Origin of the sequence: Pseudomonas sp. 13B_3.2_Bac1 (assembly GCF_025466205.1) — a bacterium.
GTDB lineage: Bacteria > Pseudomonadota > Gammaproteobacteria > Pseudomonadales > Pseudomonadaceae > Aquipseudomonas > Aquipseudomonas fluorescens_H.
In genome coordinates this window covers 57,672-112,466 of record NZ_JANLOG010000107.1, presented here as the reverse complement: position 1 = coordinate 112,466, position 54,795 = coordinate 57,672, and the positions used below count along the sequence as shown (strand labels likewise).

The 54,795-nt window shown below is 59.8% G+C and carries 61 protein-coding genes and 2 tRNA genes (2 of these 63 running past the window's edge); 18 read left to right on the top strand and 45 right to left on the bottom strand.

From position 1 onward, the window contains the following. Window positions 1–146 carry the 5' portion of a hypothetical protein gene (locus tag NTD85_RS17250; RefSeq protein WP_003222309.1) on the bottom strand. Its footprint begins 61 nt before the window's first position, so the window shows 146 of its 207 coding nt (coding positions 1–146); the start codon lies at window positions 144–146; the stop codon falls past the left edge of the window. A 103-nt stretch (window positions 147–249) separates the two neighbouring features. After that, window positions 250–816: a dCTP deaminase gene (dcd, locus tag NTD85_RS17245; RefSeq protein ID WP_003222308.1), complete on the bottom strand. Its 567-nt coding sequence runs from the start codon at window positions 814–816 to the stop codon at window positions 250–252. Window positions 817–1,169: 353 nt separating this feature from the next. On the opposite strand from dcd, the gene NTD85_RS17240 reads away from it, so the two are divergent. Beyond that, the gene (locus NTD85_RS17240; protein WP_002554837.1) at window positions 1,170–1,379 is read left to right on the top strand and encodes a cold-shock protein; all 210 of its coding nucleotides are present in this window, start codon (window positions 1,170–1,172) and stop codon (window positions 1,377–1,379) included. 164 nt (window positions 1,380–1,543) lie between these two features. Here NTD85_RS17240 and NTD85_RS17235 read toward each other — a convergent pair whose 3' ends face one another. Continuing rightward, window positions 1,544–2,551 carry a DUF481 domain-containing protein gene (locus tag NTD85_RS17235; protein WP_003222306.1) on the bottom strand — a complete coding sequence of 336 codons (1,008 nt, stop codon included), beginning with the start codon at window positions 2,549–2,551 and terminating at the stop codon, window positions 1,544–1,546. A 165-nt stretch (window positions 2,552–2,716) separates the two neighbouring features. On the opposite strand from NTD85_RS17235, the gene NTD85_RS17230 reads away from it, so the two are divergent. From NTD85_RS17230 to NTD85_RS17215, 4 genes are all read left to right on the top strand, one after another. Further along, window positions 2,717–3,070, top strand: a complete 354-nt coding sequence (locus NTD85_RS17230) for an MGMT family protein (RefSeq protein ID WP_262142763.1) — start codon at window positions 2,717–2,719, stop codon at window positions 3,068–3,070. Between the two features lie 43 nt (window positions 3,071–3,113). Next, entirely contained in the window at window positions 3,114–4,673 is a 1,560-nt protein-coding gene (locus tag NTD85_RS17225; RefSeq protein ID WP_003222302.1) for an AmpG family muropeptide MFS transporter, read from the top strand. 129 nt (window positions 4,674–4,802) lie between these two features. Beyond that, window positions 4,803–6,518: a proline--tRNA ligase gene (locus NTD85_RS17220; protein WP_262142762.1), complete on the top strand. Its 1,716-nt coding sequence runs from the start codon at window positions 4,803–4,805 to the stop codon at window positions 6,516–6,518. A 17-nt stretch (window positions 6,519–6,535) separates the two neighbouring features. After that, complete coding sequence (locus NTD85_RS17215) at window positions 6,536–7,489, top strand: hypothetical protein (protein WP_003222297.1); 954 nt, start codon at window positions 6,536–6,538, stop codon at window positions 7,487–7,489. 118 nt (window positions 7,490–7,607) lie between these two features. Here NTD85_RS17215 and dinB read toward each other — a convergent pair whose 3' ends face one another. Then, window positions 7,608–8,669, bottom strand: coding sequence for a DNA polymerase IV (gene dinB / locus NTD85_RS17210; RefSeq protein WP_003222295.1), 1,062 nt, complete (start codon window positions 8,667–8,669; stop codon window positions 7,608–7,610). Between the two features lie 281 nt (window positions 8,670–8,950). Between dinB and NTD85_RS17205 the strand changes: the two genes are divergently transcribed. From NTD85_RS17205 to NTD85_RS17190, 4 genes are all read left to right on the top strand, one after another. Further along, window positions 8,951–9,027 (top strand) — tRNA-Met (locus NTD85_RS17205). Window positions 9,028–9,247: 220 nt separating this feature from the next. After that, window positions 9,248–9,324: transfer RNA gene (locus tag NTD85_RS17200), tRNA-Met, on the top strand. Window positions 9,325–9,603: 279 nt separating this feature from the next. Then, the gene (gene mprF / locus NTD85_RS17195) at window positions 9,604–12,243 is read left to right on the top strand and encodes a bifunctional lysylphosphatidylglycerol flippase/synthetase MprF (protein ID WP_003222293.1); all 2,640 of its coding nucleotides are present in this window, start codon (window positions 9,604–9,606) and stop codon (window positions 12,241–12,243) included. After that, window positions 12,243–13,535 (top strand): virulence factor family protein, encoded by a 1,293-nt coding sequence (locus NTD85_RS17190; protein ID WP_262142761.1) that lies wholly within the window; start codon window positions 12,243–12,245, stop codon window positions 13,533–13,535. The genes mprF and NTD85_RS17190 overlap by 1 nt, the downstream gene beginning before the upstream one ends. Before the next feature lie 106 nt (window positions 13,536–13,641). Here NTD85_RS17190 and NTD85_RS17185 read toward each other — a convergent pair whose 3' ends face one another. Genes NTD85_RS17185 through NTD85_RS17175 form a run of 3 tightly spaced genes read right to left on the bottom strand, consistent with a single transcriptional unit; the run spans window position 13,642 to window position 15,777 of the window. Continuing rightward, window positions 13,642–14,313 carry a PP2C family protein-serine/threonine phosphatase gene (locus NTD85_RS17185; RefSeq protein WP_080593226.1) on the bottom strand — a complete coding sequence of 224 codons (672 nt, stop codon included), beginning with the start codon at window positions 14,311–14,313 and terminating at the stop codon, window positions 13,642–13,644. Beyond that, entirely contained in the window at window positions 14,310–15,008 is a 699-nt protein-coding gene (locus tag NTD85_RS17180; RefSeq protein ID WP_003222287.1) for a hypothetical protein, read from the bottom strand. The genes NTD85_RS17185 and NTD85_RS17180 overlap by 4 nt, the downstream gene beginning before the upstream one ends. Before the next feature lies 1 nt (window position 15,009). Next, complete coding sequence (locus NTD85_RS17175; protein WP_003222286.1) at window positions 15,010–15,777, bottom strand: hypothetical protein; 768 nt, start codon at window positions 15,775–15,777, stop codon at window positions 15,010–15,012. 501 nt (window positions 15,778–16,278) lie between these two features. Between NTD85_RS17175 and NTD85_RS17170 the strand changes: the two genes are divergently transcribed. Beyond that, window positions 16,279–16,605 (top strand): DUF3077 domain-containing protein, encoded by a 327-nt coding sequence (locus NTD85_RS17170; protein WP_201135646.1) that lies wholly within the window; start codon window positions 16,279–16,281, stop codon window positions 16,603–16,605. A gap of 196 nt (window positions 16,606–16,801) precedes the next feature. On the opposite strand, the gene NTD85_RS17160 is transcribed toward NTD85_RS17170, so the two are convergent. Continuing rightward, window positions 16,802–18,643 (bottom strand): potassium transporter Kup, encoded by a 1,842-nt coding sequence (locus tag NTD85_RS17160; RefSeq protein ID WP_400497827.1) that lies wholly within the window; start codon window positions 18,641–18,643, stop codon window positions 16,802–16,804. 350 nt (window positions 18,644–18,993) lie between these two features. On the opposite strand from NTD85_RS17160, the gene rimO reads away from it, so the two are divergent. The 5 genes from rimO (at window position 18,994) to tsaA (ending at window position 23,348) form a co-directional block, all read left to right on the top strand. After that, window positions 18,994–20,331 carry a 30S ribosomal protein S12 methylthiotransferase RimO gene (gene rimO / locus NTD85_RS17155; protein WP_003222282.1) on the top strand — a complete coding sequence of 446 codons (1,338 nt, stop codon included), beginning with the start codon at window positions 18,994–18,996 and terminating at the stop codon, window positions 20,329–20,331. 219 nt (window positions 20,332–20,550) lie between these two features. Beyond that, window positions 20,551–21,024 carry a GNAT family N-acetyltransferase gene (locus NTD85_RS17150; protein WP_262142760.1) on the top strand — a complete coding sequence of 158 codons (474 nt, stop codon included), beginning with the start codon at window positions 20,551–20,553 and terminating at the stop codon, window positions 21,022–21,024. Window positions 21,025–21,212: 188 nt separating this feature from the next. Continuing rightward, window positions 21,213–21,923, top strand: a complete 711-nt coding sequence (locus NTD85_RS17145) for an rRNA pseudouridine synthase (RefSeq protein WP_003222280.1) — start codon at window positions 21,213–21,215, stop codon at window positions 21,921–21,923. Window positions 21,924–21,995: 72 nt separating this feature from the next. Further along, a complete protein-coding gene (locus tag NTD85_RS17140; protein WP_003222279.1) occupies window positions 21,996–22,463 on the top strand; it encodes a DUF1456 family protein in 468 nt (155 codons plus the stop codon). 186 nt (window positions 22,464–22,649) lie between these two features. Further along, window positions 22,650–23,348 carry a tRNA (N6-threonylcarbamoyladenosine(37)-N6)-methyltransferase TrmO gene (gene tsaA / locus NTD85_RS17135; RefSeq protein WP_262142759.1) on the top strand — a complete coding sequence of 233 codons (699 nt, stop codon included), beginning with the start codon at window positions 22,650–22,652 and terminating at the stop codon, window positions 23,346–23,348. A 178-nt stretch (window positions 23,349–23,526) separates the two neighbouring features. Here tsaA and fpr read toward each other — a convergent pair whose 3' ends face one another. Continuing rightward, window positions 23,527–24,306 carry a ferredoxin-NADP reductase gene (fpr, locus tag NTD85_RS17130; protein WP_003222277.1) on the bottom strand — a complete coding sequence of 260 codons (780 nt, stop codon included), beginning with the start codon at window positions 24,304–24,306 and terminating at the stop codon, window positions 23,527–23,529. Window positions 24,307–24,439: 133 nt separating this feature from the next. Here fpr and NTD85_RS17125 point away from each other — a divergent pair, with 133 nt between their 5' ends. Further along, on the top strand, window positions 24,440–25,366 hold the full coding sequence (locus NTD85_RS17125) for a LysR family transcriptional regulator (RefSeq protein ID WP_045122319.1): 927 nt from the start codon (window positions 24,440–24,442) through the stop codon (window positions 25,364–25,366). Here the strand turns inward: NTD85_RS17125 and NTD85_RS17120 are convergent. From NTD85_RS17120 to NTD85_RS17110, 3 genes are all read right to left on the bottom strand, one after another. Beyond that, entirely contained in the window at window positions 25,363–25,725 is a 363-nt protein-coding gene (locus NTD85_RS17120) for a diacylglycerol kinase (protein WP_003222276.1), read from the bottom strand. The genes NTD85_RS17125 and NTD85_RS17120 overlap by 4 nt on opposite strands. A 74-nt stretch (window positions 25,726–25,799) precedes the next feature. Next, entirely contained in the window at window positions 25,800–26,450 is a 651-nt protein-coding gene (erdR, locus tag NTD85_RS17115) for a response regulator transcription factor ErdR (RefSeq protein WP_003222275.1), read from the bottom strand. A 225-nt stretch (window positions 26,451–26,675) separates the two neighbouring features. Continuing rightward, entirely contained in the window at window positions 26,676–27,422 is a 747-nt protein-coding gene (locus NTD85_RS17110) for a tRNA-uridine aminocarboxypropyltransferase (protein ID WP_003222274.1), read from the bottom strand. Between the two features lie 189 nt (window positions 27,423–27,611). Here NTD85_RS17110 and NTD85_RS17105 point away from each other — a divergent pair, with 189 nt between their 5' ends. Beyond that, entirely contained in the window at window positions 27,612–28,034 is a 423-nt protein-coding gene (locus tag NTD85_RS17105) for a PA3611 family quorum-sensing-regulated virulence factor (RefSeq protein WP_226500499.1), read from the top strand. On the opposite strand, the gene NTD85_RS17100 is transcribed toward NTD85_RS17105, so the two are convergent. Beyond that, a complete protein-coding gene (locus tag NTD85_RS17100) occupies window positions 28,035–28,229 on the bottom strand; it encodes a hypothetical protein (RefSeq protein WP_003222272.1) in 195 nt (64 codons plus the stop codon). Between the two features lie 352 nt (window positions 28,230–28,581). Between NTD85_RS17100 and NTD85_RS17095 the strand changes: the two genes are divergently transcribed. Further along, on the top strand, window positions 28,582–29,700 hold the full coding sequence (locus NTD85_RS17095) for a TIGR00730 family Rossman fold protein (RefSeq protein ID WP_262142758.1): 1,119 nt from the start codon (window positions 28,582–28,584) through the stop codon (window positions 29,698–29,700). A gap of 55 nt (window positions 29,701–29,755) precedes the next feature. Here NTD85_RS17095 and recX read toward each other — a convergent pair whose 3' ends face one another. From recX to NTD85_RS16930, 32 genes are all read right to left on the bottom strand, one after another. Next, a complete protein-coding gene (gene recX / locus NTD85_RS17090; RefSeq protein WP_003222270.1) occupies window positions 29,756–30,226 on the bottom strand; it encodes a recombination regulator RecX in 471 nt (156 codons plus the stop codon). 8 nt (window positions 30,227–30,234) lie between these two features. After that, entirely contained in the window at window positions 30,235–31,293 is a 1,059-nt protein-coding gene (gene recA / locus NTD85_RS17085; protein WP_003222269.1) for a recombinase RecA, read from the bottom strand. An 83-nt stretch (window positions 31,294–31,376) separates the two neighbouring features. Next, window positions 31,377–31,877 carry a CinA family protein gene (locus NTD85_RS17080; protein ID WP_103484542.1) on the bottom strand — a complete coding sequence of 167 codons (501 nt, stop codon included), beginning with the start codon at window positions 31,875–31,877 and terminating at the stop codon, window positions 31,377–31,379. A gap of 68 nt (window positions 31,878–31,945) precedes the next feature. Further along, a complete protein-coding gene (locus tag NTD85_RS17075; RefSeq protein ID WP_262142757.1) occupies window positions 31,946–32,464 on the bottom strand; it encodes a lysis protein in 519 nt (172 codons plus the stop codon). Next, window positions 32,443–33,009 (bottom strand): glycoside hydrolase family 19 protein, encoded by a 567-nt coding sequence (locus NTD85_RS17070; protein ID WP_262142756.1) that lies wholly within the window; start codon window positions 33,007–33,009, stop codon window positions 32,443–32,445. The genes NTD85_RS17075 and NTD85_RS17070 overlap by 22 nt, the downstream gene beginning before the upstream one ends. 112 nt (window positions 33,010–33,121) lie before the next feature. Next, on the bottom strand, window positions 33,122–33,568 hold the full coding sequence (locus NTD85_RS17065) for a phage tail assembly chaperone (RefSeq protein ID WP_262142755.1): 447 nt from the start codon (window positions 33,566–33,568) through the stop codon (window positions 33,122–33,124). Further along, window positions 33,569–34,462: a phage tail protein gene (locus NTD85_RS17060; protein ID WP_262142754.1), complete on the bottom strand. Its 894-nt coding sequence runs from the start codon at window positions 34,460–34,462 to the stop codon at window positions 33,569–33,571. It abuts the gene before it with no gap. Between the two features lie 37 nt (window positions 34,463–34,499). Continuing rightward, window positions 34,500–34,967 carry a phage tail assembly chaperone gene (locus tag NTD85_RS17055; RefSeq protein WP_262142753.1) on the bottom strand — a complete coding sequence of 156 codons (468 nt, stop codon included), beginning with the start codon at window positions 34,965–34,967 and terminating at the stop codon, window positions 34,500–34,502. Continuing rightward, window positions 34,967–35,893, bottom strand: a complete 927-nt coding sequence (locus NTD85_RS17050; protein WP_262142752.1) for a hypothetical protein — start codon at window positions 35,891–35,893, stop codon at window positions 34,967–34,969. Before NTD85_RS17050 ends, NTD85_RS17055 begins: the two co-directional genes overlap by 1 nt. Window positions 35,894–35,915: 22 nt before the next feature. Then, window positions 35,916–36,482: a tail fiber assembly protein gene (locus tag NTD85_RS17045; RefSeq protein WP_262142751.1), complete on the bottom strand. Its 567-nt coding sequence runs from the start codon at window positions 36,480–36,482 to the stop codon at window positions 35,916–35,918. An 8-nt stretch (window positions 36,483–36,490) separates the two neighbouring features. After that, window positions 36,491–37,585, bottom strand: coding sequence for a phage tail protein (locus NTD85_RS17040; RefSeq protein WP_262142750.1), 1,095 nt, complete (start codon window positions 37,583–37,585; stop codon window positions 36,491–36,493). Between the two features lie 57 nt (window positions 37,586–37,642). Then, window positions 37,643–38,068, bottom strand: coding sequence for a phage tail assembly chaperone (locus tag NTD85_RS17035; protein WP_041072247.1), 426 nt, complete (start codon window positions 38,066–38,068; stop codon window positions 37,643–37,645). A 1-nt stretch (window position 38,069) separates the two neighbouring features. Next, the gene (locus NTD85_RS17030) at window positions 38,070–38,801 is read right to left on the bottom strand and encodes a hypothetical protein (protein ID WP_262142749.1); all 732 of its coding nucleotides are present in this window, start codon (window positions 38,799–38,801) and stop codon (window positions 38,070–38,072) included. Window positions 38,802–38,815: 14 nt separating this feature from the next. Next, entirely contained in the window at window positions 38,816–39,415 is a 600-nt protein-coding gene (locus NTD85_RS17025; protein ID WP_262142748.1) for a YmfQ family protein, read from the bottom strand. Continuing rightward, entirely contained in the window at window positions 39,403–40,449 is a 1,047-nt protein-coding gene (locus tag NTD85_RS17020; protein WP_262142747.1) for a baseplate J/gp47 family protein, read from the bottom strand. The genes NTD85_RS17025 and NTD85_RS17020 overlap by 13 nt, the downstream gene beginning before the upstream one ends. After that, window positions 40,439–40,837 (bottom strand): phage GP46 family protein, encoded by a 399-nt coding sequence (locus tag NTD85_RS17015; RefSeq protein ID WP_047601236.1) that lies wholly within the window; start codon window positions 40,835–40,837, stop codon window positions 40,439–40,441. The genes NTD85_RS17020 and NTD85_RS17015 overlap by 11 nt, the downstream gene beginning before the upstream one ends. After that, complete coding sequence (locus NTD85_RS17010) at window positions 40,837–41,346, bottom strand: phage baseplate assembly protein V (protein WP_262142746.1); 510 nt, start codon at window positions 41,344–41,346, stop codon at window positions 40,837–40,839. The genes NTD85_RS17015 and NTD85_RS17010 overlap by 1 nt, the downstream gene beginning before the upstream one ends. A gap of 143 nt (window positions 41,347–41,489) precedes the next feature. After that, on the bottom strand, window positions 41,490–42,533 hold the full coding sequence (locus tag NTD85_RS17005) for a phage baseplate assembly protein (protein ID WP_262142745.1): 1,044 nt from the start codon (window positions 42,531–42,533) through the stop codon (window positions 41,490–41,492). 3 nt (window positions 42,534–42,536) lie between these two features. Beyond that, the gene (locus NTD85_RS17000; RefSeq protein WP_226500515.1) at window positions 42,537–43,772 is read right to left on the bottom strand and encodes a DNA circularization protein; all 1,236 of its coding nucleotides are present in this window, start codon (window positions 43,770–43,772) and stop codon (window positions 42,537–42,539) included. Further along, complete coding sequence (locus NTD85_RS16995) at window positions 43,759–45,657, bottom strand: phage tail protein (RefSeq protein ID WP_262142744.1); 1,899 nt, start codon at window positions 45,655–45,657, stop codon at window positions 43,759–43,761. Before NTD85_RS16995 ends, NTD85_RS17000 begins: the two co-directional genes overlap by 14 nt. 130 nt (window positions 45,658–45,787) lie before the next feature. Next, window positions 45,788–46,084, bottom strand: a complete 297-nt coding sequence (locus tag NTD85_RS16990; protein WP_003222226.1) for a phage tail assembly protein — start codon at window positions 46,082–46,084, stop codon at window positions 45,788–45,790. Further along, window positions 46,081–46,428, bottom strand: a complete 348-nt coding sequence (locus tag NTD85_RS16985) for a phage tail tube protein (RefSeq protein ID WP_007964335.1) — start codon at window positions 46,426–46,428, stop codon at window positions 46,081–46,083. The genes NTD85_RS16990 and NTD85_RS16985 overlap by 4 nt, the downstream gene beginning before the upstream one ends. 67 nt (window positions 46,429–46,495) lie before the next feature. Further along, window positions 46,496–47,992 (bottom strand): phage tail sheath subtilisin-like domain-containing protein, encoded by a 1,497-nt coding sequence (locus tag NTD85_RS16980; protein WP_262142742.1) that lies wholly within the window; start codon window positions 47,990–47,992, stop codon window positions 46,496–46,498. Next, window positions 47,992–48,171, bottom strand: a complete 180-nt coding sequence (locus NTD85_RS16975) for a DUF2635 domain-containing protein (protein ID WP_103484531.1) — start codon at window positions 48,169–48,171, stop codon at window positions 47,992–47,994. The genes NTD85_RS16980 and NTD85_RS16975 overlap by 1 nt, the downstream gene beginning before the upstream one ends. After that, window positions 48,168–48,752, bottom strand: a complete 585-nt coding sequence (locus NTD85_RS16970) for a hypothetical protein (RefSeq protein WP_262142741.1) — start codon at window positions 48,750–48,752, stop codon at window positions 48,168–48,170. Before NTD85_RS16970 ends, NTD85_RS16975 begins: the two co-directional genes overlap by 4 nt. Before the next feature lie 172 nt (window positions 48,753–48,924). Further along, window positions 48,925–49,953: a phage tail protein gene (locus NTD85_RS16965; protein WP_103484529.1), complete on the bottom strand. Its 1,029-nt coding sequence runs from the start codon at window positions 49,951–49,953 to the stop codon at window positions 48,925–48,927. Window positions 49,954–49,962: 9 nt separating this feature from the next. Continuing rightward, complete coding sequence (locus NTD85_RS16960; protein ID WP_201135671.1) at window positions 49,963–50,175, bottom strand: tail protein X; 213 nt, start codon at window positions 50,173–50,175, stop codon at window positions 49,963–49,965. Beyond that, window positions 50,168–50,551, bottom strand: a complete 384-nt coding sequence (locus tag NTD85_RS16955) for a phage tail protein (RefSeq protein ID WP_262142739.1) — start codon at window positions 50,549–50,551, stop codon at window positions 50,168–50,170. Before NTD85_RS16955 ends, NTD85_RS16960 begins: the two co-directional genes overlap by 8 nt. Further along, a complete protein-coding gene (locus tag NTD85_RS16950; RefSeq protein WP_262142738.1) occupies window positions 50,551–52,794 on the bottom strand; it encodes a phage tail tape measure protein in 2,244 nt (747 codons plus the stop codon). The genes NTD85_RS16955 and NTD85_RS16950 overlap by 1 nt, the downstream gene beginning before the upstream one ends. Before the next feature lie 128 nt (window positions 52,795–52,922). Beyond that, on the bottom strand, window positions 52,923–53,504 hold the full coding sequence (locus NTD85_RS16945; RefSeq protein WP_262142737.1) for a phage tail assembly protein: 582 nt from the start codon (window positions 53,502–53,504) through the stop codon (window positions 52,923–52,925). A gap of 152 nt (window positions 53,505–53,656) precedes the next feature. Then, complete coding sequence (locus tag NTD85_RS16935; protein ID WP_027611059.1) at window positions 53,657–54,163, bottom strand: phage major tail tube protein; 507 nt, start codon at window positions 54,161–54,163, stop codon at window positions 53,657–53,659. After that, on the bottom strand, window positions 54,163–54,795 hold the 3' portion of the coding sequence (locus tag NTD85_RS16930; RefSeq protein ID WP_103484524.1) for a phage tail protein. 534 nt of this gene lie beyond the right edge of the window; only the last 633 of its 1,167 coding nucleotides appear in the window; its start codon lies beyond the right edge, outside the window; it ends in the stop codon at window positions 54,163–54,165. The genes NTD85_RS16935 and NTD85_RS16930 overlap by 1 nt, the downstream gene beginning before the upstream one ends.

Genomic DNA, 54,795 nt, shown 5'->3' with positions numbered 1-54,795 from the left:
TGTTCGTTGGGGGTGTCGGGATCAGGCTGGCCGGGAATCCCGCCGGCCATGTTCAGCGGGTGTGCCAGCAGAGACCAGGCCAGTACGCCAACCTGATTGGGCTCAAGCCTTGCCAGTTCGGCGGTGATATGCGGATCGATCTTCATGGAACCCTCCTCGGCGAAGGCCCGCTTTGCCAGAAGCAAAAACGGGCAGTACACCCCATAGAGTGTCTGCCCGCCAAAGAATTCCCGCGAACTGCCGGATGGATCAGGTACGCGGTAGAGTCACGCCGCGCTGGCCCTGATATTTACCGCCGCGATCCTTGTACGAAACTTCGCACTGCTCGTCGGATTCGAGGAACAGCATCTGCGCCACGCCTTCGTTGGCGTAGATTTTCGCCGGCAGGTTGGTGGTGTTGGAGAATTCCAGCGTCACGTGACCTTCCCACTCAGGCTCGAGCGGAGTGACGTTGACGATGATGCCGCAGCGCGCATAGGTGCTTTTACCCAGGCAGATGGTCAATACGTTGCGCGGAATGCGGAAGTATTCGACGGTGCTGGCCAGGGCGAAGGAGTTCGGCGGAATGATGCAGACGTCGCTGTGAATGTCGACGAAGCTGCCGGCATCGAAGTTCTTCGGATCGACGATCGCCGAATTGATGTTGGTGAACACCTTGAAATGGTTGGTGCAGCGCACATCGTAGCCGTAGCTCGACACACCGTAGGAAATCACACGGCTGTCGTCGCTGCCGCGCACCTGACGCTCGACGAAAGGCTCGATCATGCCGTGTTCCTGCGCCATGCGGCGAATCCACTTGTCCGATTTGATGCTCATGGCGGGTGTCCTGAATAGCGAGGTGGAAAAAATCTGTCCGGCATCTTACCGGGCGCGCCGCCGTGTTCAAAGTCCACACTGAAATTCTCGCCGAACACGCTGGAAATACGGGTTCTGGCGACGAACTGTCACACCGCCGATCCCTAAAACAGAGAAACCTTCGCAAGAAACATTGGCACGTTCCGGAAAAAGGGTTAAGGTGGCGCCACTGTGTTGCTTGTGTCACTGAGAATCTCTACACGATATGTTGAATTTCGATCCAACCATCTACAAGAATTTTTCCTGCTCTTTGCACTCAGTCTCGGCCAGGGTTCTTCCTGAGTCGCAGTTATCTTTGTTCAAGGAGTTACACCATGTCTAATCGCCAAACCGGTACCGTTAAGTGGTTCAACGATGAAAAAGGCTTCGGCTTCATCACTCCACAATCCGGTGACGACCTGTTCGTTCACTTCAAAGCTATCCAATCCGACGGCTTCAAAAGCCTGAAAGAAGGCCAACAGGTTTCTTTCATCGCTACCCGCGGTCAGAAAGGCATGCAAGCTGAAGAAGTACAAGTTATCTAACTTGTAGCTTCTTTAGAAAAGAGCCCCGCCCTCAAAAGCGGGGCTTTTTTGTGGGCGTGTGTTTTTCCACGCGCAAAAAAAGATCGCAGCCTGCGGCAGCTTCTACAGGATGAACACCATCCCTTTGTAGACGCTGCCGCAGGCTGCGATCTTTTGCTTGTGCTTTACCAGGCCACGCCAAACCCTGCGGTGTAGCGGGTCTTGTTCAAATCCGCGTCCTTGGTGCCACTGATGATGTCGCGTTCAGCCTTGAGGTTGAGCGACGCCCAGTCGGTGACCTTGTAGCGCAGGCCCATCTCGGCATCCAGCGCGTAGTTGGCTACGTCAGAGAGTGGCTTGCCCAGTTCGCCATTGGTGAAGAACTCGACTTTTTTGCCGATCAGGTAGCGGTTGTAATCCCACTTCATGGCGACCGAATAGAAGTTGTCCTTACCGCCATCGCTGTATTCGTAATCGGTGCGGTTGAGCAACGAACCGAGCGAGAACGCGCCCAGCTCATCGTCCCAGAACTGGTAGCCCGGACCCGTACCAACGACGCGCTGACGCGACAATTCCTCAATATAGTCACGCTTGTAGTTCAGGCGACCCTGCCAGAACCACTTGTCGGTGAGGAAGCGGTCAAGTGCGTATTCGGCGCGCCAGTTATTGGTGGTGACCTGCTCGTCCTGCACTTCGCGGTTGTATTCGCCCTCGGCAGTGTGCCGCCAGCGGCCATGACGCGCGGTGGTCTTGAAGTCAATGTCGTAGTCGTCGGTATCCTTTTCCGCACGCTGATAATCCAGAGCCAGACCCACATTACCCTTCCACACCAGATCCTCGACCACCGGTTTCGGTTTGAGAATCTGCTGGATACTCGCCAGCTCCACGGTTTTCGGCGCCTCACCGTTGGCCAAGGTGACCTTGCCGTCATCGGCGGCGGTCAGCGACTTGGCTTTTTCACCGCTGTAGGCGTCCTGCTTGACCAGCAGCTCCTGATCGCTTTGCAGGGTCTTGACCTCTTTCCAGTCGATGCTGACCGCCCCCGCATACTGGGTCTGAATCAGCAATTTGCCGCCGTCGAACAAGGAAATCTTACCGCTCAACTTGTCACCGTTCTTTAACCAGACGGTATCGGCAAGCAGCGGCGTGGAGGCACTGAAGACAGCAAGGCACAGCAAGGTTCTGGACAGCATAAGCGGATCGAGGGCTCAAGTTTGCGAGAAAAGGTCGGCATTATCCGTAGGAATAAGACCCTGACAAGGACTGACCGGGCGATTTCCATTGAGTTCATTTCTCATCTGCGCGCCGACGGATTACCCTTGACCCCATCCACCACCTCTTGTTCAGGAACGGCGCAGGTGAAAGAGCCACCCCATCCCGACGAAAGTCCGGCGCAAATCCGACGCACGGCGCTGTATTCGACACTTGCTCAAGTACCTGAGGGCAAAGTGGTCAGCTATGGTCAGTTGGCTGAACTCGCGGGGTTGGGGCGCGCCGCCCGCTGGGTCGGCCGGACCCTGAGCCAGCTACCCGCCGATACCACGCTGCCGTGGCACCGGGTACTGGGCGCCGGCGGTCGGATCAGCCTGCCGCCGGGCAGCCCCTCGGGGGACGAACAACGGGCACGATTGCGTTCTGAGGGCGTCACCGTCCTGAACAATCGTGTGGATATTCAGCGCCATGGCTGGCGTCCGATAGAGCACAGCGGTTAGAGTGCGCGCTTTGTTTTCGCAATCTTGAGGCAGACTTCAGCCCATGCCCCGTAAAACCTGGCGCGCCGCGCTCGCCGCCTATGCCAGTCCTTCGACGCTCGTGCTGTTGTTGCTCGGTTTTGCTGCCGGCCTGCCGTACATGCTGGTGTTTTCGACGCTTTCCGTCTGGCTGCGTGAAGCCGGTGTTGCCCGTGAAACCATCGGCTACGCCAGCCTGATCGGCCTGGCCTACGCCTTCAAATGGGTGTGGTCACCGCTGCTCGACCAATGGCGCCTGCCTTTATTGGGCAAGCTTGGCCGCCGCCGTTCGTGGCTGGTGCTCTCGCAGACCCTGGTGATTCTGGGCCTGATCGGCATGGGCTTCTGTGATCCGCAGAAACACCTGTCCTGGCTGATCGCCATTGCCGTCATCGTCGCCTTCGCCTCCGCCACCCAAGACATCGCGGTCGACGCCTATCGCCTGGAAATCGCCGACGACAGCCGCCAGGCCGCGCTGGCTGCCAGTTACATGTCCGGCTATCGCGTCGCCGCCCTGCTCGCCACGGCGGGCGCGCTGTTCTTTGCCGAAGGCTTCGGCTCCACCGGTTTCAACTATCAACACTCGGCCTGGACCGGCACCTACGCCCTGTTCGGGGTATTGATGATCCCTGCCCTGCTGACCTCGCTGCTGATGCGCGAACCGCCAGTGCCACTGCGCACGCAGTTGCAGGCCGGCCGCTACAGTTTCGGGCATCAACTGGCCTCGGTATTCGTGCTGATTGTGTTGCTGGTGTCGGTTCCGGCGATGTTCACCCAGCTCTACAACACCGATTTCGCCGGCGTGCTGTTCGGCAATATGAGCCCGCTCGACCTGTTGCTCGAAGACCGCGCCTTCCTGCGCGCCATCCTCTACACCCTGCTCACCGGCCTGTGCCTGTCGACCATGGGCCGTCGCGGCCTGGCGCCGGTACTGACCCCGGTCAACGACTTCATCCTGCGCTACCGCTGGCAGGCATTGCTGTTGCTCGGGCTGATCGCCACTTACCGGATGTCCGACACGGTGATGGGCGTGATGGCCAACGTGTTCTATATCGACCAGGGCTTCACCAAGGATCAGATCGCCAGCGTCAGCAAGATCTTCGGCCTGATCATGACCCTCCTCGGAGCCGGGATGGGCGGCCTGCTGATCGTGCGCTTCGGCATCCTGCCGATCCTGTTCATTGGCGGCGCAGCTTCGGCGGCAACCAACCTGCTGTTCGTGATGCTGGCTGACATGGGCCCGAACCTGCAGATGCTGGTGGTGACCATCTCCCTCGACAACTTCAGTTCGGGGATGGCGACCTCAGCCTTCGTCGCCTACCTGTCGAGTCTGACCAACCTGAAGTTCTCGGCCACCCAGTACGCCCTGCTCAGCTCGATCATGCTGTTGCTGCCGCGCCTGATCGGCGGTTATTCCGGGGTAATGGTCGAGAAGTTCGGCTACCACAACTTCTTCATGATCACGGCGCTGCTCGGCGTGCCGACCCTGGTGCTGATCGCCCTGCACTGGTTTCAGGAAAACCGCCGCGAAGGCCCGACACCAACGCCCGAGCCTGTGCCGACCAGCGTGGTCGAAGAGTCGTAGGACAATTCAGATACGGCGGGACGATTCCCGCCGTTGAGCCTTACCGCCGAGCGCAATCCTGTACGTCGGCAAATCTCGCCGGTACACTGCTCCGTCATTTCCAGTCATAGCAACCGACAACGGCCAACCATGCGCACCAGTCAATTTTTGCTCGCCACACAGAAAGAAACGCCTTCCGATGCGGTCGTCGTCAGCCATCAGCTGATGCTGCGCGCCGGCATGATCCGCAAACTCGCTTCGGGCCTGTACACCTGGCTGCCGATGGGCCTGCGGGTAATGCGCAAGGTTGAAGCCATCGTTCGCGAAGAAATGAACGCTGCCGGTTCTCTTGAAGTGTTGATGCCGAGCACCCAACCGGCCGAGTTGTGGCAGGAATCGGGGCGCTGGGAAGAATACGGCCCTGAGCTGCTGCGCATCAAAGACCGCCACGGTCGCGACTTCTGCGCGGGCCCGACCCACGAAGAAGTGATCACCGATCTGATGCGCAACGAGTTGAGCAGCTACAAGCAGCTGCCGATCAACCTGTATCAGATCCAGACCAAATTCCGTGACGAAATCCGCCCACGCTTCGGTTTGATGCGCGGCCGCGAATTCATCATGAAGGACGCCTACTCGTTCCACGCCGATCAGGCTTCGCTGCAGGTCACCTACGACCGCATGCATCAGGCGTACTGCAACGTGTTCACCCGTCTGGGCCTGAAATTCCGTCCGGTTGAAGCCGACAACGGCTCGATCGGTGGCGCTGGCTCCCATGAATTCCACGTGCTGGCCGAGTCCGGCGAAGACGATATCGTCTTCAGCAACGGTTCCGACTACGCCGCGAACATCGAAAAAGCCGAAGCCGTGCCACGCGAAACCTCGCGTCCAGCACCGACCGAAGAGCTGCGCCTGGTCGATACGCCAGACACCAAGACCATTGCTGCGCTGGTGGAAAAATTCAATCTGCCGATTGAAAAGACCATCAAAACCCTGATCGTCCACGCCGAAGAGCCAGGCAAGCTGATTGCCCTGATCATCCGTGGCGACCACGAGCTCAACGAAATCAAGGCCGCCAACCAGCCGGGCGTTGCCAGCCCGCTGGTCATGGCTTCCGATGCCGAACTGCGTGACGCCATTGGCGCCGGCGCCGGTTCGCTCGGCCCGCTGAACCTGCCACTGCCAATCATCATCGACCGCTCGGTCGAGCTGATGAGCGACTTCGGTATCGGCGCGAACATCGACGACAAGCACTACTTCGGCGTGAACTGGGAGCGCGATCTGCCGGTTCCGACCGTCGCCGACCTGCGTAACGTCGTCGCCGGTGACCCAAGCCCGGACGGCAAAGGCACCCTGGAAATCAAGCGTGGCATCGAAGTCGGGCACATCTTCCAGTTGGGCAACAAGTACAGCAAGGCGATGAAGTGCGAAGTGCTGGGCGAGAACGGTAAGCCAGTGACCCTGGAAATGGGTTGCTACGGTATCGGCGTATCCCGCGTGGTGGCTGCTGCCATCGAGCAGAACAACGACGACAAAGGCATCATCTGGAGCGACACCCTGGCGCCGTTCCAGATCGCCCTGGTACCGCTGCGTTATGAAACCGAGCAGGTGCGCGAAGCCACTGACAAGCTTTACGCAGAACTGACTGCGGCCGGTTTCGAAGTGCTGCTGGACGATCGCGACAAGAAAACCAGCCCGGGCATCAAGTTTGCGGACATGGAGCTGATCGGCATTCCACACCGGATCGTGGTCAGCGACCGCGGTCTCGCCGAAGGCAACCTGGAATACAAGAGCCGCACCGAGGCCGAAGCGCAAGCGCTGCCGGTTGCCGATGTGCTGTCCTTCCTTCAGGCCCGTATCCGCCGCTGAATCCAGATAGAGACCTCATGTTCAAGCGAAACACCCTGGGCCTCGGTGGCGCCGCCTTATGCGGCGCCCTGCTGGTCAGCGGCTGCGCCAATCACATGTCACAGCGCAGCGAGCACGAAGAGCGGGTCGAGCGTAAATTGCTCGATCACAGCCTGCAGATCGACGTCGGTGAGCCCAAGGTGCTCGAACTGCCGCAACGCCGCGTGAAGATCAGCGAACAGAAGACCTTCGAGGTCACCGAGTTCGAGGTCACGCGGCATTACGATCGCTATACGCCTTACCAGCCCTGGCGGAAAATCTACGAGATTCCGCTGGGTGCGGTTGCGCTGGTGGGGGGTGTCGGCGCCAACGTGGTCAACGTCTTCGCACTCGGCAACCTGCCGGACAGCATGACCAGGGACTGGTTGAGCTACGGTCTGGACGGGCTCAACCCGGCCATGAACATGCAATCCCATGGTCGCGCGCAACAGAACCTGGCCAGTATCGATGAAGTCCAGCGCGACAAGCGCATGGAGTATTCGAGCCTGCCGTGGAGCGAGCGTCCGGTGCAGGTCAAGGCTGGCAAGCAGACATTCGACATGACCACCGACCGCAACGGTGTGCTGCGCCTGAACCTGCTGGACAGTCCGTTCGCAGAAAATGACCTGAATCATATCGGCAAGCTGCAGATCAGCGTCGAAGACGGCAAGGATGACGTGCACAGCGATTCATCCCTGGCCATCAGCAGCCATTTGCGCAGCAAGTTGCTCGAAGCCCACGGGTTGATTTACGACGATCTGGAAGACGACGAAGTGAGCCAGTGGGTCCACCGGGTCAAGCGTCTGTCGGAGCTGGGTCTGGAAGAGGAAGCCAGCGAGCTGGAGCAAAGCCTGATCGAACTGACGCGTAACGATCCCGAGTTACAGGCCGAGTTTCTCAAATCGCTGACCAAGGATGCCGGGCGTCTGGTGGCGGATCCGGGACCGAATTAAGCCTGAAAAGCTTCGCGAGCAAGCCCGCTCCCACAGTTGATTGCATTCCACTGAAGGAACTCGATCAAATGTGGGAGGGGGCTTGCTCGCGAAAGCGGCATCAGCAACACCGCAGCAATTAGCGCTCAAACAACTCCATCTGCTCAAACCCACCCCGCAAATCCTCCAGCCTGACCCCCACCCCCAACAACCGCACCGGTTTCCCGCCTCGGTTGAACGCCTGCGTCAGCATCAACTGATAACTGCCCAGATCGCGCCCTGCCCCGGCTTGCTCCAGCGTGGTCTGGGTAAAGTCATGGAACTTCACTTTGACGAACGGCTTGCCCGGGCGATAGCTGCTGTCGATCCGCTCCATGCGGGTTTTCAGGGTTTCCAGCAGCTCCGGCAATTTGTCCAGGCAACTGCGCAGATCGGGCAGATCAACGTCGTAGGTGTTTTCCACGCTGATTGACTGACGGCGACTGTCGTTGTGCACCAACCGGTCATCGATCCCACGGGCCAGACTCCACAGTCGCTCACCGAAACTGCCGAATTCGCGCACCAGCGCCAACTTGTCCCACTCACGCAGTTGCAGGCAGTCGACGATGCCGAGCTTGCCCAGCTTGTCGGCGGTAACTTTGCCGACGCCGTGCAACTTGCTCACCGGCAGACCACTGACAAAATCCTCGACCTGATCCGGGGTAATCACGAACAACCCGTTGGGCTTCTTCCAGTCACTGGCGATTTTCGCCAGAAACTTGTTCGGCGCCACGCCCGCAGACACGGTGATGTGCAACTGATTGGAGACCCGGCGACGAATGTCCTGGGCAATTCGCGTGGCGCTGCCGCCAAAATGCGCGCTGTCGGAGACGTCGAGGTAGGCCTCGTCCAGCGACAGCGGTTCGATCAGGTCGGTGTAATCGCGAAAGATCGTATGAATTTCCTTGGAAGCTTCGCGATAGGCGTCCATGCGCGGCTTGACGATGGTCAGGTCGGGGCACAGCTTCAAGGCATGTCCGGATGACATCGCCGAACGCACGCCATACGCCCGTGCTTCATAGTTACAGGTAGCAATCACCCCGCGCCGATCCGCCGACCCGCCCACCGCCAGCGGCTTGCCTGCCAGGTTCGGGTCGTCGCGCATCTCAATGGCGGCGTAGAAACAGTCGCAGTCGACGTGGATGATTTTTCGTTGGGTCATGACAGAAAAGGAAACATGGCGAGCCGGATCCGCAGTATCTCACTGACACCTGTATATAGCACCAGTAGTGCTGAATGTTCTTTTCAGGCTGTAGGAAAACAACCATGAATTTATTTTCTCAATCGAAAATCTCCTGCCGATAGAGCTGAAAGCCTTGCCCCGCCTGCCCTGCGTGCCCTTCGCCTGCCCTGTAAAAAGCGCTAACCGATTGAACAAGAACAGATTTATCTGGATTCAAGGTTGACAGACCGGCGTTCCTCTGTAGAATGCCGACACACAGACGCGGGATGGAGCAGTCTGGTAGCTCGTCGGGCTCATAACCCGAAGGTCGTCGGTTCAAATCCGGCTCCCGCAACCAAACATCAAAAAAGGCTACTCGAAAGAGTGGCCTTTTTTGTGCCTGTCTGTTTTTCAGACCGGCCTCCACATCACGCACATCCGGGCGAACAGGAATTCGTTGCATTTCCGAAACTTACCGCGCCCCTGCGACCGTTTGACGCAAATTCACACTTATTTGACCCATTACGGGATTAGCGGTTGACACCTCGCCGTTCGCCTGTAGAATGCCGCCACACAGACGCGGGATGGAGCAGTCTGGTAGCTCGTCGGGCTCATAACCCGAAGGTCGTCGGTTCAAATCCGGCTCCCGCAACCAAACATCAAAAAAGGCTGCTCGAAAGAGTGGCCTTTTTTGTATCTGTGGAAAAAGTCCTTTCGCAACAATGATCTGTCACGCTGCAGTGAAACACTCAGGATCATCAGACCCGCCGAGTTGCGACTATGCTTGAGTCGCAGGCAAGACGTCTGCAATCCATGACCCGCCCTCGCCGATACCCGATGAGAGGCGTAGTATTTTGTGATTATTTTTTTCTACAGGGATTGGTAACTTGGCTGGATACCTCCATCCTGTCGCGCACAATCCAAGAGGTGATTGATGCGCGCCAACTCGTCTGATCCACAAGACACCGTCACAGCAGACCATCCGATCAAGCCCGAGCGCCTGCGCTTGCTGGATCGTTTGAGCAAATACCGCCAGCCTATCGGTCTGGCGGTCACATTGCTGTTGTTTGCCATTGCGCTGATTGCCTGTCGCCATCTGCTGAGCGAACTCGATCTCTACGCGCTGCATGACTCGATCCTGGCCGTGCCGAAACCTGCTCTGCTCGGGGCATTGGGTGCGACGGTGATCGGCTTCATTATATTGCTGGGCTATGAATGGTCAGCGAGCCGCTATGCCGGCGTGACGCTGCCACCGCGCACGCTGGCGCTGGGCGGCTTCACTGCGTTTGCAATTGGCAACGCCATCGGCCTGTCGCTGCTGTCCGGCGGCTCAGTGCGCTACCGTTTATATGCACGCCATGGTCTGGGGGCATCAGAAGTCGCCCACATGACGCTGTTCGCCAGCCTGTCGCTGGGCTGCGCCCTGCCACCACTGGCGGCTCTCGCGACCCTCAGCGACCTGCCTTCCGCTTCCGCCGCCCTGGGCCTGTCAGAGGGCCTGCTCGGCACGATTGCCATGGTGGTGCTGGGTCTGGGCGCGATTCTGGCGATCGGCATCTACCGCCGGCGCCTGCCGGAGCAACCGTACCGCGATAACCTGCTGGTCAGGGCTGGGCGCCGGACGTTGCGCCTGCCGGGCCGCCGCCTGACCTTCCTGCAACTGATCATCACCGCCCTCGACGTCGCCGCAGCAGCCACCGTGCTTTACCTGCTGCTGCCGGAAGCCCCGCCGTTCGGCGCCTTCCTGCTGGTGTACCTGCTGGCCCTGGCCGCCGGCGTGCTCAGCCATGTGCCGGGGGGTGTCGGAGTCTTCGAGGCGATCCTGCTCGCCGCGTTCGCCGACACACTCGGTGCCGCGCCACTGGCCGCCGCCCTGCTGCTCTACCGCCTGATCTATGTCGTGCTGCCGCTGCTGGTGGCCTGCCTGTTCTTGCTGATCAACGAAGGCCAGCGCCTGTTTCAGACCCAGACCATGCGCGCAGCGTCCGGTCTGGCGGCGCCCATTCTGGCGGTGCTGGTGTTCCTGTCCGGCGTGGTGCTGCTGTTTTCCGGCGCTACCCCGGAGATCGACACCCGTCTCGAACACATCGGTTTTCTGATCCCGCATCGTCTGGTCGACGCCTCGCACTTCGGCGCCAGTCTGATCGGCGTGCTATGCCTGTTGCTCGCCCAGGGCCTGCGTCGTCGGCTGTCTGCCGCGTGGATGCTGACCACCATTCTGTTGCTGGTCGGCGCCCTGCTCTCGCTGCTCAAAGGCTTCGACTGGGAAGAAGCCACGCTGATGACACTCACTGCTGCGTTGCTGGGGGTGTTCCGCCGTTCGTTCTATCGTCCGAGCCGCCTGACCGAGCTACCGTTCTCGCCGCTGTATCTGGTTGCCAGCCTCTGCGTGCTGGGGGCTTCGACCTGGCTGCTGCTGTTCGCCTATCAGGACGTGCCTTACAGCCATCAACTGTGGTGGCAGTTCACCCTCGACGCTGACGCGCCACGTGGCCTGCGCTCGCTGCTCGGTGCTGCCGTACTGTTGCTGGTGATCGCCCTGACCTGGCTGCTGCGCACCGCGCGCCCGGTGATTCACCTGCCGACACCGGATGAACTGGAACGCGCCTCGAAGATCCTCATGGCCTCGTCGCAACCCGATGGCGGCCTGGCACTGACCGGTGACAAGGCACTGCTGTTTCACCCCAACGACGAGGCGTTCCTGATGTACGCCCGCCGTGGCCGCAGCCTCGTGGCGCTGTACGACCCGATCGGCCCCGGCCAGCAGCGTGCCGAAATGATCTGGCAGTTCCGCGACCTGTGCGACATCCATCACACCCGTCCGGTGTTCTATCAGGTACGTGCCGAGAACCTGCCGTACTACATGGACATCGGCCTGACCGCGATCAAGCTCGGCGAAGAAGCCCGGGTCGATCTGCATCGCTTTGACCTGGAAGCCAAGGGCAAAGAGATGAAGGACCTGCGCTACACCTGGAACCGTGGGACCCGCGACGGCCTGTCGCTGGAAATCCACGAGCCGGGCCAGGCGCCGATGGACGAGTTGAAAGTGATTTCCGATGCGTGGCTGACCGGCAAGAACGTGCGCGAGAAAGGTTTCTCCCTCGGTCGGTTCAGCGACGATTACCTGAAGCATTTCCGCATTGCGGTGATTCGCTTCGAAGGCCGCCCGGTGGCGTTCGCCAACCTGCTCGAGACTTACAGCCATGACCTGGCCAGTCTCGATCTGATGCGCTCGCACCCGGACGCCCCCAAGCTGACCATGGAATTCCTGATGGTCGGTTTGATTCAACACTATAAGAGTCACGGATACGCGCGCTTCAGCCTGGGCATGGTGCCGTTGTCGGGGTTGCAACCCCGGCGTGGTGCACCGCTGACCCAGCGTCTGGGCTCGATGGTCTTCCGCCGTGGTGAGCAGCTGTACAACTTCCAAGGCTTGCGCCGCTTCAAAGACAAGTTCCAGCCTGACTGGGAACCCCGTTATATGGCAGTGCCCGCCGGACTCGATCCGCTGGTGGCGCTGGCCGATACTGCTGCCCTGATCGCGGGCGGCTTGACTGGATTGGTGAAACGCTGATGATTCAACGCTCCCTGAAGTACATCCTGGCCGCACTGATCGTGCTGGCCGTGATTGCCGGCGGCGGTTACTGGTACCTCAAACGCCCGGCACCGCAACCGACTCTGCAACCGCTGACTGCCGCCGACGGCACGGTCATGACCCGCGTCGTTCCCGGCACCCAGCCCAAGGCTCAGGTGCTGGTAGTGGTCAATGACGACCAGAAGCTGACCGATAACCAACTGAGCACCCTGAGCCGCAGCGCCTCGGCGCAAATCGTTCAGGTGATTCTGCCCAAGGACTGCCTGCAACAGAGCCGCGCGCTGCAAACCGGCCTGCGCGAACTGAATGGCCCGGCCACGCTGGTCAGCGGTATCGGCCCGGGCGCCGTGCTGGCCTGGCGCTGGTTGTCCGAGCAGAAGGACGACAAGGCCCAGGCGATCTCGGTTGACCTGGCCCTGGAAAAACCCGGCTGTACCCACCTGCTGCCGAAATCTGCGGCCCACGGCCATTGGCTGGTGGCGTGGAACGACAACCCGGACGACACCAGCGCCGGTTTCGTGCGCGATCAACCGAACGCCGAAACCAGCATCAGCGACTACGACATCAACCTGCCGCAAGTGCTGAACAACGAGTTGCGCAAGATCCTCGTCGGCGGCGACAAGGCCAACGGCGGTCTGGCGATTCCGGTGGTTGAAGTGCCGGCCGGTCAAGCCAAGGACACCGTGACCCTGTTCCTTTCCGGTGACGGCGGCTGGCGCGACCTCGACCGCGATGTGGCCGGCGAGATGGCCAAGATTGGCTATCCCGTCGTCGGCATCGACACCCTGCGCTACTACTGGCAGCACAAGAGCCCGGAACAAAGCGCCCTGGACCTGACCGAACTGATGCAGCACTACCGCCAGAAATGGGGCACCAAGCGCTTCATCCTGACCGGTTATTCGTTCGGTGCCGACGTCCTGCCGGCGATCTACAACCGCCTGCCGGACACCGAGCAGCAACGCGTCGACGCCATCATCCTGCTGGCCTTCGCCCGTACCGGCAGCTTCGAAATCGAAGTCGAAGGCTGGCTCGGCAACGCCGGCAAAGAAGCCGCCACCGGCCCGGAAATGGCCAAGCTGCCAGCGGCCAAAGTAGTGTGCATCTACGGCGCCGAAGAAACCGACGAAAGCGGCTGCACCGACAAGACGGCAGTCGGCGAAGCGGTGAAACTGCCCGGCGGCCACCACTTCGACGAGAACTACCCGGCGCTGGCCAAGCGTCTGGTGGACCTGATCGAGAAGCGTCAGAGCAAGGATCAGCCGACAGAGTGATCTGAAGCGCTCCAACGAAAAGCCCCCGCAACCTCACGGTTGCGGGGGCTTTTTTACGCAAACTTGCAGCACTTCCTGCCAGTCGAAACTTCTATCGATACCGAGACTAAAGCTGAACATCTATCCACGTGATGTCATCTTCTACATCGATACAGCTGCCATCCGGCGCTGTTAGCAAGTAGCTTTGCTGTAACTCGGTTAGCTCCGCCCAAAAGCCATCGGTTGCAAATACCAGTCGTTCTCTTAGGGTCAATGAATGAAACACAAAGTCAGGGTTCGGTGCGCGACTCGCCTTCAAGCATCGAGTCACCCGGTTTCGAGCCGGATCTTGCGCCAGCTCGGAGTGGGAACGGTCGCGCCTCCAGTTAGCCTTACAGTGGGGCGACGTAATCCATTCGATCGCTCCTGCCGGCGTCACAACACCGCACGAACAATCACCCTCATACGCAAGCGTGAGTTTCCCATGAGCAGCGACACCCACCACATAACAAGTGGCGCCTGTGTGACTTGCAAACAAAACGGGGTGGAGGTCGGCCAGTATAGAAAGCAGTACCTGTTCAACAGCTTCGCACTCAGTGATATCGAGGCCGTGATCAAAGTGTTTTGACCAGACCTCTAAAACATCTTTCACAAAGGACTCAGCCAACTGGCCACTGCCAACCCTCGATGTACCGTCCGTGATAACAAATACGCCGTTTTCTCCATCACAGAGCGCTCCAGCAAAGTCATGGTTGGTTCTCCTGGCTCGCCCTGCTACCGATCTGACGTGGTATTTCATGCGCTGCCCAGTTCTTTCATGCGCCCATGAATGATTTGCCCTCTTCCCGGATTGGCCTGTACCGAGCCCGAGCTTTCAATCACATAGTCAATGCCACTGAGAACCCTGAGTGCTCGAACTCCATTCGTGATGAATTCTTTGAGCTCGGATTCCGCCTGCCGAACCTCTTCTAAAAGCTCTGGACGTCCATCAATCAAGATAATGATGTCTTCGACGTCTTTATGGTATGGATCGCCACCGCCACGACCACTGAAGGCTTCCAGTTTTGTCGCGAGAAAATAGGTCGGTTTGAATATCTGGATGACGGTACCGCTGGGCAACGTAAATTTATTGGCCCGCGCCAGCCCCTCTACAAACCAGCGGTTGGCATATCCGAGAACCTCGGGATCAGAAGGCATCACGTCAACGACGATGTCGTTGAAGCGGAAACGACAGTTCACTTCATCTTCGCCAGTAATCTTGAAATTCCTGGCCGCCAACCGTTCGGTAAGCTGCTGCCAGGCGCCAATGCCTGCTAGCTCGATCACCAGGTCAACATCATCGGTGAAGCGAATGTCGTCCAGCACAACAGCATCAGTTACCAGCATGGCTGTGGTGCAACCTCCGACAAAGGCAACCTCCGCGAGAAACGCCTCTCCCAAACCCTCAGCAACAAACTCTATAAGCTCGTAGTTGTGATCAGCGTTGGATGACATGTTATTTCAGTCCCATCCCTGCTTTTAGAATGTCGACTGCAACACCACACTCTCGCGGACCTCCAAGGCGGATTGCATCAGCAAGCGCAAGATAGTGGTAAAGGGTCCTGTCCCGCTTCACCGCTTCCGGCACTGTCTTGTAGAGCGGCTCTATCGCCTGTCCACGCTCCGCTCCAAGTGCATCTGGCCAAACCGGAATCAGTCCGCCAGCACTTTTGATGCTTTTGGACAGTGCCGGTGCTGCAAAACCCGTCGGGATGCCGCGAACCATTGCCCCGGGCTTTACAGGGAAAAAGTATTTCAGAGCGTGCTCGGTGATGTTTAGCAACTGCCGCCGGTTAACTTTTGGAAGTCCGGTGTCATAGTCATTGGTGAGCAGCCCGGACACACGACACCTGGCGATGGAATTTGAAACTTCGCTCTTGCTTAGCCCAAGTGAAGCAGACAACGCACGCAACGAGTAACCTTCACTCCAGCTCGCCAGTGGCGGAACAGCTACCGGCTCCGACCACCCTTCCCACCCCGCCTCATCGTCCAAGGGCGAATCGAAATCCTGTCGGCGGAATACAGTATCTTCACCGTCGGTGGAGTAGGTGACCAATGGTTGCCCCACCCGACCGCCCGCCGTCATTTGACTGACCACGTAGGGCTTCAACAACTCCTCGACTCTGTTCGAATTTGACTCCGACTCCATTACCCCAAGGAGGTTTTCCTCCTGAGCGTGAAGGCTGGTCATCTTGAACAAAAGCAAAATGTCTTGACTCTTCATGAAGCTTAAAACTCCAATCGTCCACACTCCATAAAACGTGGACACTTGTCTCATTCAAAATATCCGATCGTCAAGCCCTTTATTCGCCCCCCTCCTGTGGCGCCAACTCAAGAATCCACCGCCCCCGAGATTGCTCGCCACCTTAATTCCGGTTACCGGTGTCGCAATATCAGATGACGTCCGCATACCTTGTAGGCAAACTCCTAATCTCGTGTTTGGGCACTTTGCCGCTCTGTTGCGCTTTTTTTCGACGGGATACTCTCCAGAGGTCGCTGACCAATTCAGTGATCGGGTGTGGTAACCCGGCTAAGCAAAGTGCAACAACGCTCCCAACACGACTCAGGTGTTTTTACGTCTGCAATTCCGAGTCATGGCGGCTGTGCGTGGGAGACCTTCGGGTCTGCCGGTTTCTTTGCTCTTCCGGTTTACCACCCTGCGTACAGCTGCCACCCATTCGTGTGGTAACGAATGCGGCAGCTCCTCGTTTTATGGAGCGAAACAATGAGCAAACAAAGTCCTTCATCACCTTCGGACCTCACAACCGTCGGCTTTACCTCTTTCCTCTACAACTCGGATCTGGCGCTATTCAACGTCCGCTCCGGTGTCCCCGTCATTGATGCACTGTCGCAAGCTTCCGATCTGCTATTCCTCGCCAAATCCTTCGCTGAGGACGCTGCCTTCATCAAAGACACCGACCGCCATGCCTGGGCTGCGCATTACCTGACGGTGATGGGCAAAGCCTTGATTGATGACGTGATCCAAGCGCTGATGCCGCGACCTGCGCGGATGAAGACCGAATCTGAAGAAGAATTGCCTGAAAGCCACTGACACCACAGAATCCTTGTGGGAGCGAGCTTGCTCGCGAATGCGGTGGATCAGCCACCACATGTCTCGACTGACACTCGGCCTTCGCGAGCAAGCTCGCTCCCACAGGGGATTTGCAGTGGGTTAGAGGTTTATGTGAAGCACAAAAAAGCCCCCGCCAGCTACAAGGCTGACGGGGGCTTTTGAGTTGGGGCGTGGCCTACATCTCCACCTGCGTCCCCAACTCAATCACCCGGTTCAGCGGCAGATTGAAGAAGCGCAAATTGCCGTTGGCATTCTTCAACATGAATGCGAACAGCGCCTCGCGCCAGCGGGCCATGCCTTCGAGTTTCGAGGCGATCACCGTTTCGCGGCTGAGGAAGTAGGTGGTGCGCATCGGGCTGAAGTCCAGATCATCCAGATGGCACAGTTTCAGCGCCTGCGGCACGTCCGGCTCGTCGGTGAAGCCGAAGTGCAGGATCACCCGGAAGAAGCCTTCGCCGTAGGAGTCCACCTCAAAGCGGCGTGCCGGCGGCACGCGCGGGATGTCTTCGTAAACCACGGTCAGCAACACCACTTGCTCGTGCAACACCTGGTTGTGCAGCAGGTTGTGCAACAACGCGTGCGGCACAGCGTCGGAGCGCGCAGTGAGGAACACCGCGGTGCCCTGCACACGGTGCGGCGGTTGTACACGGATGCTGCTGATGAAGATCGGCAGCGGCAGCGCGCCTTCGTCCAGGCGATCGACCAGCAGCTCCTTGCCGCGTTTCCAGGTGGTCATCAGGATGAACAGCACGATCCCCGCCAGCACCGGGAAGGCACCGCCCTGAATGATCTTCGGCACGTTGGCCGCGAAGAACATGCCATCGACCAGCAGGAAACCAAGCAGAATCGGCACTGCCAGCAGCGGTGGCCATTTCCACAACAGCAGGATCACCGCTGCCACCAGAATACTGGTGATCAGCATGGTGCCAGTGACCGCCACGCCGTAGGCAGACGCCAGTGCGCCGGAGGACTCGAAACCGATCACCAACAGGATCACGCCGACCATCAGCGCCCAGTTCACTGCACCGATGTAAATCTGCCCCTGCTCAGCACTGGACGTGTGCTGAATGTGCATGCGCGGGATATAACCGAGCTGGATGGCCTGCCGGGTCAACGAGAACGCGCCGGAAATCACCGCTTGCGAAGCAATCACCGTGGCCAGGGTCGCCAGCACCACCAGCGGTACCAGTGCCCAGTTCGGCGCCAGCAGGTAGAACGGGTTACGCGCCGCTTCCGGGTTTTCCAGGAGCAATGCGCCCTGACCGAAGTAGTTCAGCACCAACGCCGGCAGCACCAGTACCAGCCAGGCACGGGCAATCGGCTTGCGCCCGAAGTGGCCCATGTCGGCATACAGGGCTTCAGCACCGGTCAGCGCCAGCACCACCGCACCGAGAATCGCCACACCCATGCCCGGGTGAACCATGAAGAAACGCACGCCCCAGATCGGGTTCAGCGCATTCAAGACTTCAGGGTGCCTGACGATCCCGCTGACACCCAGCCCCCCCAGCACCAGGAACCACACGACCATCACCGGGCCAAACAGCTTGCCGATGCGATCGGTGCCGTGTTTCTGGATCAGGAACAGCGCGACCAGGACCACCAGTGCCATCGGCACCACCCAGCGCTCCAGGCCATCGAACGCCAACTCCAGACCTTCAACCGCGGACAACACGGAGATGGCCGGGGTGATCATGCTGTCGCCGTAAAACAGCGCCGCACCGATCAACCCCAGAATCACCAGCACGGCCTGCAACCTGGGATAGCGGCTGGATGCACGTCGCGCCAGGGCGGTCAGCGCCATGATCCCCCCCTCACCCTGGTTGTCGGCCCGCAGGACGAACAACACGTACTTGATCGTGACGACCCAGATCAGCGACCAGAAAATCAACGCCAGAATCCCGAAGACTCCGTCGTGGTTGACCGGCACCCCATAGTGACCGGCAAAAACTTCTTTGAGGGTGTACAACGGGCTCGTGCCGATGTCGCCGTAAACCACCCCGACTGCCGCGACCAGCATGCTCAGCGGTTTTGCAGCCGAATGCTCGGCGCCCGCCGCCTGACTACTTGCCTGACCCATCCAACACTCCTACTTCTCAGAACCGGCTTCTTTGAATGAAGCACTATGCTTTGTGGTGCAGCATGCGCTGTTTTACCTGTTGTTACAGACGTTTTGTTGACTGTAAAAAATTGGTAAAGCTCAACGGCGCGAAGCATAGCGCAGCACTCGTCGTATTTCCCTGCATAAAGCTGGTCAAGTGCGTTGCTCATCGCTAGAATTGCGCACTTTTTGATCAGAGGCGCACTTCAAGCGCCCGTCCGTCAGCTTCCACACCAGGCAAGCGACGTCACAAAACACCGAGGTTAGACATGTCCACCACTCCTGCGCCGGCCAATCCAAAGGTTGGCTTCGTATCTCTGGGTTGCCCGAAAGCACTGGTCGACTCCGAGCGCATCCTGACCCAGCTGCGCATGGAAGGCTATGACGTGGTGTCGACCTATCAGGATGCCGACGTGGTGGTGGTCAACACCTGCGGCTTCATCGACTCGGCCAAGGCTGAGTCGCTGGAAGTGATCGGTGAAGCGATCAAGGAAAACGGCAAGGTGATCGTCACCGGTTGCATGGGCGTGGAAGAAGGCAATATCCGCGACGTACACCCGAGCGTGCTGGCCGTGACCGGTCCGCAGCAATACGAGCAAGTGGTCAACGCCGTGCACGAAGTCGTGCCACCGCGTCAGGATCACAACCCGCTGATCGACCTGGTGCCGCCGCAAGGCATCAAGCTGACTCCGCGTCACTACGCCTACCTGAAGATTTCCGAAGGCTGCAACCACAGCTGCAGCTTCTGCATCATCCCGTCGATGCGCGGCAAACTGGTCAGCCGTCCGGTGGGTGATGTACTTGACGAAGCCCAGCGTCTGGTCAAATCCGGCGTCAAAGAGCTGCTGGTGATCTCGCAAGACACCAGCGCCTACGGCGTCGACGTGAAATACCGCACCGGTTTCTGGAACGGCGCGCCGGTGAAAACCCGCATGACCGAACTCTGCGAAGCGCTGAGTACCTTGGGCGTGTGGGTCCGTCTGCACTACGTTTACCCGTACCCGCACGTCGACGAGCTGATCCCGCTGATGGCCGCCGGCAAGATCCTGCCGTACCTGGACATCCCGTTCCAGCACGCCAGCCCGAAAGTGCTGAAGGCGATGAAACGCCCGGCGTTCGAAGACAAGACCCTGGCGCGGATCAAGAACTGGCGCGAAATCTGCCCGGACCTGATCATCCGTTCGACCTTCATCGTCGGCTTCCCGGGCGAAACCGAGGAAGACTTCCAGTACCTGCTGAACTGGCTGACCGAAGCCCAGCTCGACCGCGTCGGCTGCTTCCAGTACTCGCCGGTCGATGGCGCGCCCGCCAATGACCTGGACCTGGAAGTGGTGCCGGACGACGTCAAACAAGACCGTTGGGAGCGCTTCATGGCGCACCAGCAGGCGATCAGCTCGGCGCGCCTGCAAATGCGCATCGGCCGCGAGATCGAAGTGCTGGTGGACGAAGTCGACGAGCAAGGCGCCGTCGGCCGCTGCTTCTTCGATGCCCCGGAAATCGACGGCAACGTATTCATCGACAACGGCAGCAATCTCAAGCCGGGCGACAAGGTCTGGTGCAAGGTGACTGACGCTGACGAATACGACCTGTGGGCTGAGCAGATCTAAGCACCACAAAATACCTGTGGGAGCGGGCTTGCTCGCGAAGGCGGTGTATCAGTCCCTGAATATGCCGACGGATACACTGCTTTCGCGAGCAAGCCCGTTCCCACAGGGGATAGTCGTGTCATCAAAAGCCTCGCTCTTTTTTACGAGATGCGGGGCTTTTTTACGGCTATCGTTTACCGGGGGAAGGACTCCCTTGAAACGAACAAGAGGCCATCGGGCATGCGTCAGCATTCGGTCATTCACACGCCGAAACTCAGCGATTATCAGGAACTGACCCGGGTCTGGGAGGCCTCGGTCCGCGCGACCCATGATTTTCTGCCGGACAGCTACATCGAGTTGCTGCGCAATCTGGTGCTCACCCGTTATCTGGACGCGGTGATGCTGATCTGCACTAAGGACCATCAGCAGCGCATCACCGGATTCGCCGGGGTGGCGGCCGGCAAGATCGAAATGCTGTTTATCGATCCCGCGCACCGTGGCCAGGGGCTGGGCAAGCAATTGCTGAACTACGCCATGCAGCATCTGAATGCCGATGAACTGGACGTCAACGAACAGAACCCGCAGGCGCTGGGGTTTTACTTCAAGCAGGGCTTTGAAGTGGTCGGCCGATCGGAGGTAGATGGCATGGGCCAGCCGTATCCGCTGCTGCATATGCGCTTGCGGCAGAATCAGCAGCGCTCAAGTAACGGCTGACACATCGTAGAACCCTGTGGGAGCTGGCTTGCCAGCGATGCAGGCGACTCGGTCTGACAGATGCACCGAGGTGATGCCATCGCTGGCAAGCCAGCTCCCACAGGAATTGCGAACCCCTGCAAATGGAACCGGGCTTAACCGGCGCCAGGCAGGTACAATGCTCACCCCTTTTTTGTTACGGCCCTGTCATGACTGACCCGATTCGCCTCTCCAAACGCCTCATCGAACTGGTCGGTTGCTCCCGCCGGGAGGCCGAGCTGTTCATCGAGGGCGGCTGGGTCACCGTGGACGGCGAAGTGATCGACGAACCGCAATTCAAGGTCGGCGACCAGAAGGTCGAGCTCGACAAGGACGCCCAGGCCACCGCGCCGGAGCCGGTGACTATCCTGCTCAACGTGCCGGCCGGCATGGACGTCGACACCGCCATGCAATCGCTCAGCGCCGACACCCTCAGCGACGAGCACCGCTACGGCAAACGCCCGCTGCGCGGCCACTTCCTGCGCCTGACCGCCAGCGCCGATCTGCAGCCGAAGGCCAGCGGTCTGCTGGTCTTTACCCAAGACTGGAAAGTACTGCGCAAACTGACTGCCGACGCGGCCAAGATCGAGCAGGAATACGTGGTTGAAGTCGAAGGCGACATGGTTGCCCACGGCCTCAATCGCCTGCAGCACGGTCTCACCCACAAGGGCAAGGAACTGCCGCCAGTCAAGGCCAGCTGGCAGAACGAAAACCGCCTGCGCTTCGCCATGAAGAACCCGCAGCCGGGGATCATCGCCCAGTTCTGTGAAGCGGTTGGCCTGAAGGTCGTCGGCATTCGTCGCATCCGCATCGGCGGCGTCTCGATCGGCAAGGTTCCGCTCGGCCAATGGCGCTACCTGTCCGGCAAAGAGAAGTTCTAAAGCCTCTGTTGCCGCCACACATTCCGGCAGCGTGCCTGCGCGTTGCCCACAACGATTATCAGGATTACCCACATGATTCATAACGACGTATTGCGCAGCGTGCGCTACATGCTCGACATCAGCGACAAGAAAGTCATCGAGATCATCAAGCTCGGCGGCCTGGACGTGGAGCTGAAAGACGTCGTCGCATACCTCGACAAGAAAGAAGAAGACGAAGAAGGCTTCGTGCGCTGCCCGGATGAAGTCATGGCGCACTTCCTCGACGGTCTGGTGGTGTTCAAGCGCGGCAAGGACGAAAGCCGTCCGCCGCAGCCGATCGAAGTGCCGGTGACCAACAACATCATCCTGAAGAAGCTGCGCGTGGCCTTCGAGCTCAAAGAGGACGACATGCACGCGATCCTCAAGGCTGCCGAGTTTCCGGTGTCCAAGCCTGAGCTGAGCGCACTGTTCCGCAAGGTCGGCCACACCAACTACCGCCCGTGCGGCGACCAGTTGCTGCGCAACTTCCTCAAGGGCCTGACCCTGCGTGTTCGCGGCTGATCTGCGCCACAAGCTCTGAATCGGCGGCGCGACCTTCGCGAGCAAGCCACGCTCCCACAGGTTTTGTGGCTGACACAAAACCGGACTCCACTCGAGATCCCTGTGGGAGCGGGCTTGCTCGCGAAGGCGTCGGCCCGGCCACCTCGGGTTATCATCCCCACCCCGCTCCCACCTTGACTCCAGACCATGACTTACAACGTCTCCCCCATCGGCTTCGTGCGTTCCTGTTTCAAGGAAAAGTTCGCCATCCCGCGCCAGCCGCAATTGGCCCCCGCTGCCCGTGGCGTGCTGGAGCTGGTGGCGCCGTTCGATCAGGGGGACGCCGTGCAAGGGCTGGAGCAGGTCAGCCATGTCTGGCTGTTGTTCCTGTTTCATCAGGCGCTGGAAGAAAAGCCGCGCCTGAAGGTGCGGCCACCGCGTCTGGGCGGTAACAAGTCCATGGGCGTGTTCGCCACCCGTGCGACCCACCGTCCCAATGGCATCGGGCAGTCGGTGGTGAAGCTGGACAAGGTCGAGGCCCATCGGCTGTTCATCTCGGGGATCGATTTGCTCGACGGCACGCCGATTCTCGATATCAAACCCTACGTGCCTTACGCCGATATCATCGCTGACGCCTCCAACAGCATCGCCAGCGCTGCGCCACAGCTGATTGACGTGCAGTGGACGGACGCCGCGCTGCAACAGGCGCACGGCCATGCTCAGCGCCTTGGCGAGCCTCTGGTCGAGTTGATCGAGCAGTGCCTGGCGCAGGATCCGCGTCCGGCATACCAGACGCCGACACCAGAGCGCGAATACGGTGCGCAGTTCTGGGATCTGGACGTGCGCTGGCATTACCCGACGCCGGAGCAGATCCGGGTACTGGAAGTCATCCCAGCCATAGCCTGAAACACCGCCCCATGTAGGAGCTGCCGAAGGCTGCGATCTTTTGATCTTGCCTTTTTAAGATCAAAAGATCGCAGCCTTCGGCAGCTCCTACATGGATTGTGGCAGGCATTAAGGAAATATTTCGAGCATAAAAAAGCCCCCATTGCCTGCATAGGCAATGGGGGCTTTTTCGTGGGGCTTACTTCTCGACGAACGCACGCTCGATCAGGTAGTCACCCGGCTCGCGCATCCGCGCCGAGATCTTCAGGCCGAAGCTGTCGAGCACTTCGCTGGTCTCGTCGAGCATGCTCGGGCTGCCGCAGATCATCGCGCGGTCGTCCTGCGGGTTGATCGGTGGCAGGCCGATGTCGCTGAACAGCTTGCCGCTGCGCATCAGGTCGGTCAGACGGCCCTGGTTCTCGAACGGCTCGCGGGTCACGGTCGGGTAGTAGATCAGCTTGTCACGCAGCGCTTCACCGAAGAACTCGTTCTGCGGCAGGTGCTCGGTGATGAATTCGCGGTAGGCGACTTCGTTGACGTAGCGTACGCCGTGCACCAGGATCACTTTTTCAAAGCGCTCGTAGGTTTCCGGGTCCTGGATCACGCTCATGAATGGCGCCAGACCGGTGCCGGTGCTCAGCAGATACAGGTGCTTGCCCGGGTTCAGGTCGTCCAGCACCAGGGTGCCGGTGGGCTTTTTCGAGATGATGATCTCGTCGCCTTCCTTCAGGTGCTGCAGCTGCGAGGTCAGCGGACCATCAGGCACTTTGATGCTGAAGAACTCGAGATGCTCTTCCCAGTTCGGGCTGGCGATCGAGTAAGCGCGCATAAGCGGGCGGCCGTTTGGCTGTTGCAGGCCGATCATCACGAACTGACCGTTCTCGAAGCGCAGGCCCGGATCGCGGGTGCACTTGAAGCTGAACAGAGTGTCGTTCCAGTGATGAACACTGAGGACACGCTCGTGGTTCATGTTGCTCATGTACGTGGGACTCCTGGATATTGGGTCTGCGCTCGCCTTTGCGGCCGACAGTGCGCAATTGCAACGCATTCTAATAGCGACGACAATATCTGTTAACTGGATTATTAAGATAAGGGTTATCGGTTATATCGATATGCGATTTACTCTTCGTCAACTGCAAGTCTTCGTCGCCGTCGCCCAGCAGGAAAGCGTATCCCGTGCTGCGGGTCTGCTCAACCTCTCGCAATCGGCGGCAAGCACCTCGATCACCGAACTGGAGCGCCAATCCAGCTGCCAGCTGTTCGACCGCGCCGGCAAACGGCTGAGCCTCAACGCCTTGGGCAAACAGCTGCTGCCGCAAGCGGTGGCACTGCTCGACCAGTCCAAGGAAATCGAAGACCTGCTCAACGGCAAATCCGGTTTCGGCTCACTGTCGGTGGGCGCCACCCTGACCATCGGCAATTACCTGGCGACCCTGTTGATCGGCGGTTTCATGCAGCGCCATCCGGAAAGCCAAGTGAAGCTGCATGTGCAGAACACCGCCAATATCGTGCATCAAGTCGCTCACTACGAAATTGATCTGGGTCTAATCGAGGGCGACTGCAGCCATCCGGACATCGAAGTGCAGAGCTGGGTCGAAGATGAACTGGTGGTGTTTTGCGCTCCGCAGCATCCGCTGGCCAAACGCGGCAGCGCGACCATGGAAGAGTTGACGCACGAGGCGTGGATTCTGCGCGAACAGGGTTCCGGCACGCGCCTGACCTTCGACCAGGCCATGCGTCATCATCGCAGTGCGCTGAATATCCGTCTGGAGCTGGAACACACCGAAGCGATCAAACGCGCGGTGGAATCGGGGCTGGGGATTGGCTGTATTTCGCGGCTGGCGCTGCGTGATGCCTTTCGGCGTGGCAGCCTGGTGGCGGTGGAAACGCCGGATCTGGATCTGTCCCGGCAGTTCTACTTCATCTGGCACAAGCAAAAATACCAGACCTCGGCCATGCGCGAGTTTCTCGAACTGTGCCGCGCCTTCACCGCCGGGGTGCAGCGCAGCGACGAGATCGTCTTGCCGAGTATCGCTTAGAGCAGAATCACCGCCCACACCAGGGCAATCATGCTCAGGGCCACGAATTGCGCGGCGCTGCCCATGTCCTTGGCGTTCTTCGACAGCGGGTGCAGTTCCAGCGAAATGCGGTCGATGGCCGCTTCCACCGCCGAATTCAGCAACTCGACGATCAGCGCCAGCAGGCAAACGGCGATCAGCAGCGCCTGTTCGACGCGACTGACATTCAGGAAGAACGTCAGCGGAATCAGCACCACATTGAGCAGGACCAGTTGGCGAAATGCCGCTTCACCAGTGAAGGCGGCGCGCAGACCGTCCAGCGAGTAGCCGGATGCGTTGAGGATGCGTTTCAGGCCGGTCTGGCCCTTGAAAGGTGACATAAAGTAAAAACCAACCAGAAGGGAGTGGGAAAGCTAGAGCAACAAAAGTCAAAAAAGCGTGAAGACGCCAGCCATTATTGGCTCGGAATTGACTCAAGTTGTTGCAGAAGTAAGGCCGCCTGTGTCCGGGTGCGCACGTTCAACTTGCGAAAGATCGCCGTGACGTGAGCCTTGATGGTCGCTTCGGAGACGTTCAGCTCATAGGCAATCTGCTTGTTCAGCAGGCCCTCACAGACCATGGTCAGTACACGAAACTGCTGCGGCGTAAGGCTGGCGAGGCCGTCGCTGGCGGCTTTGGCTTCGGCGGAGACGCTGACCGCCTCGAACGCCTGTGGTGGCCAGAACACGTCGCCATCGAGCACTTTGCGCACGGCTTGCTGAATCACGCTCAGGTCGCTGGACTTGGGGATGAAGCCACTGGCGCCGAACTCGCGGGATTTGACCATCACCGAGGCTTCTTCCTGCGCCGAGACCATTACCACCGGGATCTGCGGGTACTGTCCCCGCAGCAGCACCAGTCCGGAAAATCCATAGGCACCGGGCATGTTCAGGTCCAGCAGGACCAGATCCCAGTCAGCCTTTTCGGTCAGGCGGGTTTCCAGTTCGGCGATGCTCGCCACTTCCACCAGCCTTACATCCGGGCCGAGCCCCAGGGTCACTGCTTGATGCAGCGCGCTACGAAACAGCGGGTGATCATCGGCAATCAGGATTTCGTATGTGGCCATTTTTCAAAATGATCCTGTTTTTGATGGCAGGCCCCGTGTATTCGGGCCTGGCCAAAGCAACTCAAGATGCCGCTACCAAAGCGGTATCCACAAGGGCACGTTCAACGCCAATCACAAGCAAACACGGCGTTTCAAACCTTGGCCGCACCCTAATCGGCGCCAAGCATGCCCAGCGCAGCCGGGGTGGTCAAGCAGCACGGCCGGCGCTCTCTGCAGTATGGGCCACTATCGGGCCAACACCGCTTGCGGCTTTCGTATATAAGGCAACAACTCGGCGTGGGCCGGGGTCGCCTCGTTGACGTCCAACTGCTGTTTGGCGCCCAGATAATGTTGGCTGAACACATCGAAATAAGCGTCAAGGGCAGAAGCGGCATCACTGTCACCTGCCAGCTCAAGGCACAACGCCGCGACCTCGGCGGTGCACAGGTGCTCACTGCGGGTCGAGCGACGCAGGCGATAACGCGAAAGTTTGTCGGGCAGCAGGCTCAGGATCGGCAAGCGGTCGAAATACGGACTCTTGCGAAAGATCTTGCGCGCCTCGGTCCAGGTCGCATCCAGCAGAATGAACAACGGACGCTTGCTGCTATCGGGCGCGACGGTGTTGGTCACCCGTGACGGCTCGACGTATTCGCCGGGAAACACCAGGTACGGCTGCCATTGCGGGTCATCGAGCAGCGCCAGCATCTGCGGGTCAGGTTCGGTGCGCGACCAGATGAATGCATGGTTGTCGCGCACCACATCGGCGATCAGCCAGCCGGTGTTGCTCGGCTTGAACACTTCCTTGCCGGTCATGATCAGGCATACGCCGGATCGAGTTTCCACCGTCGGACGCCAGGCGCACAGGCAGTGGCTGATGATCACACGACAATCGCGGCAACGCTCGGAACGGAAACCACGGGCCTGGATCGGCTTGATACCTTCATCTTCGCGCTGGTCGCGCAGGCGGGCGACGGCGTTAGGGGCGTGATTCATTGCAGGCAGCGCCCGGAGGCAGGAAAACTCGACACGAACAACACTCGGCAAGGCAATAAAGGCTGGCAGTTTATCAGAGCGACGGGGACAAGCCTGTACCGTCCTGACTGGCTCCCCTATAATTCGCCGCCACTGAACGCACAGCCACGGGGCTGGTCGAACCACCAGTCACTGAATCAGGAGAGTTTCATGCTGCGCCTTATCGTTCCTACCGCGGCCATCGCCATGGCGTTGTCCTTCAGCGCACACGCTGCGTCCCTGAGTGAGCAGAATCTGAACAAAGAGCTGCGCCGTGTCGCCGAGGAAAGCAGCGTGGGCACCCCACGGGCGATCAACGAGGACATTCTCGATCAAGGCTACACCGTCGAAGGCACTACGCTGATCAACCACCTGAGTGTGCAGGCCAGCCACGCCGAGAAGATGCGCGCTGACCCAAAAGCCGTGTATTTCCAGCTGGGTGCTTCGGTGTGCAATAACCCGTCGTACCGCAAGCTGATGGCCAAGGGCGCAGTGATGCGCTACGACTTCAGCGAAGTGAAGACCAACCGCGCAATCGGTTCGGCCAGCTATCAAGAGTCAGATTGTCCGAAAGCTGTCCCGGCGAAGAAGTAATCATCGAGAATTGGCGCGCCGTTGTTCATCTTCGGCGCGCAATTCGGCCACCAGAGCCTGTAGATAACGCGAACGGCGTTCCCCGCCTGCCAACCGTCGGCAGCACTCCTCTTCGAGACTCACTTGGTTGGTCTCGGCTGATGCTTTCAACATCCGATACAGCTGCGTATCGATTTCCAGAATCACTCTGGCCATCTATCCCGCCTCCTTGCCACCACGAATCCTTGAAAAGCGCGCACCTTGCATACGCCCGTTGACGCGAAGCTGTCGTGCAGTGCCTGTAGGTTAGTAAATCAGAGCGATTGCTCTACGGTGTACGTTCGGACGAGCGGTGACTGATTACGTGAAGAGGCAATCAGCAGTTGCCAGAAAGGATTCTGCGGGGCAATGATCAAGTCAGCGCAAATCCGTGCAAAGATCTAGATTCAAAGTGTTCCCGATCACTTGTTCACGGCAGCAAAGGAGCTGCCGATCGTGTGTGTTTTTTGCAGCGCGGCCCTGACGCCGCACGTCAGGGCCACCCGCTCTGTGCAGAAGGAGACGTTGAATGCCTTACCAACCGAATGACCTGCTCAGTAGGCATTTTCAGGAACAACTCCCCGACCTCATCAGCAAGGTCGAAGAACAACTCAACCAGATTTCCCCCAACAGCCCGAACCTGCCGATTTACCGCGACATGATCCTGACCGTGCTGCGCATGGCCGAGGAAGATCACAACCGCTGGAACGCCAAGATCACCCTGCAGGCCCTGCGCGAGCTGGAGCAGGCGTTCCGGGTTCTCGAGAAGTTCAAGGGACGACGCAAAGTCACGGTGTTCGGTTCGGCACGCACGCCGGTCGAGCATCCGCTGTATGCCATGGCCCGGGAACTCGGCGCGGCTCTGACACGCTCGGACATGATGGTCATCACCGGTGCCGGTGGCGGGATAATGGCCGCCGCGCACGAAGGTGCCGGGCGCGACCACAGTCTCGGGTTCAACATCACTCTGCCCTTCGAGCAACATGCGAACCCTACAGTGGACGGCACTGGCAACTTGCTGCCGTTCCATTTCTTCTTCACCCGCAAACTGTTCTTCGTCAAGGAAGCCGATGCACTGGTGCTGTGCCCTGGCGGGTTCGGCACACTGGACGAGGCACTGGAAGTACTGACACTGATCCAGACCGGCAAAAGTCCATTGGTGCCCATGGTGCTGCTCGATGTGCCGGGCGGAACGTTCTGGCAAGGCGCACTGGATTTCATTCGCCAGCAGCTCGAAGAGAACCACTACATCCTGCCCACCGACCTGAAACTGATGCGCCTGGTCTACAGCGTCGATGAGGCGGTACAGCAGATCAATCAGTTCTACGGCAACTTCCACTCCAGCCGCTGGCTCAAGCGTCAGTTCGTGATTCGTATGAACCACAAGCTTAGCGATCAGGCCCTGGAACATATGCAAGAAGCTTTCGCTGATCTGTGCCTGAGTGACCAGTTCCATCAACACGCCTACAGCGGCGAGGAACACGACGAAGCGCAGTACAGCCATCTGGTGCGACTGGCCTTCGCGTTCAATGCCCGGAACCATGGCCGACTAAGGGAACTGGTGGACTACATCAACCTCCCGGAAAACTGGGCCCACAGCAAACCGCAGACCACCCAACGTGCACGTGAGCCATCGAAGGTAATCTGAAGGCAAAAAAAAACGGCCCGCTATTTTCATAGCGGGCCGTTTTTGTTCAACCGTTTTAATCGTCCATCCCTCTACCGCTGAACAAGCGGTTGATCATCTCCATCGAGAACCCCCGATAGGCGAGGAAGCGGCCCTGTTTGGCGCGCTCCTTGGCATCGATCGGTAAGTGTCCGGAGAACTTGCGTTGCCATGTCTCGCGAAGCTGCTCCTGCCAGTCGATACCGCTTTCACGCAGGGCGAGTTCGATATCGGCGCGTTGCAAACCTCGCTGGCCCAGCTCTTCGCGAATGCGCAAAGGGCCGTAGCCGGAACGGGCACGGTAGGAAACAAAGCTTTCAAGGTAACGGGCTTCGGAAAGCAGCCCCTCTTCCGTCAATCGGTCGAGGGCTGTTTCGATCATTTCCGCCTCGGCGCCGCGCTGACGCAGTTTACGCGTCAGCTCGACTCGACCGTGCTCGCGTCGAGCGAGCAGATCCATGGCGGTTCGCCGCACCGCGACGAGGGTATCGAGTACGGCGGTGGTCATCGCTGTTATCAGATATCAGCGTCGGCCAGATCGTCTTCGGTCTCTTTGACCGCAGAGGCCTTGGAGTCCGCAATCACGGCTGGCGACAGCAGTTTGTCACGCAGCTGCTTCTCGAGCTTGGCAGCGACTTCCGGGTTGTCTGCCAGGAACTTGGCCGAGTTGGCCTTGCCCTGACCGATCTTGGTGCCTTCGTAGGCATACCAGGCGCCGGACTTCTCGACGAAACCGTGCAGCACGCCCAGGTCGATCATCTCGCCGTTGAGGTAGATGCCCTTGCCGTAAAGAATCTGGAACTCGGCCTGACGGAACGGCGAAGCCACCTTGTTCTTCACAACCTTGACGCGGGTTTCGCTGCCGACCACTTCGTCGCCTTCCTTCACCGCACCGGTACGGCGGATGTCGAGACGAACCGAGGCGTAGAACTTCAGCGCGTTACCACCGGTGGTGGTTTCCGGGCTGCCGAACATCACACCGATCTTCATGCGGATCTGGTTGATGAAGATCACCAGGCAGTTGGCGTTCTTGATGTTACCGGTGATTTTACGCAGCGCCTGGGACATCAGACGGGCTTGCAGGCCCACGTGCATGTCACCCATTTCACCTTCGATTTCAGCCTTCGGTACCAGTGCCGCCACGGAGTCGACGATGATCACGTCAACCGCGTTGGAACGCACCAGCATGTCGGTGATTTCCAGAGCCTGTTCACCGGTGTCCGGCTGGGAAACCAGCAGGTCGTCGACGTTGACGCCCAGCTTGCCGGCGTACTCAGGGTCAAGGGCGTGTTCGGCGTCGACGAAGGCGCAGGTCGCGCCGGCTTTTTGAGCCTGAGCGATCACGGACAGCGTCAGTGTGGTTTTACCGGAAGATTCAGGACCGTAGATTTCAACAATACGGCCTTTTGGCAGACCGCCGATGCCGAGTGCGATGTCCAGACCCAGAGAGCCGGTGGAGATAGCCGGGATCGCCTGACGGTCCTGATCGCCCATACGCATCACGGCACCCTTGCCGAATTGACGTTCGATCTGACCCAGGGCCGCAGCCAAGGCTTTCTTCTTGTTGTCGTCCATTAAAGTCCTCACGTAATCAATAAGGCCTGACGGCCAACACCTGTATAAGTAGCCAGTATTATTCCACAGCGTTCGCGGATCGCCTACCCCTGATTTTCGATTTCTCGTGCCGCTAGTCGCAGCAGCCCCTCTAGCGCGGCCTTCACCGTTTGTCGGCGCACCTCGTCGCGGTTGCCCGAGAAGTGCTGAACCTCGCTGGAAACCGCATCGCCCACGCCCCAGGCCAGCCACACCGTGCCCACCGGTTTGTTCGGTGTGCCGCCGTCGGGCCCGGCCACGCCGCTGACCGCCACGGCAAACCGCGCCAGGCTGTGCTTCTGCGCGCCCCGCACCATCGATTCGACCACCTCGCGACTGACCGCCCCCACGGTGTCGAACAATTCCGCAGGCACATTCAGTTGTCGGGTTTTCTGCCGGTTGGAGTACGTCACATAACCGGCCTCGAACCATGCCGAGCTGCCGGGAATCCGCGTGATCGCTTCAGCAATCCCGCCACCGGTACACGACTCGGCCGTGGTGACGTGGGCGTTGAGCAACTGCAAACGTCGGCCAAGCTCGGCAGCCAGTTGAGTGATCTCTTTCACGGTGCGCTCCGGATCGGGTGGAATGACTACCACCGTACACGACCCGGTTGCGCTTTCAATACACAGACTCATTCAAAATGTTCGGGCGCCAGCGCTCTGACATAGGCCTGACAGGCTTGCAGAGCAATCAGTCCGCGGTCGCCGGTGTCGGTGATGGCGATAATTCGTTGAGCATGCGCCGGGTCAAGTCGGGCGCGTACGGCTGCATGATCCACGCCGCCGGGGCCGGTGGCGGCTGGCATCCCGCAGCCTGGGGCAGCATCGCCGGCGTCGATGAGGACTGACAGGCGCAGATCAGCAGTGGCAAGACGATCGCGCAGGCGATCCTGATCACGTTGGGCATCGCTCATGGCTCGGTAGTGGGTTTGTTCACTGGCTGTGAGCCGTTGCTCCAGCGCCAGACGCTTGTCCTGCTCGGCCTGCTGTGCGGTGGCGGCGGCCGAGGTCAGTTGATTGAGGGTGTCGGCGTGCTGCCGCGCCTGCTCGGCCAGTTGTCGTCCGTAGCGCCAGTCCTGAAACTGCCAGGCCAGCGCGGCGGCCGACGCAGCCAGCAACAAAACGCCGATCAGGCGCCAGGAGATGGACATAGCACCGCCCTCGCCCGCGCCCAGATATCGAGGCGATCCTGCAAACCGTTCAACCCGCCGTTGATTCGGCGGGTGATGCTGTTGAACTGATCGCGGTCGGCCAGATCGTTCAAGCCGTTCTGTTCCCAGAACCATGCTGCGGATTCGGCCGCCCATTGCGGTTGCTCCAGCAATTCCGGCAGAGACAGCAGACGTTCATCGCCGAACAGGCCGAGACTGCACTGGCGATAGTTGGTGCGCCCGGTGATCTGGATCAGCCCGCGACCACGGTACTTCTGTCCGTCGCCGTCGGCCTCCGGCGTGTTGCCCAGACGTAACGCCAGCGTGCCGGTGTCGTATTTGCTCAGATACTGGTTGTTGCCCAGTTCGCGCACGTACTGCAACTGCCCCGACTCGTGGCCGATTTGCGCGAGGAACGCAGCGATGCGTTTGGGCGTATTGATATGCCTGCGCATCATCGCGGTGTTGAGTGCAGAAACAAAAACGCCCGCTTGGCTGCGGGCGTTGGGCATGATGGTTTTAAGGTTGTCTTCTGTTATTTGCATAATGCTTGATCCTCCCTGGATATATCCCGATTGAAACACGGCTGACCGCCAATGCCCGCCAGCCATTTTTTGCCAGAGTTTTCACGCAAGTTTTTTCATCGCCGCTGCTGACTTAAAGTGCTGTCGCCAACCAACGTGGAGAAACCGGCCGATATTCGCTGAATGGGAAGAAAGTTCCTTGCGGCCACTCACGTAATGCACGCCGATAGGTTTGCAGTTCGGTGTATTGCTCGGTGGTAAGCGTTGTGCCGCCACCGTCCTCAAGCTCATCACGATCACGTGCGACCAAACCGTCGGTGGCAGCCAATTGTGCAGTGCGCCAGTGGCGTTCGATATCGGCCGCTTGATCAGCCGATGGAGGCTCTGGATCAACCAGAATTGGGAAGCCATTCGCAGGATCGACTCCGATCACTTTTGGCATAAGCGCCATTTGCTGCAGTAGCGAAATCCAATACGCCTGAGGAATTTCGATTACGTCCAGGGGAATATCCGTCGAGTTGATCCCCGGTACATAAACGCCAAGTGTACTGGCACTGAACAAAACGTTGTAAGCGTTCATTTAATAGCCCCTTGCGAAGTAATTAATAACCCAGTTTGCCGATACGCCATTAAGTGCATCTCGCATTTTCAAGCGGACGCTTTGTTTTTGCCCTGATCCGTTCATAACGATAACCATCGCTCCGCCAGTGCCGACGTGGGTGGCCACACAAGAGGAAAATGCGTTGGGGAACGAAATTGGAAAGGTCGCAAGAGCCTCACCATTGACATCTGTGACAACCGTTCCCCACTGATCAATATTGCCGCTGGCGTGCTTCTGATAGCCGGGATTACCACACGCCCCTGAGAACAACGCGGCATATTTCAGACTCGCCGTTCCTTGAACCGCCCAGATCCCGTACTCCCTGACAACAGTGGCACTCTCACCACTATTCATGACGATCGATGTCAGATAAGCACCTTGCGGACTAATCTTCGCACTGCCTGTGCAAGCAACCGTGACTGCGGCGTTACTACGGCAATGCAGCGTGAACGTAGCCCCATTCGGAACCGAATTGATATCAGGCAAATTCACCGTGTAAGCCAAGTCTCCGCCAAAACCGATCGCCCATCCCACATCTGCAATAGTTAGTTGCGTCGCAGCATTGACACTACGCGACCCCGCGTAGTTACCCAGCGCCCGCTGCACAAACTCAGGAGTAGCCACCGAACGGCTGACATCAAATTGCGCCGGGGTTTGAAATAGCTGCGTGCTACGCAGAGCGCCCAGCAACTGCGTGTTGGAAGTCTCGCTAGGGGTCATCCCGGCCGCCCGAACAACACCGAGAATCTCTTGTGTAACGCCGTTGCCCCAACTCGCCGGAATCAACGACCCCGGTTTGCCCACCAGCAGGTCCTCATCGACAAACTGGCCATTCACCAGTCCCGCGCTGGGAACATTCTTTGGAAAATCCATTATTCAACTCCTGATCTAAAAAACGTGTACTCCGACCTCAGCCAGCGGGCGCGGTCAGCCATTCGGGTGCCGGAGGCCGGCAAATCACGGCAGGGAATCCACTTGAATCCGGCCAATCGCGCAACGCCTGCCGGTACTCCAGCAACTCCAGATACTGCGCAGCCTTGAGCGTCGTCCCCCGCCCCAGTTCCTGCTCGTCACGATGCCGCGTCACCCACCATTCGGTGGCCGACAGACTGGACTGGCGCCAAAGCCGCGCTGCCGCCAGAGGCTCTTGCTCATCGGGGACTGATTCAGGGGTAATGACCGGACTGCTCGTTACAGGCAACGGCGCAATCTCCTGGCGCAGTTCGCCGATGGGCGCGCCGATTTCGATCTGCATACCCTCCGGCACCTGCACCATTGTCTCAACGAAAGCGGGGGCAAACAGTTGGGTGATCGCGTAGTCGCCGGTGTCGATCAGTTCGACCGCGACACCATTTTCCACTCGTGCATAACGAGCCATTATTCGTACTCCCAGATTTCACAGAAGGCGTTGCCGCCAGCGCCGCTGAGGACAGATGCCGAAGCATTGGTCGAGCAGGAACCGCTGCCGCCCGAACCTCGAACGCCGGCGATGCCGGTGCCGTTCACACCCACCAATGGACCACCGCCATCAAACGGGCTAGGACCGCCACCTCCGCAAAGCACTCCCCAATTGGCGTTGTACATCGCATACGTTCCGGGGATACCTCGCGCACCGCAGAGATTGCCCCCAGTCACTATTTGGCCTCCCGCGCCACCTTGCACAAAACCGGACATACCTGCTCCGGTCGGGACCGAAATCATCTGCCCGCCCATACCGCCGGAAACACTCATGTATGAGCCAAAAGATGCACCGCCCCCCGCTTGGCCGACCGCATTACGGGCGGCCCCCCCGGCTCCCAACGAAACAGGTATACCCGCGAGCATTTCCGGCGTGACGTCATACAGACTCTCACCGTAAGCGCCCGCCCCGCCGCCGCCGCCGATTCCTTGAAACGTCGCTGCGATGGGCACACAACCACCACCCGAACCACCCGCCCCCACCAATCGCACGCGAATCCGTTTGGCCCTCGGATTGGGCTTGTAAACCGTGATCCCGACCGTCTCGATCTGCCGAACTGCCAACAACCGCCCCACCGCATCGGTGATGCCGTAACCGGCCAATGTGGTCGGGGTGTTTTTCAGTTTGGTGAAGTCGACCAACGCGCCGATGGCCGTTGCCAACTGGTCGGTTCTGGCTTCGTCAGGCGTCAGCCCGGCAGCCTTGATCGCGTTGAGAATTTCCTGCGTGACGCTGTTGCCCCACGCGGCCGGGATCAATGATCCCGGTGAGCCGGCGATCGGGTTTTCATCGACAAAGCCGCCGTTGACCAGGCCAACGCCGGGAATACTTTTTGGATAATCCATTGCACTGCTTCCTGTGCTGAAATCAGTTGGCTACGGCTGCGCCGGGAGCGACCGGCCAGGTAATTTCGTCAGGGAAACCAGCCTGCTTTTCGATGCGGTTCAACTCGACGCTGTAGAGCTTCCATTCGATCAGCAGCAGTTGTTCGTCATGGCTGGCATCGCCAATATCTTCGGCGTATTGCAGCGGCGCGATGCGCAGGACGGCATCGCGTAACAATGTGTCGCGCTGGCCGAGACATTGCTGTCTGGCGCTCGCCAAACGAGCCTGCTCATCCAGCACCCAGGCGTTGTCGCGCCAGGTGTGGAACTCACCTGGCCATGGTTGCGCGGTCAGGGTGTCAGGCAACTCACCCAGCTCGGTCCATATCTGTTGGGCGCCGCCATCCTTGCGATAAACCATGCCACGGCGATCGATCACCTCACGCGGTACACCGTTGATCAGTGCCCAGCTACGACCGGTTTCCGGCTCAGGCAACTCGTACGCCAGCTCAACAGCATTACCGGGTAACTGGACGCCAATGCCCGGCGTGACAATGAACTCGACAGGCCCGGACAGAGCGCCCGAGCCATCAAATAGATAATTGAACATAAAGTGCCTCAGATGAGTTTGATGCGGCCGGGATAGGCGATGTTGCGCGGGCGGGATTTGAAGGCGTAGAGCAATGTTGCTGCGGTATCCCTCTGATAACTGGTATTCACCGGAAAAGTCGGACCACCGTTGATCAATCCCGTAACGTATTGCGGTTCTTCCCGGGTATCCGCGCCAAAACTGGTCAGGCTATCTGACCAGTACGCGCCCACAGCGCCTGCGCCATTGGCACCTTGCGCATAGGAATGCGTCGATCCAGTCTGAAAAGTGCCCATCGCACGCCCGGCATCCACACCACGACCCTCATCCAGAACCCGCAGAAATTCCCCTCGCCCTTCGGGGCCACGAAAGGTCGTCGCACCGTCACCCGTGGTCCATTTCCCCTCGGAGCCTACGCGTAAGGCTTCGGCTCCCAACATGCCTGACTGCTGGGCGTGATCCCACAGCCACGGCCATTCCGCGCGTTTCATCACGGTGCCATTCAATGCACCATATCCGCCGGGACTGAGCATCAGAGTCGTCTCGAAAAACGGTCGCCCCAACGGGGTATTGTCGAAACGGCCGACCGGCCACCAGCTCCCGGCCCCATCACTGCGCAGGTGCCACCAGTCACCGCCGCCCATCAATACGAAGAACGGATAACCGCTGGCCGACAGATGGGTGTGAAAACGAATCCCGTCAGTACCTGAGGCCTGGATGACCATGCGATTGCCGCTGTTGTCCACTCGCCGAACAATCACGTCGCGCACACCGAGGGCGGCGTTGGCCGGTGGCAGCAGCAAGGTCACTGGCCCCGGGCTGCCGTCGATCAGCACAAGGCCAAGCTCGGCCTCGGTCAGGGTTTTCGACGCGGCCAATCGGGTGATGACCGACCGCATCGGGCTCGCTCTGCCGATGATCGACTGAATCGCCTTGTACAACTGACCGGTATCAGCTTCAGAAGCCACCAACCCGCCGCCGTTAATCACACTCAGGATCTCCTGAGTCACGCTGTTGCCCCACACCGCCGGAATCAACGAACCCGGGGTTCCTGCCACCGGGTTTTCATCGACAAAGCGGCCATCGACCAGGCCGACGCTGGGGACGCTTTTTGGATAATCCATAGTTAACTTTCCTTTACCTGGAACACTGATGGGCGATGCCGACAATGCAGCATCCATTCACTCGGCAGTCATCCAGGCAGGCTTTTTCGGTCGAGAGCGTTTGGAGGGGAATTTCTTCGCCTGGGGCCACTTCCGTAGCGCCTGCAGGTAATTCAGCAGGGTCAGATATTCAGAGTCGGATAGCGTGGTGGCTTTCATCAATTCCACTTCGTCCCGATGGCGATCACGCAACCAGACCACGCGATCAAATTCCTTATCGCGCCATGCCTTTGCTTCGATCAGCGCTTGCTCGCCTGAAAGGGGCGTCGACTCGATCAGTATCGGCAGACCTTGCTCGTCATGGGACCGCTCGGTTCCGGCTGCAGGGTTAGCAATAACCGACTCGTAACGCTCGTCGTCAATTTCAACGGCATCGCCCGGGAGGCTCGTGTGATAGCCCGACAAATAAGTGTTGCCAGTGGTGCGGCTATAGAAACGTTTCATTTCAGTTCCCCACTCCCAGCACAGTGACAAAACCGGTGCCACCGGAATTACTCAAAACCTGCACCTGGCTAGAATCAAAATAGGTCACCAAGGGTGGAGTGGTGATATCAAAATAGGGTGCGTTTCCGCCGTGCGAATAACTCGCCCAAGTAGCGGCACACTGGGTCTTGAAAGCCACCGGCCAAGGTTGGGCAGCATAGGTTTTATCTGCAGCAATGGTGATCAGGACCCACTGGATCATGAAGCCCCCCAACCAACTCGGAAAGGCGATATAGCCGTTCGCGCCAATGCTGTAGGAAACACCAAACCGGAGCTTTTTCGGTGTGACGATGGCGGTGTCGTCAGTCCCCGCATTGACTTGGCTTTGGGTCGCGATCCGCGCCCAGCCCAAAACCGTTTCAGTGGCTTGAACCACTTTCTTTTCGATCGCTTGGAAAACGCGCTGCGGCGTCATCAGACGGCTGCTGCTGATACCTGCTTCGGCCTCATCCTTGCTCGCCAAAGAATCATTTTTGTTCTTCTCGACAATCGCCGAAATCGCCAATCTCAGTTGCGTGCTGTTACCCTCGTCAGGCACAAGTCCGGCGGCAGTGATCGTGTTGATGATTTCATCGGTAACGCTGTTGCCCCATCGCGCCGGAATCAGTGACCCCGGCGTCCCGGTCAGCGGGTTTTCATCGACAAACTTCCCATTCACCAAACCGGCACTGGGCACACTCTTCGGATAATCCATCCCGTCATTCCTCCCTAGTCATAATTGATGTGCACCTTGGTATGCGCCGGCGCACTGCGGTGGATCAGGCACTCCAGTGCCGAGCCCGGGTTGACGCCGAAGCGCTCGCCCCAGTAGCTCGCGCCGTAGCGCCGACCGAGCAGCAGGCGGCCGCCGGTGTTGAGCGTCCACATGAATTGCGCTTCCCAGGTGCCCCAGTGCGCCGCACCGAAACGCGCGCGGCCCATGCGCGGGGCTTCGTGCTCGGTGATGCTGGCGTTGGGGTAGCCCTGGCTTTTGGCGATGTCGAGGTAGTAACCGACGGCTTGGCTACCGACCGCGAGCAAGCGCCGGCGTACCGCGAGGCGGCGGTCGTCGAACAGCGGTGTGGCGCCCAGGCACGGGTCGGGCAGCTCCATCACCCGTTCCCAGTCCGGCACCAGTTCGCTGACGCCGGTCGGGTCCATCTCGTTGAGCAAATCGGCGGCGCGGGCATCGAGGCGGGCCAGTTCGACGGCGACGCCTTGCAGCACTTCCTCGAGCTCCGGGACGCGTTCCGGGTCCCACGCCGGGCCGCTGGGCAGCAACGCGCGCAGTTGCGCCTGATATTGCGCGGCGGTTCTTATGCCCCCCATACGCAACCTCCGAAGGTCAGCAGTTCGCTTTGCCCCGCAGGCACGTCAGCGGCCGGCGCGGTCAGCGTGTGATCGTACTCACCGCCGGCGCTGCTGATGGCTTCGCGGATATGGCTGATCAGCAACGGCACGCCCAGATCGGCCTCGCGGTTATGCAGGTCGCGCAACTGCGCTTCAACGGCGGCGCGCACGGCGGTGGTGTCCGGATTGACGCTCTTGAAGCGATACACCACCGGTACCTGAATCGGCCGCTGCACATGCACTTCTGCTGTCACCGGACGCAGCGGTTCGATGTACTCCTGAACCTCCGCCAGTTGCTCATCGTTGGGCACCGGTTGCGGGTCTTCGTCACGCATGATGAACACCGTCACCGTGCCCGGCCCGAGCAGGCCGCCACGACACCAGGCCCGTGTCACCCCCGGCACTTCCAGCGCCCAGGTCTCGTAGTCGCTGGCCGCACCGCCGTGGGGGATCACGCGATAGGAACGGATCACCCGCGAGCGCAGCGACTCCAGGCTTTCTCGCGCCACGCCGCCGCTGAGGCCGGGTGCAAGCACCACGAAGCTGTTGCCGACCACGCCGGCGATCGGTTGCACCGGGGTCAGTGCCAGGCCGGCGTCGGCATTGCCCAGGCTGCCGGCGTCGAGCGCGGCGATGGTGGTGCTGTTGCTGCCATTGGTGGTGGTGCGTGAAGCGGTGACTTTATAGGTACGGCCATCGCTCGCTTGCAGCAGCGTATCGACGTCGAGCACAGCGCCTGCGGTCGCGGTGAAGCTGACGCTGCCGGTCGCCACTTGCGCCGGTTTGCGTGGCTGGTTCAGGCGCAGCGCGGCGATGCGTTCCAGGGTCGACTCGTCGGCCTTGTCCGGCAGGATCTGCTCGGCAATCCAGTCGAGATAACCGTACAGACCATAAGCCGCGCCACCCAAGGTGCGGGCCAACACTTGCGCATCGGACTGGCGCAGCGAATCGCCGGCCAGGTCGCTTTGGGTGCGCTTGATCAGCACCGGCAGCGAAGGGGTTTCAAACGGCATAGATCACCTGCCAACTGTTATCGGGGTTGATGTCCAGACGTTCGCCATCGGCCAGGGTCAGAACCGTGCGCAGGTTCAGGCGCTGGGCGTCGAGGCGTTCGCTGATGATGTCGATGGCGCTGCAGTGGCCGTCATCGATCAGCCATTGCAGGGCTTCGCGGGCATAGAACTCGGCGTCCATCTGGGTCTGTCGGGTCAGCTTGACTCGACGCAACAGCCACAGCCGCGAGCCGATGCGGTCGTCGGCGACAGTGGGAAAACTGTCGCCCCACCAGCCGAAGCGCTCTTCGTCGTCGAGTGCATCGTCATCGGCGGCGCGGCGCCAGGTGAACAGGCTGATGAGCACGGCGCGGGTCAGTGCGGCGTGGAGGTTCTGGCTGATAAACATCATTTGCCTCCTGCCGGCGCACCGGTCTGGCCGCTGCCGGCCTGCACGCCGACGTGCACGTGTTTGATCTGGCTGATGCCGCCGGCGAGTTGATCGCCGGTGGAGACGATCTTGCCGGTCTGGTTGATCACCGGCGTGTCGAAGTTCACGGCGCTGCTGGCGCGGATGTTCAGGGTGGCGGTTTCGATTTCGATGATCCGCCCGCGCTTGAAGTGAATTTTGTCGCCCTCGTCGGTGTAGATCGCGACTTCGCCCGAGGCCAGCGCCTGCAGGCGATAGCGACGGTCGGCGACCACCAGGGCGATGGCGTGAGAACGGTCACCGCCGAGAAAAGTGACGATGCCTTCGGCGCCGGCCAGCGGGTTGCTGGTGAAACCGTAGGGTTCGAAGTGCTCCATGTCGTCGTTTACCTCGCCGGCGGTGAGGCGCATTTGCAGCGATTGCAGCTTGGATGCCGAATTGGCGAGCACGACAGTGCCGCGCGCCAGCAGGCGTGTCAGTAGGCTCATGAATTGTCCTCAGGGAGCAGACCCGACACGGACAACATGTGGGAGCGGGCTTGCTCGCGAAAGCGGTGGGTCAGTCAATGGGATGTTGGAGCTGCTGACGCTTTCGCGAGCAAGCCCGCTCCCACAGGGGTTCGGTGTCAGGCTCAGGTTTTTTTCGGAGGCATGGGATCAGGATCGAAGGTATGCGGCGGCGCCACTTGCAGCGTGGTCACCGAGCCCTGCGCCGACAACGAATACGTGACTTTGGAAATCAACATGTCGCCGTCGAAACCGAGCACCGGATCCGTGACCTTGACCAGCGTGTTGTGGCGCCACAGGTCGCCATTGGTCTGGCGCCAGCCCTGTACCTGATAGGTCGTGGTCTGGGCCCGGCCCATGCGGGTGGCGCTTTCCCATTGGGCGCGCTGCTGGGCCAGCTCGAACGTCAGTGCGGTACCCTCGTTGATGATCGTGGTGCGGCGGCGCTTGAAGCTGAGATCAGCCGCGCTGGATTGAACCTCGCTGACGGCCGCCCCGCTCTTCTTGTCCGAGCCTTTCTGCTGACCGATCACCCGGTATTCAGAAAACACCTGGCTCTGATCCATCGGCGCGTTCGCCGACAGAATGTTCTTGCCCAACTCCAGCGCGTCACTGGCCCGACCACCGCTGCCGGGCTTGGCCAGCACCAGCCGGCCCTGCTCGTCATCGGTGGAAAACACCCGAAACAGCGAGAGCAATCGGTCGATCGACTGGAACACTGTTTCGCCCGGCACGATGGTGTGTTTGGCGAGCCGCGCGGTCTCGGGAATTTCGTTGACCACGTACAGCGAGTACTCCGCCGCCAGAGCCTGGACGATGCTCAGCAGCGGTTGCTCCTGCCATTGATTCGGGCGGTTGGTGGCTGCGCAATCGACCAGATCCTGAGTCTTGGAGCTGCCCTCGATACTCAGGCTGATCTGGCGTCCGTCGTAACTGATCGGTGCCTTGAACACGTAGCCGGTGAGCACCAGATCCTGGCCGATTTTCACTTCGCAAGGGTCACCCGGTTTGATCCGTTGATCCACCGTCTGCCCCGGCCACTGCCAGGTGATGTCGAGTTTGAAGGTGCGGAACTGGCGCTCCAGATCAGCGGTGATTTCCACGCTTTTCCAGCCGCCGTATTCCATGTTGTTAACGGTCAGCGTGACATGGTTATCCATCTCGCTCATGGCTCACTCCCTGGACACTTTCACGTCGTTGGGTGAAAAGCCCGGATGGTTCATCGCGTTGCTCTGCGTCACTTGAGTCACCCGTGTGGCATCGGCAAATTGCTTGTAGGCCACAACCAGCGCCGGCAGGCTTTCCTGGAACGATTTGGTGACCTGTCGCACACCGGATGACGCCACGGCCTTGAGATGCGCCATCAGCGCTTCCTTCACATCGTTGATTGCCTGGTGATGCTTGGGATCGGCCTTATCCAGCATCGGGTCAATTGCCACCCCGACCGCCTTCTGCAGCGCTTTCATTTCGTCGGTCACCGGCACTTCCTGACGGGTCACCGGTTGATCCGCCTGATGCGCCACCGAAGCGGTCGACGTCAGTTTGACCGGAGGGGTCGCCACCGGCATCGACGCGACCCACTGCGCCACTTTCACCAGCATGGTGTCCTGCACCAGATCAGCCATGGCTTGCGCCGCCGCGTTGGTGTCCTTGCCGGTGGTGATCTTCGGCGCATCCAACTTGCGGATGGCTTCGAGTTGTTGGGACACGTCGGCAATCACGCCACGGTAGCCCTCCTTCGCGAACGCCTTCAGCTCCTTGATATCGCCGAGCAAGCCCTTGAACTCCGCCGCCACTTCCTTGGGCAATTCCTTCACGGCTTTGACCAGTTCAGTGATCTGCTTGTACTGCTCGATCAGCGGTTTGAGCTGCTCTTTGATCACCTCATAGACGCCGGTCAGGCTGTTACGCAGATTGGCGATGCCGATCCGCGCAGCCTTGATCAACGTCATCGCCTGTTCGAAGCGCGCCACTGCCGAACCCAGCAGCGTGTCGGCCTTGGCCAACAGGACTTTTTGCGTACTGACCGTGGCGGTCGGAAACGGCAGCGGCCGATCGGGATAGAACTTCAGGCTGAACGTCACCAACCCGCCGTCCTGGCGGGTGTGGGTCATGTCGCATTCACCGACCTTGACTTGCAGGCGCCCCAGCCACGGATGCACCAGTTCACCACTGCCCGCCTCCAAGGCCTTCAGCAGCTTGTCGCGCTGCTCCAGGCAATCGGCACCGATGATGAACGCCGTGATGTCGTGGGTCTTGGCCTGCTGGCCCAGATCCTCGAAATACGGCAGGTCGCGTTGCGGATATTCGTGCAACTGACCTTTGCGACCGACCGGGGTTTTCGCCTGGTCGATCCAGAACCCGACACCGCGAAACGATGCTGGCAACAAACGGTCACGCCAGTTCATTGGAACCTCCTGCCGACAGCGAGCGATAGCCGATGCGCGAAGACAGCGCCAGGCCCGGTTGATTGGTTTGTGGTTGATCGGTACGCAGCCCGGCTGGTGCATTTTCGAAGCGCACGGTCAGACCGCCTTCGAGTTGCGTGCGGTTATTGGCAGCGCTTTGCTGGATCAGGGCACTGGAGGATTGCGGCAGCGATCCGCCTTGCAGCGCTCCGTTTCCAGCAGTTGCGGTACTCGCGCCAAAGAATGCCGGCGCCAGCTCACCCTTGCCTTCGGCATTGGTCTGGCGCTGCGCCTGGGTCAGAGTTTCGACCTTGCCGGTGACCTTGGCGATCAACCCGGCGAAACCTCCGTCGAACAGCTCCTTGATCGGCGCGATGACGGTTTGCAGCTTTTGCCACAACTCGCCGAACCACCCGACAATCGGCCCCCAGCTCTCGATGATCTGGTCCAGAGGTTTCCATTCGAACAGGGTGTGCAGAAAGTCCACGACCGGCGCAGACGCTGCCAGCACAACATCCCACAGCGCCGAAAAGACTTCGCCGACCGGCTGCCAGTATTGAGCAATCTGCTCCAGCGGCGACCACTCGAACAGGCTGGTGAAAAAGCCTTTGACCCGCTGCACTGACGTTTGCAGTGCCGTCCAGATCGGTTCGAAGTACCCGACGACACTACCCCATGCGCTGGTGATCATTTCCATCGGGAAATAATCGAACAGTGCCCGCAATGTATCCCGGGTGCTTTGCACAGCCGATTGCAGCGTCGTCAACACCGGCTGGAAGTACGCAACAACACCGCCCCACGCGCTGGTGATCATCTGCATGGGTGAGAAATCGAACAACGACACCAGAAACTCTTTAGCCGGCTGCGCGACTTTTCGCAGGCCGCTGAACATCGGTTCGAAAAACCTGACAACACCGCCCCACGCACTGTTGATCATCTGCATCGGCGAGAAATTGAACAGGTTTCTGAGGAACGTCATCACCGGCACACTCAAGGCCTTGAGCAGTTCCCATATCGCCGAAAACAGTCCGGTCAGCGGCCCCCAGTTGTCGAGGATCATGCCGTACGGTGTCCAGGAGAAAACCGTTTTGAAAAAGTCGACTACCGGGCGGGTGACCGCTTTGACCTTGTCCCAGATCCCCGAGAAGAAGCCCGTGACGGGTTGCCAAAGCGCCGCCAGCGTATCGAGCGGTTGCCAGTCGAGCACCGAGCGCAAGATCGCCATGGTACTCGCCCCGGCGCTTTTCACGCTTTCCCACATGCCGGTGAAGAACGCGCTGATTGGTGTCCAGTTGGCATAGATCAAACCGGCCGCCACCGCGATGCCCATGGCGATCAGCATGATCGGATTGGTCTTGAGCACCATGCTCATGACATCGAACACTTGCGTGGCGCCGGTGACAGCGGTTTGCATCGCCGAGAAGGCAATTGCCCCCGCAGCCAGGCCTTCCACCAGTTTCGGGTTGTCGGCAAGCAGGCTGCCGAACTGAGTCAGCATTGGCTCAAGTCCGACGACCACCGCGCCCACCGCTGGCACCAGCGCGGCATTCACCGCCGTGGAAACCTTCTCCATCGACGCACTGAACACGTTCATGTTCTGCGCAGCGACTTTCGGTGCGGCAGGCAGATCCACGGTTTTCGCCGTCTCGCTGACTTCAGTCAATTTGCCCTGAAACGCCGCCGCCGACTTGATCCCGTCCACGAACGGCGTGATCACGCTGCCGCCCTTGAACAGACCACTGATATCGAGCTTGCCAAGTCCGGTCTGTTCGAGATTTTTCTTGAAGCTCTCGACCTTTACTCGCAGGGCGCCGAGTTTGGGCGACAGTTCATCGATGCCCGTGATCAGCACCGGTGTTTGCACTTTCTTTTCTTCGTCTGCCATCACTGCACCTGCTGCATCGCATTGATCCGTTGCGCGTGCTCCAGCGATTCGCGGAGCACATCCAGTGGCCTGGCCATCATCTGTTCGGGGTCAACCTTCCAGAACCAGGCCAGGTCATAGGCGACTGCGATCAGGTCGGTGATGGCTCCGACGCCGCACTCATGAAAAAACTCGCAACGGCCCAGCTCAGCGCGTTGAGGTCAGCCAGATCGAGCTGGTTGACCGACGACGGCGGGATGCCGGCGCACACGGCGATGTATTTGGCCGCCACGTCCATGTCGAGGCTGACTTCTTCGCTCTTGTCGATCTTGTACGGCAGCGCCTTGATCGCTCGCACTTCCTGCACCGTCGGGCGGCGCAGGACGAGTTCGGTCAGGGGCTCGCCGTGAGCTTCGATCGCAACCTGAAGCTTCACGGCGCCGCTCATTGCCAGGTCCCCTTGATGCCTTCGAATTTCAGTTCGATGGTGGCGTCATCCCCCTTGGAAACCGGTTCTTCGACCAGATAGGCACCGGCCAGCACGTAGACTTTGCCGTTGCTGAATTCGCAGGTGACGGTGATGTCGGTGCCTTCAATCAGCTTCTTCAGCGGGAAGTCGGCGGTGTGCAGCGCGGTCACTTTGAACGACGGCGCAACGTCGGTTTCCTTGTAGAAGCCCGGTACGACGGTTTCGCGTTTGACGGCCATCAGCGGGGCTTCGCAGCCGCCGTTGATAGTCAGTTGTGCACCGTCGACTTTGACGTAGCAGGTGCCTGCAATCACTTGACCCATGGTGTTACTCCCTTCAAATAAAAAAGCCCACCGAGGTGGGCTGAATGCTTACGGCCTAACGCGGCGATCAGGCCGCGTCGTCGTATTGCAGACGGAATTGGTTGAGCAGTGCGAACACGCGCAGACCGTTGATGTAATCCGGCGGGAACAGCACGTTCACGCGGCTCGGGTCCTGCACGTCGCGCTCGACGATCAGGTGCTCGGCGAACAGCTCGGCGTTCTCCACGTGGCCTTCCAGTTCCAGCTTGGCGTACTGCGCGATCAGCTCGCCGCGAATGGTCGCTGGCGTCACGATCGGCTGACCGGCGCCGAAACGGGTGCCATCGGAGGCCAGTTTGTGGCGCCCGTATTTGCTGGTGATCACGCTTTGCAGACGACGCACGATGAACGCCGACTGGTGCATGGTTTCGCTGTCCAGGTAGGAGTTGTCGGCCTGACCGTAAGCGTTCTTCTGGTAGGTGGTGATCGAACGCTGGATGCGCACGTAACCGCCTTCGTAGTACGCGGTGGCAATGCCGTAGTTGAGCAGCGACTGACGCTCAGTCAGGGTGAAACGCTCGCTGGCCGGTGCCGGATCAACGCCCGGCAGGCTGCCGCTTTGCGTCGGACGGCTGGCATCGGCGGAGATGAACACCGCGGTGCGCGCAGCCAGTGCGGCAGCTTGTACCCAGAACGGTTGCGGTACGCCCGGCTCCAGCGCCTGAATGGTCATGTGCTGGTCGTTGCGGCCCTGGCCTGCGGCGACCAGAGTGCCAACGGTGCCACGCTTGGCGCTGTAGACGTGACCGAACAGTTGCTTGGCCCACGACCAGCGACCGGTGCTGTCATCCATCACCGCTTGCCAGGTGTTGAGGGTCGACAGATCCGACCACGGCAGTGCGATGAACTCGAACGGCTCGTCGCCCAGTGCAGCCACGGCTGCGACCTGGTCAGGCACACCGGCACCACCGGTCATGGCGGTGATCGCGGTGGTCAGGCCGGCCGGGGTTTCTTCGCCGTTGCTCTTGCCCAGGCGATTGAACTGCAGGCTGATGTCGTTACCGCTGTCGCCGGTCCACTTGGCGCTCAGGGTCACTACACCTTCGGCAGCGGCAGCGCTCACCGGCAGATCGGCCGTGGCGTTGATTTTCTGTGCCAGTGCGGTGGCTGCCTGAGCAGCGGTGGCACCGTTGACCACGGTGGCCTGCACCCGCACACCAGCGACGTACAGGTTGAGCACGCCAGCCTGAGTCGCAGTGCCAGTCAGGGTCAGCACGCCTTTGGCGATCGCGCCTTCAGTGTTGTGCAGCGGCAGGCACCAGATCTCGCCGATCGGGTCGGCCTTGCGGAAGGTCTCGTACATCGAGGCGAGCATCGAGCCCTGACCACCGATGCTTTTTGCCAGCGCGACGCTGGAGACCAGCACCAGTTTGCCGACTTCGCTCGGGGCGATATTGTCGTTGACCTGAGCGACGATCAAACGGCGCATGGTCGATGTCGCGCTATTAGCGGCCGAGTTGTCCATTTCGGCATAGAACAGCGGTACACGAATGTCCGCGGGGATGTTGCTGAATCCGATCGCCATTATTTGGCTCCCTGTGCTTTGACTTTTACGGTTTTGATTGTGATATCGCCGTCGGCCAGACGTCGGCGCCACCAGGCGCTGTCCAGCACTTCACGGCCTTCGAGGGGCAGCAGATCGCCCGCCTCCGGGTCAGGCACGGCACGGCCAGCGGCCGGCAGTACGGTGATGCGATTGCTCATGGGGTTACGTCTCCAGAGAAAGTCAGTTCCACGCGCCCGTCAGGGCCCGGGTGTTTCAGATTGGGGTCGGCCGGGTCGATCGCATCGACCCGCACGGTGACCCCGGTAAAGGACGACAAACCGTCCAGTTCACGTTCGTGCCAACTCTCCGCAGGCTGACTCGGCAGATTGCGGCCGAGCTGGAACTCGGCAAAAAAGCGCAGCCGATAGAAGGCCCGGCTGCTGTTGATCGAGACCATCTCGCCGCCGTCGTAGACGATGGCGCTGTAGTCATTGCCCGGCTTGAATCCCACTAGCGCGCGCCACAGTTCGGCGCGCAGGTCGTGCAACAGATCCAGCGCTTTTGTAGCGTCGGTTGCGTCAAGCGCGAGGACGACTTCGAAGCGGTCACGAATCGGTTGGGTGGTGAGGTTTTGTGCGGTGCTGTTGCTGGCGAGATCCGCCAGGGGCAGCACGTGGGCCGAGGGTGTTGGCAGATCGGCATTGCCTTGCAGCAACGCCAGATCGATGCCCACCGCAATGTGATTGGCAAGGCTTGGGCATTGCCCACGCAGTTGCGTGAGGATCGGGGTGATCTTCATGGTTGTGTTCCAGAGTTGAATGAAAAGCGGTCTGCAGAACACTGCAAAACCTGTGGGAGCTGGCTTGCCAGCGATGGCGGTGGATCAACCGGCATCTCTTTTGAATGGGCTGGCCTCTTCGCGGGCAAGCCCGCTCCCACAGGGATCTTCATCGCAGTGACAAAGCGGGGAATCAGTCCTTGGCTTCGGCTTTCGGATCGAGGCACGCGGCATCGATCACGCAGCGATAGCTGTTCTCGCGATTGCCGCTGGCGGTGACTTTTTCGATCGACCAACGCCCACGCATGAAGTCCGGCCAGGTCTCATCGAGCAGCACCAGACCTTCGGCCGCCAGCAGTGGATTGCCGGGACAAGTGATTTTCACCTTGTACTTCTGGCGGAGCATCTTGCGCACTTCGCCCTCGCCGACGGCGATTGCATCGGCTTCAGTGGGTTGCTTCTGGCGGAGGGTCTTGAACGGCGCGATTCCTGTTTCAACCCAGCGCAACACACCTGCAGCGCCATCCCAAAAACAGGTCTTGCAACCCTTGGTCTGCTCGCGGGCAGACTCCTCCAGCGTGGCGCTGACGAACGCGTGATCGCCGGGACGGTTGTTGCTGGTCACCGACAATGTCACGTCCGCCAGCACCTGGCCCGACAACGATTTGGTCTGGCCGGGACGGGCCAGCACGTACACGTCGTTGTAGGGTTTGGTCACCGCGTTGTACTTTTTCGCCAGGCGCGTCAGAAAGCTCATGTCGGTTTCGTTGGACTGGTCGACGTGCTCAATCCTGATCATCGCCACCTCGGGCGCAACGCGCGGTGAAAAGCCATGGCTCGATACCAGATCGCGAAACAGCGAACCCAGTGTTGTCGGGCCATGACTGGCCGTGCGACGTTGCTTGAAGCCCGTCTCGTCATCCTTGCTGAACGGCGCCGCCGTGGCCACCAGCGTCAGGCGAAACGGGAACAGCGTCGGCGTCAGGCGCGTCACTTTGAACTGGCCCTTGTCGACCATTCCCGATTCCAGATAACCGACCTCAAGGCCGATTTTTCCACCCAGATTCGGCAGCCCTTCGAGGCCTTCAAGATCAATCGTCAAGGTCAATTGATCGGACTCGAAACCGGCAGCGTCGATGTGCTCCCAACTGATCAGGCGTTGATTGAGCAGATCCGCGTTTGCGCCGTAAATCTTAACGACCGGCGTAAAACCCAGTGTCATGCAACCTCCTTAATCCCAGGCCGTGAGTGGTTTGATCGTGGCCGGTTTCGAATCGAGCTCCGGCAACGTGACCCAAACGCCCGCGGGCAGGATCGGGCCGTGCTCGGCCAGGGTCGGGTTGAGTTTCCACAGAGCTTCTTCGGCGGCGTCATCACTGCGCCCGGTTTCGCGGTAGAGCAGCAGATTCACCGAATCACCGGCCATGCTTCGGACCTTACGCATTGTTGAACTCCGCTAGCTCGATGACCCAATCGACGACCATTGCCGTGCCGTCATCGATGATCTGGGTTTGCGTTTCCTGAACCGAATTGATCCGCCACAAACCCCAGTTGCGACCGATGCCATCGATCAATGGCAGTGGTATGCGCAATGCCTGCAAGGTGCGCAACTCATCGAGCCGGTCCATGGCTACGGCGTACATCGACTTGCCGGTGATGGTCAGGGTTTCCGGTTTTTGCCCGGTCTGACTGGATTTGGGTTTACTGGTCAGGATCTGTATTTCGGCCCAGCCACCGTCGGCCTTGCGCAGCAGCTGGTGGTACGCAAAGTTGCGCGACAGGCCGAAGATGAAACTGCCCAGTGCCATTTGTTGTTTCATCAGGCGACTCCATCGGTGAGGGCTGCGTCACGGCGGGTGGCGAGAGCGTTGGTGCCTGCAGCGGGTGTGAATGCGGTATCGAAATGGTTGCGCATGACCTGCGAAACCACATCGCCGATTTTTTCGGCATTGAGCGCATCACTGCCGCTGATCTGCACCAACGGCGAGTAGGTGTTATTGGTGAGTAGCGTCTGTGCGCTGGACAGATCCTTGGCCACTTGCGCGGGGGGCGCGAGTTTGTCCTCGGCAGGTTTCCCCCATTGTTCCCCCACATAGGAGCCGAGCATTCCGCCCAGAGTGCCGCCGATGAATGTGCCAATACCAGGTGCAATGAACGAGCCGATCGTGGCGCCAATCGCAGTTCCAGCCAACTCGCCGGCAGCACCTTTGACAGCTTGATCATCGCCGTCACGCCAGCCCTTCAAACCCGCGTAAGCGGCATGACCAATCGCCAGCGGCGCGCCCATCTTGAAGGCGGGCAATGATTTGACCAGCGGCGGTAGAAGCTTGGATTTGGCACCCTCGACCAGCGGCATGAGCTTGGCGGTCGCGCCGTTGAGCCAACTCGGGCGCATGCTTTTGGCCATCTCACCGACCATTTTCACGCGGGTTATCGCATCGTCAAACATCGGGGCGATTTTGGCCGTCATCGTGCTCAAACGTCCGCCTCGACCGGCGCCAGAGGAAGGAACACGAGACCGCGCGCTGGAAGATGCGCGTCGACCGGCGCGCTTTCTTTTAGGCCCCTCGCCGCCGTCGTCACCGCCATTGATCACATCGGCAATATCGGCGGGCAATCGCGCCGTCGCCAGACGCAACAGTTTCGAGTTGACCGCATCCAGCACCGAGGCGACCCCGGTCTTCAGTACACCACCGACGAACGGCATGGCGGCCACACCGGCAAGTGTGAGACCAGCCGCCAGAAACGGCAGTGCTTCAGCCGCTGAACTCAAGCCATTGACCACAGCCGTTAGCGACACTGCCAACGCGTCAGTCACGGGCGCGAGTGCATTTCCCACCGCTGTCGACAAGCGATTAAGACTCGCATCCAGCGCATTCCAGCGCCCTTGTGACGTATCGCCAAAGGCTTCGGCCGTTTTCGTCGCGGCACCGCCGCCGGAACCCAGCTCCGAGGTTGCATATTGGTGCTTGTCGGACACTCGCGTGAAGGCTGTCTTGACGTCGTCGGGCTTCTTCAACAACTCAAGAATGCTGGTACTGCTCTCGCCAAACAGCGTCTTCGCTGTGGCTGCACGTTCGGGTACGGATTGTTTAGCGAGCGCCGCGAGCACCGAATCAATGGCACCTGGCGCATCCGTGCGCATCTTCTCAGGTAACGAATCGGGGTCCAAGTGCAACCGGGTCATCGCCGAACGCTGTTCGGTTGACGCCGCGTTTCCTTTGCCGAAGACCGACGTAAAGCTCTTCAATGCCGCAGTGGCACCGTCCTTGTCGGCCCCGCTGTTCAACAGCGCAGTGGCAAACGCTGCCACCTGTTCCGGTGTCATTCCCGATGCAACAGCACTCTCGCCCGAGCGTTGTACGACCGCGCCGATATCGGCAGGCTTGGCATCCAGACCGCTGCTGCCCAGGTAACTGACCGCATCGGCCAGATCCTGTCCCTGGTATCGATCCAGCTTCAAGGAGGAACGCCAGACCGCGAGCATTTCCCCCGCGGCCTTGACGTCAATCCGGAAGGCTGTGGCATTGATCGCCGCGTCGCCGGAATACGCTCTTAGCTCTGTCGCTCGCTGATCACCCTTGGCGCCGTCGGCAATACCAGATCGCGCCCCGACCTGCTGGATTTGCAACAGATCCGCACCAGTCGCGCCACTGGCTGCAACTGATCGCTGAGTCGCGAGTTCGAGGGTTTGCTCTGAATGCGCTTGAAGCTGGTCTTTGTTGAGCCCAATCAACTGATTGAGCTCAACCAGCGCGGTCTCGTTAGCCATCGCCGATTGCAGCTTTTTCGGTGGCGGACGCTGCTCGATTTCCGCCTTGAGTTTTGACTTCGGCTCACTGTTGGCGGCTGGTGCTGCCGCGACGACCTTGAACAACGATTGCTGGCTGACCAGCAGCTCTCGCAGCTTGATCTGCTCCTGAGTCAGCAAGCGAATATCCACGCTTGCCAGGGACAATGTCAGGTTCAGATCCTGTAGTGATTTGCCGAGGTTGGTCGGCAGCGCGTCCGCCGTATTGCCACTCTCACCGGCGTATGCGAGCGCATATTTACTCTCTGCCATGCCGCTCTACTCCTGTTTCACGCCAAGGCGAGTGATCGCTATGTCGTAGCGGCGCAACGCCTTTTCGGCGTCCCATTCCAGAATCTCCGCTTCACTTACCGGGTAAATGAGCGGGACGATATCGAGGATTACTTCGATGTCGCGTTCCGAAAGTAGGCCGCCGGCTGGTTTAAAAAATCGTCGATGCGCACCTGCAACTGGGTCCAGTCCGGGACGCTCAAATGGGCCAGATCGGGGATCATCAGACCGGTGCAGTGGGCGGTGATGAACTCGGCGCGTTCCTTGGCCGTTTTCAATTTCTTCATCACTTTGGTGGCGCGCAGTGCGGGCATTTCCAGCGACAGCGAGGTCACGGTGCGACCGGTCACGGCGAGCGGTTGCAGCAGTTGCACTTCGTCAGGATCGTCGGACTTTTCCGCGTCCTCGACCTGCTCCAGAAAGTACGCCGTCGGACGGGTCGACATCTCGTGCACGTATTGGGCGATGCTCACGTAGTCCGGGCGTTTCAACTGGTCGAGTTCCTTGACCGACAGGCCGGTGGCGAGCAGCGCCAGTTCGAAGAACTGATCGTCTTCATCATCGCCGGCGCGTTCCAGCGCTTCTTTCTGTGCGGCGTAGAACAGCGGCTTGAGCTGGATCTGTTCGATCTGCGCGCCGTCGTCACCGCTGATCGGCGACAGCAGGTCATGCTTGGGTGGCATCCACGACATGTATGAATTCCTTGGTGATTCGTTTAGATCCACTGTGGGAGCGAGCTTGCTCGCGAAGGCGTCGGGTCAGTCAACATCAATGTTGAACAACAGACCGCTTTCGCGAGCAAGCTCGCTCCCACAGGGTTTTGTAATTGCCTGTAAGCCGGGGGTTACGGCATCAGCACCGCACGACGCGCATCACCGAGGATGTCGACGCCGTTGAGCACGAATTTCTGGGTGCGCACGTCGATGTCGATCACCGGCACGCCGTTTTCCAGGCGGTTGTAGGTGCGGCAGGACAGCTCCAGGTTGGTCTTGGGCTTCTCGCCCATTTTCACTGCGGTTTCTTCAAGGGATTTCAGCTTGCCGCCGACGGTGTGGTAGGTGAACCAGGTGTTGCCGTCCTGATCCTGACCGGCTTCACGCACGTTCAGCAGGATGTCGTCGCCCAGCTTCACGCCCAGTGCGAGCATGACTTCTGCGCCCATGCCTTGCAGGGTCAGCTTGGCGTTGAGCGCTTTACCGCCCTTGGCCATTTCTTCGACGATGAAGCGGCCGCCACGCATTTCTTCCACGTCGAATTCGATCTTCGGCGGAGTGAACTCTTCCACGGTCGCCGACAACGGCAAACCTTGCAGGGTGGCCGCGATGGCCTGTCTTACGCGGTTGGTAAACATTAGAGAACGTCCTCCAGGAACTGCTCGATGATTTCATCGCGGGCGTTGAGTTGATAAACCATGTGTTCGTTCGGCGCGTAGCGGCCATAGTCGATGACCACGTACCAGGTGCCGTTCTTGTACTTCTCGACGCTGTTGAGTTCCGGGTGCAGGTAGACGCTGCCGCCAGGAATAGTTTCGTCGGCGACCAGGGTCTGCAGCCAGTCGTTGATGCGCTTGACCTCTTGATCCATGAAGGATTTGGTCAGGTTCTTGGCCATGGCTTTCTGACCGGCCTTGACCAGCTTGCGGCTGATCGCATCTTCGAGGCCGACGTAGCTGATGAACTTGCCGGTGATCGAACGGTTACCCAGCAGCGAGAAGCCGCCGAGCACAGTGCGGGCGTAGTAGCTCACGCCGTAGCGGTTGAGCAGATCGCCTTCGGTGGAGGTGTCGAGGATGTTGTATTCAACGACCCGGGACACGTCTTCGGCATAAGTCACCTGGTTGCCCGGGCTCTCCCACTGCTTGACCTTGGCCAGTGCGGCAATCGCCAGGCTGGACGGCGCGAGGAAGACATTTTTCTTCGCCGCTTTCGAGTACACCGCCGGCATGTTGTGCACCACCAGGCAGCGGTCGAAACCGAGGTCGGC

Bases quoted from the DNA above. Each gene is read 5' to 3' on its own strand.
- mprF (WP_003222293.1), top strand. From the start codon at position 9,604: ATGCGCGCCAACTCGTCTGATCCACAAGACACCGTCACAGCAGACCAT.
- NTD85_RS17010 (WP_262142746.1), bottom strand. From the start codon at position 41,346: ATGAGCCTACTGACACGCCTGCTGGCGCGCGGCACTGTCGTGCTCGCC.
- NTD85_RS16995 (WP_262142744.1), bottom strand. From the start codon at position 45,657: ATGGCAGACGAAGAAAAGAAAGTGCAAACACCGGTGCTGATCACGGGC.
- NTD85_RS17025 (WP_262142748.1), bottom strand. From the start codon at position 39,415: ATGGGGGGCATAAGAACCGCCGCGCAATATCAGGCGCAACTGCGCGCG.
- NTD85_RS16960 (WP_201135671.1), bottom strand. From the start codon at position 50,175: ATGCGTAAGGTCCGAAGCATGGCCGGTGATTCGGTGAATCTGCTGCTC.
- NTD85_RS17105 (WP_226500499.1), top strand. From the start codon at position 27,612: ATGCTGCGCCTTATCGTTCCTACCGCGGCCATCGCCATGGCGTTGTCC.
- recA (WP_003222269.1), bottom strand. From the start codon at position 31,293: ATGGACGACAACAAGAAGAAAGCCTTGGCTGCGGCCCTGGGTCAGATC.
- NTD85_RS17180 (WP_003222287.1), bottom strand. From the start codon at position 15,008: ATGTCATCCAACGCTGATCACAACTACGAGCTTATAGAGTTTGTTGCT.
- NTD85_RS17140 (WP_003222279.1), top strand. From the start codon at position 21,996: ATGATTCATAACGACGTATTGCGCAGCGTGCGCTACATGCTCGACATC.
- NTD85_RS17060 (WP_262142754.1), bottom strand. From the start codon at position 34,462: ATGGATTTTCCAAAGAATGTTCCCAGCGCGGGACTGGTGAATGGCCAG.
- dcd (WP_003222308.1), bottom strand. From the start codon at position 816: ATGAGCATCAAATCGGACAAGTGGATTCGCCGCATGGCGCAGGAACAC.
- NTD85_RS17170 (WP_201135646.1), top strand. From the start codon at position 16,279: ATGAGCAAACAAAGTCCTTCATCACCTTCGGACCTCACAACCGTCGGC.
- NTD85_RS16935 (WP_027611059.1), bottom strand. From the start codon at position 54,163: ATGTTTACCAACCGCGTAAGACAGGCCATCGCGGCCACCCTGCAAGGT.
- NTD85_RS17190 (WP_262142761.1), top strand. From the start codon at position 12,243: ATGATTCAACGCTCCCTGAAGTACATCCTGGCCGCACTGATCGTGCTG.
- NTD85_RS17160 (WP_400497827.1), bottom strand. From the start codon at position 18,643: ATGCTGGTCGCGGCAGTCGGGGTGGTTTACGGCGACATCGGCACGAGC.
- NTD85_RS17050 (WP_262142752.1), bottom strand. From the start codon at position 35,893: ATGGATTATCCAAAAAGTATTCCCGGCGTTGGCCTGGTCAACGGCGGC.
- NTD85_RS17215 (WP_003222297.1), top strand. From the start codon at position 6,536: ATGTTCAAGCGAAACACCCTGGGCCTCGGTGGCGCCGCCTTATGCGGC.
- NTD85_RS17235 (WP_003222306.1), bottom strand. From the start codon at position 2,551: ATGCTGTCCAGAACCTTGCTGTGCCTTGCTGTCTTCAGTGCCTCCACG.
- NTD85_RS17240 (WP_002554837.1), top strand. From the start codon at position 1,170: ATGTCTAATCGCCAAACCGGTACCGTTAAGTGGTTCAACGATGAAAAA.
- tsaA (WP_262142759.1), top strand. From the start codon at position 22,650: ATGACTTACAACGTCTCCCCCATCGGCTTCGTGCGTTCCTGTTTCAAG.
- NTD85_RS17175 (WP_003222286.1), bottom strand. From the start codon at position 15,777: ATGAAGAGTCAAGACATTTTGCTTTTGTTCAAGATGACCAGCCTTCAC.
- NTD85_RS17225 (WP_003222302.1), top strand. From the start codon at position 3,114: ATGCCCCGTAAAACCTGGCGCGCCGCGCTCGCCGCCTATGCCAGTCCT.
- NTD85_RS16950 (WP_262142738.1), bottom strand. From the start codon at position 52,794: ATGGCAGAGAGTAAATATGCGCTCGCATACGCCGGTGAGAGTGGCAAT.
- NTD85_RS17015 (WP_047601236.1), bottom strand. From the start codon at position 40,837: ATGTTTATCAGCCAGAACCTCCACGCCGCACTGACCCGCGCCGTGCTC.
- NTD85_RS17035 (WP_041072247.1), bottom strand. From the start codon at position 38,068: ATGAAACGTTTCTATAGCCGCACCACTGGCAACACTTATTTGTCGGGC.
- NTD85_RS17120 (WP_003222276.1), bottom strand. From the start codon at position 25,725: ATGTCACCTTTCAAGGGCCAGACCGGCCTGAAACGCATCCTCAACGCA.
- NTD85_RS17095 (WP_262142758.1), top strand. From the start codon at position 28,582: ATGCCTTACCAACCGAATGACCTGCTCAGTAGGCATTTTCAGGAACAA.
- erdR (WP_003222275.1), bottom strand. From the start codon at position 26,450: ATGGCCACATACGAAATCCTGATTGCCGATGATCACCCGCTGTTTCGT.
- NTD85_RS17150 (WP_262142760.1), top strand. From the start codon at position 20,551: ATGCGTCAGCATTCGGTCATTCACACGCCGAAACTCAGCGATTATCAG.
- NTD85_RS17020 (WP_262142747.1), bottom strand. From the start codon at position 40,449: ATGCCGTTTGAAACCCCTTCGCTGCCGGTGCTGATCAAGCGCACCCAA.
- NTD85_RS17145 (WP_003222280.1), top strand. From the start codon at position 21,213: ATGACTGACCCGATTCGCCTCTCCAAACGCCTCATCGAACTGGTCGGT.
- NTD85_RS16970 (WP_262142741.1), bottom strand. From the start codon at position 48,752: ATGAAGATCACCCCGATCCTCACGCAACTGCGTGGGCAATGCCCAAGC.
- recX (WP_003222270.1), bottom strand. From the start codon at position 30,226: ATGACCACCGCCGTACTCGATACCCTCGTCGCGGTGCGGCGAACCGCC.
- NTD85_RS17220 (WP_262142762.1), top strand. From the start codon at position 4,803: ATGCGCACCAGTCAATTTTTGCTCGCCACACAGAAAGAAACGCCTTCC.
- NTD85_RS16990 (WP_003222226.1), bottom strand. From the start codon at position 46,084: ATGAGCGGCGCCGTGAAGCTTCAGGTTGCGATCGAAGCTCACGGCGAG.
- NTD85_RS17110 (WP_003222274.1), bottom strand. From the start codon at position 27,422: ATGAATCACGCCCCTAACGCCGTCGCCCGCCTGCGCGACCAGCGCGAA.
- NTD85_RS17030 (WP_262142749.1), bottom strand. From the start codon at position 38,801: ATGGATTATCCGAAGAGTGTGCCCAGTGCCGGTTTGGTGAATGGGAAG.
- NTD85_RS17125 (WP_045122319.1), top strand. From the start codon at position 24,440: ATGCGATTTACTCTTCGTCAACTGCAAGTCTTCGTCGCCGTCGCCCAG.
- NTD85_RS17070 (WP_262142756.1), bottom strand. From the start codon at position 33,009: ATGCAAATAACAGAAGACAACCTTAAAACCATCATGCCCAACGCCCGC.
- NTD85_RS16985 (WP_007964335.1), bottom strand. From the start codon at position 46,428: ATGGGTCAAGTGATTGCAGGCACCTGCTACGTCAAAGTCGACGGTGCA.
- NTD85_RS17185 (WP_080593226.1), bottom strand. From the start codon at position 14,313: ATGAAATACCACGTCAGATCGGTAGCAGGGCGAGCCAGGAGAACCAAC.
- NTD85_RS16965 (WP_103484529.1), bottom strand. From the start codon at position 49,953: ATGACACTGGGTTTTACGCCGGTCGTTAAGATTTACGGCGCAAACGCG.
- NTD85_RS17000 (WP_226500515.1), bottom strand. From the start codon at position 43,772: ATGAACTGGCGTGACCGTTTGTTGCCAGCATCGTTTCGCGGTGTCGGG.
- NTD85_RS16980 (WP_262142742.1), bottom strand. From the start codon at position 47,992: ATGGCGATCGGATTCAGCAACATCCCCGCGGACATTCGTGTACCGCTG.
- dinB (WP_003222295.1), bottom strand. From the start codon at position 8,669: ATGACCCAACGAAAAATCATCCACGTCGACTGCGACTGTTTCTACGCC.
- NTD85_RS17065 (WP_262142755.1), bottom strand. From the start codon at position 33,568: ATGAACGCTTACAACGTTTTGTTCAGTGCCAGTACACTTGGCGTTTAT.
- NTD85_RS16945 (WP_262142737.1), bottom strand. From the start codon at position 53,504: ATGTCGTGGATGCCACCCAAGCATGACCTGCTGTCGCCGATCAGCGGT.
- NTD85_RS17040 (WP_262142750.1), bottom strand. From the start codon at position 37,585: ATGGATTATCCAAAAAGCGTCCCCAGCGTCGGCCTGGTCGATGGCCGC.
- NTD85_RS16955 (WP_262142739.1), bottom strand. From the start codon at position 50,551: ATGAAACAACAAATGGCACTGGGCAGTTTCATCTTCGGCCTGTCGCGC.
- NTD85_RS17005 (WP_262142745.1), bottom strand. From the start codon at position 42,533: ATGAGCGAGATGGATAACCATGTCACGCTGACCGTTAACAACATGGAA.
- NTD85_RS17045 (WP_262142751.1), bottom strand. From the start codon at position 36,482: ATGTTCAATTATCTATTTGATGGCTCGGGCGCTCTGTCCGGGCCTGTC.
- rimO (WP_003222282.1), top strand. From the start codon at position 18,994: ATGTCCACCACTCCTGCGCCGGCCAATCCAAAGGTTGGCTTCGTATCT.
- NTD85_RS16975 (WP_103484531.1), bottom strand. From the start codon at position 48,171: ATGAGCAATCGCATCACCGTACTGCCGGCCGCTGGCCGTGCCGTGCCT.
- NTD85_RS17075 (WP_262142757.1), bottom strand. From the start codon at position 32,464: ATGTCCATCTCCTGGCGCCTGATCGGCGTTTTGTTGCTGGCTGCGTCG.
- NTD85_RS17055 (WP_262142753.1), bottom strand. From the start codon at position 34,967: ATGGCTCGTTATGCACGAGTGGAAAATGGTGTCGCGGTCGAACTGATC.
- fpr (WP_003222277.1), bottom strand. From the start codon at position 24,306: ATGAGCAACATGAACCACGAGCGTGTCCTCAGTGTTCATCACTGGAAC.
- NTD85_RS17100 (WP_003222272.1), bottom strand. From the start codon at position 28,229: ATGGCCAGAGTGATTCTGGAAATCGATACGCAGCTGTATCGGATGTTG.